This is a genomic window from Streptomonospora alba (genome assembly GCF_000826685.1).
GTDB classification, from domain to species: Bacteria; Actinomycetota; Actinomycetes; order Streptosporangiales; family Streptosporangiaceae; genus Streptomonospora; species Streptomonospora alba.
On record NZ_JROO01000048.1, the window covers coordinates 1 to 56438 of the forward strand.

50 protein-coding genes (1 of these 50 running past the window's edge) are annotated in these 56438 nt (G+C 71.6%); 24 read left to right on the top strand and 26 right to left on the bottom strand.

Going from position 1 to position 56438, the window contains the following annotated elements; genetic code table 11:
* Positions 1-23: 23 nt before the first annotated feature.
* The 7 genes from LP52_RS22770 to fbaA form a co-directional block, all read right to left on the bottom strand.
* The gene (locus LP52_RS22770) at positions 24-1274 is read right to left on the bottom strand and encodes a transcriptional regulator (protein ID WP_052810172.1); all 1251 of its coding nucleotides are present in this window, start codon (positions 1272-1274) and stop codon (positions 24-26) included.
* A gap of 265 nt (positions 1275-1539) precedes the next feature.
* Positions 1540-2841 (bottom strand): UDP-N-acetylglucosamine 1-carboxyvinyltransferase, encoded by a 1302-nt coding sequence (murA, locus tag LP52_RS22775; RefSeq protein WP_040276440.1) that lies wholly within the window; start codon positions 2839-2841, stop codon positions 1540-1542.
* Between the two features lie 671 nt (positions 2842-3512).
* Complete coding sequence (purB, locus tag LP52_RS22780; RefSeq protein WP_040276441.1) at positions 3513-4820, bottom strand: adenylosuccinate lyase; 1308 nt, start codon at positions 4818-4820, stop codon at positions 3513-3515.
* A 191-nt stretch (positions 4821-5011) separates the two neighbouring features.
* The gene (gene purD / locus LP52_RS22785) at positions 5012-6265 is read right to left on the bottom strand and encodes a phosphoribosylamine--glycine ligase (RefSeq protein ID WP_040276443.1); all 1254 of its coding nucleotides are present in this window, start codon (positions 6263-6265) and stop codon (positions 5012-5014) included.
* Positions 6266-6316: 51 nt separating this feature from the next.
* Entirely contained in the window at positions 6317-7600 is a 1284-nt protein-coding gene (locus LP52_RS22790) for an adenylosuccinate synthase (protein ID WP_040276444.1), read from the bottom strand.
* Between the two features lie 205 nt (positions 7601-7805).
* Complete coding sequence (locus LP52_RS22795; protein WP_040276445.1) at positions 7806-8222, bottom strand: DUF3151 domain-containing protein; 417 nt, start codon at positions 8220-8222, stop codon at positions 7806-7808.
* Between the two features lie 145 nt (positions 8223-8367).
* Entirely contained in the window at positions 8368-9390 is a 1023-nt protein-coding gene (gene fbaA / locus LP52_RS22800; protein ID WP_040276446.1) for a class II fructose-bisphosphate aldolase, read from the bottom strand.
* Between the two features lie 337 nt (positions 9391-9727).
* Between fbaA and LP52_RS22805 the strand changes: the two genes are divergently transcribed.
* Positions 9728-10156 (top strand): RodZ domain-containing protein, encoded by a 429-nt coding sequence (locus LP52_RS22805; protein WP_338011656.1) that lies wholly within the window; start codon positions 9728-9730, stop codon positions 10154-10156.
* Between the two features lie 77 nt (positions 10157-10233).
* On the opposite strand, the gene pyrE is transcribed toward LP52_RS22805, so the two are convergent.
* The gene (pyrE, locus tag LP52_RS22810) at positions 10234-10767 is read right to left on the bottom strand and encodes an orotate phosphoribosyltransferase (protein WP_040276483.1); all 534 of its coding nucleotides are present in this window, start codon (positions 10765-10767) and stop codon (positions 10234-10236) included.
* Between the two features lie 102 nt (positions 10768-10869).
* Between pyrE and cutA the strand changes: the two genes are divergently transcribed.
* On the top strand, positions 10870-11211 hold the full coding sequence (gene cutA, locus LP52_RS22815; RefSeq protein ID WP_040276448.1) for a divalent-cation tolerance protein CutA: 342 nt from the start codon (positions 10870-10872) through the stop codon (positions 11209-11211).
* Between the two features lie 20 nt (positions 11212-11231).
* The gene (locus tag LP52_RS22820; protein WP_238581058.1) at positions 11232-11843 is read left to right on the top strand and encodes a hypothetical protein; all 612 of its coding nucleotides are present in this window, start codon (positions 11232-11234) and stop codon (positions 11841-11843) included.
* Positions 11844-12213: 370 nt separating this feature from the next.
* Here LP52_RS22820 and LP52_RS22825 read toward each other — a convergent pair whose 3' ends face one another.
* On the bottom strand, positions 12214-12963 hold the full coding sequence (locus tag LP52_RS22825; protein WP_052810173.1) for a hypothetical protein: 750 nt from the start codon (positions 12961-12963) through the stop codon (positions 12214-12216).
* A 245-nt stretch (positions 12964-13208) separates the two neighbouring features.
* Here LP52_RS22825 and LP52_RS22830 point away from each other — a divergent pair, with 245 nt between their 5' ends.
* From LP52_RS22830 to LP52_RS22840, 3 genes are all read left to right on the top strand, one after another.
* Positions 13209-14831: a sigma-70 family RNA polymerase sigma factor gene (locus LP52_RS22830; protein WP_052810174.1), complete on the top strand. Its 1623-nt coding sequence runs from the start codon at positions 13209-13211 to the stop codon at positions 14829-14831.
* An 85-nt stretch (positions 14832-14916) separates the two neighbouring features.
* Positions 14917-16716: an NYN domain-containing protein gene (locus LP52_RS22835; RefSeq protein WP_040276449.1), complete on the top strand. Its 1800-nt coding sequence runs from the start codon at positions 14917-14919 to the stop codon at positions 16714-16716.
* A 55-nt stretch (positions 16717-16771) separates the two neighbouring features.
* Complete coding sequence (locus LP52_RS22840) at positions 16772-17356, top strand: hypothetical protein (protein ID WP_040276450.1); 585 nt, start codon at positions 16772-16774, stop codon at positions 17354-17356.
* 138 nt (positions 17357-17494) lie between these two features.
* On the opposite strand, the gene LP52_RS22845 is transcribed toward LP52_RS22840, so the two are convergent.
* A complete protein-coding gene (locus LP52_RS22845; RefSeq protein WP_040276451.1) occupies positions 17495-18154 on the bottom strand; it encodes an HAD family hydrolase in 660 nt (219 codons plus the stop codon).
* Positions 18155-18555: 401 nt separating this feature from the next.
* On the opposite strand from LP52_RS22845, the gene putP reads away from it, so the two are divergent.
* Positions 18556-20100, top strand: a complete 1545-nt coding sequence (gene putP / locus LP52_RS22850; protein ID WP_052810175.1) for a sodium/proline symporter PutP — start codon at positions 18556-18558, stop codon at positions 20098-20100.
* 335 nt (positions 20101-20435) lie between these two features.
* Positions 20436-21008: a putative glycolipid-binding domain-containing protein gene (locus tag LP52_RS22855; RefSeq protein WP_040276453.1), complete on the top strand. Its 573-nt coding sequence runs from the start codon at positions 20436-20438 to the stop codon at positions 21006-21008.
* A gap of 73 nt (positions 21009-21081) precedes the next feature.
* Here LP52_RS22855 and LP52_RS22860 read toward each other — a convergent pair whose 3' ends face one another.
* Positions 21082-22047: a nucleoside hydrolase gene (locus LP52_RS22860; protein WP_040276454.1), complete on the bottom strand. Its 966-nt coding sequence runs from the start codon at positions 22045-22047 to the stop codon at positions 21082-21084.
* 508 nt (positions 22048-22555) lie between these two features.
* Here LP52_RS22860 and LP52_RS22865 point away from each other — a divergent pair.
* On the top strand, positions 22556-23122 hold the full coding sequence (locus tag LP52_RS22865) for an ATP-binding protein (protein WP_052810177.1): 567 nt from the start codon (positions 22556-22558) through the stop codon (positions 23120-23122).
* Positions 23123-23247: 125 nt separating this feature from the next.
* Here the strand turns inward: LP52_RS22865 and LP52_RS22870 are convergent, their stop codons facing one another.
* Positions 23248-24801 carry a BCCT family transporter gene (locus tag LP52_RS22870; protein ID WP_052810178.1) on the bottom strand — a complete coding sequence of 518 codons (1554 nt, stop codon included), beginning with the start codon at positions 24799-24801 and terminating at the stop codon, positions 23248-23250.
* Between the two features lie 634 nt (positions 24802-25435).
* Between LP52_RS22870 and LP52_RS22875 the strand changes: the two genes are divergently transcribed.
* The 4 genes from LP52_RS22875 (at position 25436) to LP52_RS25925 (ending at position 29412) form a co-directional block, all read left to right on the top strand.
* On the top strand, positions 25436-26191 hold the full coding sequence (locus LP52_RS22875; RefSeq protein ID WP_040276455.1) for a DUF2625 family protein: 756 nt from the start codon (positions 25436-25438) through the stop codon (positions 26189-26191).
* Between the two features lie 603 nt (positions 26192-26794).
* Positions 26795-27193: a group I truncated hemoglobin gene (locus LP52_RS22880; RefSeq protein ID WP_238581059.1), complete on the top strand. Its 399-nt coding sequence runs from the start codon at positions 26795-26797 to the stop codon at positions 27191-27193.
* A 246-nt stretch (positions 27194-27439) separates the two neighbouring features.
* A complete protein-coding gene (locus tag LP52_RS22885) occupies positions 27440-28582 on the top strand; it encodes a globin domain-containing protein (protein ID WP_040276457.1) in 1143 nt (380 codons plus the stop codon).
* Entirely contained in the window at positions 28579-29412 is an 834-nt protein-coding gene (locus LP52_RS25925; RefSeq protein WP_169775398.1) for a DivIVA domain-containing protein, read from the top strand. The genes LP52_RS22885 and LP52_RS25925 overlap by 4 nt, the downstream gene beginning before the upstream one ends.
* A 204-nt stretch (positions 29413-29616) precedes the next feature.
* Here the strand turns inward: LP52_RS25925 and LP52_RS22895 are convergent, their stop codons facing one another.
* The 4 genes from LP52_RS22895 to LP52_RS22910 form a co-directional block, all read right to left on the bottom strand.
* On the bottom strand, positions 29617-31395 hold the full coding sequence (locus LP52_RS22895; protein ID WP_040276458.1) for a glycoside hydrolase family 6 protein: 1779 nt from the start codon (positions 31393-31395) through the stop codon (positions 29617-29619).
* A 363-nt stretch (positions 31396-31758) separates the two neighbouring features.
* Complete coding sequence (locus LP52_RS22900) at positions 31759-34689, bottom strand: glycoside hydrolase family 48 protein (protein ID WP_040276459.1); 2931 nt, start codon at positions 34687-34689, stop codon at positions 31759-31761.
* A gap of 620 nt (positions 34690-35309) precedes the next feature.
* Entirely contained in the window at positions 35310-35630 is a 321-nt protein-coding gene (locus tag LP52_RS22905) for a YrhK family protein (protein ID WP_040276460.1), read from the bottom strand.
* Between the two features lie 176 nt (positions 35631-35806).
* Positions 35807-36592 carry a maleylpyruvate isomerase family mycothiol-dependent enzyme gene (locus LP52_RS22910; protein ID WP_040276490.1) on the bottom strand — a complete coding sequence of 262 codons (786 nt, stop codon included), beginning with the start codon at positions 36590-36592 and terminating at the stop codon, positions 35807-35809.
* A gap of 224 nt (positions 36593-36816) precedes the next feature.
* On the opposite strand from LP52_RS22910, the gene LP52_RS27505 reads away from it, so the two are divergent.
* Complete coding sequence (locus tag LP52_RS27505) at positions 36817-37023, top strand: hypothetical protein (RefSeq protein ID WP_157036445.1); 207 nt, start codon at positions 36817-36819, stop codon at positions 37021-37023.
* A 29-nt stretch (positions 37024-37052) separates the two neighbouring features.
* Here the strand turns inward: LP52_RS27505 and LP52_RS22915 are convergent, their stop codons facing one another.
* From LP52_RS22915 to LP52_RS28800, 3 genes are all read right to left on the bottom strand, one after another.
* A complete protein-coding gene (locus LP52_RS22915) occupies positions 37053-38000 on the bottom strand; it encodes a sulfotransferase family protein (RefSeq protein WP_040276461.1) in 948 nt (315 codons plus the stop codon).
* Between the two features lie 476 nt (positions 38001-38476).
* Positions 38477-38815 carry a hypothetical protein gene (locus tag LP52_RS22920; RefSeq protein ID WP_040276462.1) on the bottom strand — a complete coding sequence of 113 codons (339 nt, stop codon included), beginning with the start codon at positions 38813-38815 and terminating at the stop codon, positions 38477-38479.
* Between the two features lie 344 nt (positions 38816-39159).
* On the bottom strand, positions 39160-40020 hold the full coding sequence (locus LP52_RS28800) for a DUF397 domain-containing protein (protein ID WP_338011657.1): 861 nt from the start codon (positions 40018-40020) through the stop codon (positions 39160-39162).
* Between the two features lie 283 nt (positions 40021-40303).
* Here LP52_RS28800 and LP52_RS22935 point away from each other — a divergent pair, with 283 nt between their 5' ends.
* On the top strand, positions 40304-40690 hold the full coding sequence (locus LP52_RS22935) for a DoxX family protein (protein ID WP_040276463.1): 387 nt from the start codon (positions 40304-40306) through the stop codon (positions 40688-40690).
* Between the two features lie 155 nt (positions 40691-40845).
* Here the strand turns inward: LP52_RS22935 and LP52_RS22940 are convergent, their stop codons facing one another.
* A complete protein-coding gene (locus tag LP52_RS22940) occupies positions 40846-41289 on the bottom strand; it encodes a MarR family winged helix-turn-helix transcriptional regulator (RefSeq protein ID WP_040276464.1) in 444 nt (147 codons plus the stop codon).
* A 97-nt stretch (positions 41290-41386) separates the two neighbouring features.
* Between LP52_RS22940 and LP52_RS22945 the strand changes: the two genes are divergently transcribed.
* A complete protein-coding gene (locus LP52_RS22945; RefSeq protein ID WP_052810181.1) occupies positions 41387-41836 on the top strand; it encodes a nuclear transport factor 2 family protein in 450 nt (149 codons plus the stop codon).
* 131 nt (positions 41837-41967) lie between these two features.
* Here LP52_RS22945 and LP52_RS22950 read toward each other — a convergent pair whose 3' ends face one another.
* Complete coding sequence (locus LP52_RS22950; protein ID WP_040276465.1) at positions 41968-42783, bottom strand: helix-turn-helix domain-containing protein; 816 nt, start codon at positions 42781-42783, stop codon at positions 41968-41970.
* Positions 42784-42923: 140 nt separating this feature from the next.
* Here LP52_RS22950 and LP52_RS22955 point away from each other — a divergent pair, with 140 nt between their 5' ends.
* From LP52_RS22955 to LP52_RS22965, 3 genes are all read left to right on the top strand, one after another.
* Positions 42924-43319 (top strand): nuclear transport factor 2 family protein, encoded by a 396-nt coding sequence (locus LP52_RS22955; protein ID WP_040276466.1) that lies wholly within the window; start codon positions 42924-42926, stop codon positions 43317-43319.
* Between the two features lie 13 nt (positions 43320-43332).
* A complete protein-coding gene (locus tag LP52_RS22960; RefSeq protein WP_040276467.1) occupies positions 43333-44193 on the top strand; it encodes a class I SAM-dependent methyltransferase in 861 nt (286 codons plus the stop codon).
* 255 nt (positions 44194-44448) lie between these two features.
* The gene (locus LP52_RS22965; protein WP_040276468.1) at positions 44449-44916 is read left to right on the top strand and encodes a hypothetical protein; all 468 of its coding nucleotides are present in this window, start codon (positions 44449-44451) and stop codon (positions 44914-44916) included.
* 22 nt (positions 44917-44938) lie between these two features.
* Here the strand turns inward: LP52_RS22965 and LP52_RS22970 are convergent, their stop codons facing one another.
* The 3 genes from LP52_RS22970 to LP52_RS22980 all read right to left on the bottom strand — a co-directional run bounded on the left by LP52_RS22970 (position 44939) and on the right by LP52_RS22980 (position 48230).
* A complete protein-coding gene (locus LP52_RS22970; RefSeq protein WP_040276469.1) occupies positions 44939-45367 on the bottom strand; it encodes a RidA family protein in 429 nt (142 codons plus the stop codon).
* A 75-nt stretch (positions 45368-45442) separates the two neighbouring features.
* On the bottom strand, positions 45443-46630 hold the full coding sequence (locus LP52_RS22975) for a macrolide family glycosyltransferase (RefSeq protein ID WP_040276470.1): 1188 nt from the start codon (positions 46628-46630) through the stop codon (positions 45443-45445).
* 337 nt (positions 46631-46967) lie between these two features.
* Positions 46968-48230, bottom strand: coding sequence for an FAD-dependent oxidoreductase (locus LP52_RS22980; RefSeq protein ID WP_040276471.1), 1263 nt, complete (start codon positions 48228-48230; stop codon positions 46968-46970).
* A 327-nt stretch (positions 48231-48557) separates the two neighbouring features.
* Between LP52_RS22980 and LP52_RS22985 the strand changes: the two genes are divergently transcribed.
* Positions 48558-49193: a TetR/AcrR family transcriptional regulator gene (locus LP52_RS22985; protein WP_040276472.1), complete on the top strand. Its 636-nt coding sequence runs from the start codon at positions 48558-48560 to the stop codon at positions 49191-49193.
* A gap of 80 nt (positions 49194-49273) precedes the next feature.
* Positions 49274-50128, top strand: a complete 855-nt coding sequence (locus LP52_RS22990; protein ID WP_040276473.1) for a CPBP family intramembrane glutamic endopeptidase — start codon at positions 49274-49276, stop codon at positions 50126-50128.
* A gap of 199 nt (positions 50129-50327) precedes the next feature.
* Here LP52_RS22990 and LP52_RS22995 read toward each other — a convergent pair whose 3' ends face one another.
* Together LP52_RS22995 and LP52_RS23000 are read right to left on the bottom strand one after the other, a co-directional pair.
* On the bottom strand, positions 50328-51845 hold the full coding sequence (locus LP52_RS22995) for a PepSY-associated TM helix domain-containing protein (RefSeq protein ID WP_040276474.1): 1518 nt from the start codon (positions 51843-51845) through the stop codon (positions 50328-50330).
* 304 nt (positions 51846-52149) lie between these two features.
* Entirely contained in the window at positions 52150-52617 is a 468-nt protein-coding gene (locus tag LP52_RS23000) for a hypothetical protein (RefSeq protein ID WP_040276475.1), read from the bottom strand.
* Between the two features lie 322 nt (positions 52618-52939).
* On the opposite strand from LP52_RS23000, the gene LP52_RS28560 reads away from it, so the two are divergent.
* The 3 genes from LP52_RS28560 to LP52_RS23015 all read left to right on the top strand — a co-directional run.
* Positions 52940-54031, top strand: coding sequence for a hypothetical protein (locus LP52_RS28560; protein WP_052810182.1), 1092 nt, complete (start codon positions 52940-52942; stop codon positions 54029-54031).
* A gap of 487 nt (positions 54032-54518) precedes the next feature.
* Positions 54519-55256 (top strand): ATP-binding cassette domain-containing protein, encoded by a 738-nt coding sequence (locus LP52_RS23010; protein WP_238581060.1) that lies wholly within the window; start codon positions 54519-54521, stop codon positions 55254-55256.
* Positions 55249-56438, top strand: the 5' portion of a protein-coding gene (locus LP52_RS23015) for a DUF6297 family protein (RefSeq protein WP_157036446.1). It continues 475 nt past the right edge of the window; only the first 1190 of its 1665 coding nucleotides appear in the window; the start codon lies at positions 55249-55251; its stop codon lies off the right edge, out of view. The genes LP52_RS23010 and LP52_RS23015 overlap by 8 nt, the downstream gene beginning before the upstream one ends.

Genomic DNA, 56438 nt, shown 5'->3' on the forward strand with positions numbered 1-56438 from the left:
CCGGCCCCTACGCGTACACGTCGCTACTTGCTCGCCTTGTCCTTGTCCAGCTTCTCCAGGATCAGCCGGTAGAGCTGGCGCGGCCGCCCCGGCTGCAGGGTGCGGTTGGGCGGCAGCGGCCAGGCCAGGCCTTCCTCGACCAGTGTGCGCAGCAGCCGCCGGGCCGTGCGCGGGGTGACACCCAGCATCCGCCCGGCGTTCTCCGCGTCGACCACCAGCGGGCCGTCCTCCTCGGCGATCTTCTCCGAGAGGCGCAGCAGGGTCTCGCGGCCCTTGGTGCGCAGAGGTTCGGCCGCCTGGCGCTGAGGTGCGCGCTGTGCGGGCACCAGCGACCGCCCTTCCCGGTCGACCGCGAAGCTCTGCCGGGTAGCCTGTGCGCGGCTCAGCGCCGCGCGCGCGTGGGCCTCGGCGTCCTGGGTCGTGCGGCCCATGCCGATGCCGACCTCGATCGCGATGCCCAGTTCGGCCTTGATCCGCTCGACGAACGGGGGCTGGCGGAACCCCTCGGTCGCGCTGACGAGCGACCCGCGGGTGGCGGTGACCATGAAGGTGTGGTCGTCGACCGGGTGCGCCGTGGCGTTGATCCGGTGCGCTTCCTGCAGCAGCAGGCGCTGGAGCGACAGCCGCAGCTCGTCGCGCCAGTAGCGGGGAGTCGAGCGTCGCGAGGAGTCGCGCAGAGTGGGGACGTCGACGATGACCACGCCCAGCTGCGCCTCTTCCAGCCGGTGGTGGGCGCCCAGGAGGCCGGCGGTCTGCAGCGCGCTGCGGACCCCGGCGTTGGTGGGGCGGAGCCGCATCGCGGGCACGCCCATCGACTCCAGCCGCTCGGCGACTCCGCGCACGCACGTGATCGCCATCCGGGTGGACTTGCGTCGCCACAGGCCCTCGTGGAACGAGGTCAGCTGGGCGATGCTGGTGAGTTCCTCGTGCACGTGGATGCCGTCGACGGGCAGGTCGACCTCGGAATAGGCTTCGACGACGTCGGTGCGGCTGAGGACGTCGAGGCTGGCCCGGGTGGGATCGAGCCGCTCGTCCAAGGTCGCCCGCAGCAGGGCCTCGTGAAGGCTGGCTCCGCCCAGAGGCACGTAGGTGGCGGGCATGGTCAGCACGCCGGCCTTCCGTGCGAACTCATAAGGGACGGGGCTGGCGAACAGATATGCGTCGATCGCCGAACCCAGGCGCAGCACCTTGTCGGTCGCCTCTTGCTCATCTCGATACGCGGCGGCGATCAGTCTGGCGTTGAGCGGTCCCGTAGACCCCGGTCCCATGAGCATGACGCGCTCGACGACTTCATGCGGACCGATGACACCAATCGTCAGATCGCCAGTTCGCTGCGCACTCACCTCGGGCTGCTCCCCGCTACCATTCCACGCTCTTCACTATGTGCGCCCACTGGTTTCCCGAACCTGTTCCCTGTCACGGCATGGTTGCCGAGATCGTACCCATTGTGCGGGGCGAATGAAGATCGTTTCACACAGAACGCCGAAAGCCCGGGTGGGAGGCACTCCTCCCACCCCGGCTGATCTGCGGTTTCAGTGTTTATTCGGCGCCTTCGCGCTGGACGTCGGCGCCCAGAGCGGCGAGGCGCTTGGCGAACTGAGCGTGGCCGCGATCGACCAGGTAGCCGGGTGCGATCACAGTCTCCCCCTCGGCGACCAGTCCGGCAAGCACCAGTGCGGCGCCGGTGCGCAGGTCGTGGGCGACGACGGGGGTGCCGCGCAGTGCCGTGTGGCCGTGGACGATGGCGCGGGTTCCGTCGACCTCGATCTTCGCCCCCATCTTGGTCAGCTCGTCGGCCAGCGCGAACCGGCCGTCGTAGATGGCCTCGTGCAGGTAGCTCTCGCCCTCGGCCATGGTGGCCAGCGCCATCAGCGGCGACTGCAGGTCGGTGGCGAAGCCGGGGTAGGGAGAGGTGACGGCGTTGATGGGACGCAGCGGGGAGCCGGCGTCGCGGCGTACGTGCAGTACCGCGCCCTGCTGGGAGAACTCCACACCCATCTGCTCCAGCTTCCAGCGGGCGACGCCCAGGTGCTCCAGGTGGGCGCCGACGAGGCTGACCTCGCCGCCGGTGGCTGCGGCCATCATCGCGAAGACGCCGGCGTCGATGCGGTCGGACATGATGGTGTGCTCGACCGCGGTGAGTTCGTCGACCCCCTCGACGGTGATGAAGCCGGTGCCGCCGCCGCTGATCTTGGCGCCCATGCGCGACAGGAACTCGATGACGTCGAGGACCTCGGGCTCCAGGGCCGCGTGCTCGATGACCGTGGTGCCCTTGGTCAGCACGGCGGCCATGATGAGGTTCTCGGTGCCGGTGTGGGAGGGGGTGTCCAGGTAGAGGTGGCCCCCGCGCAGGTTGCCTGCGTCGACGTTGATGTGATTGCGCTCGTTGTCCTCGGTGACCTCGGCGCCCAGGCGGGCGAAGCCCCGGTAGTGGAAGTCGAGTTTGCGGCTGCCGAGGTTGCAGCCGCCCACGCCCTCGATCCTGGCGCGGCCCATGCGGTGCATCAGCGCGGGGACGAACAGCACCGACCCCCGGAACCGGGAGGCGATGTCGGCAGGCAGGACGGCGCGCTCGGGGTCGTTGAGCTGGGAGGCGTCGATCACCACCGTGCGCTCGGCCTCGTGGAATTCCACCTTGGCCCCGATGTGCTCGGCGAGCTCCAGTGCGCGGTGGACGTCCTCGATCATCGGGACGTTGCGAAGTACCGTGCGTCCCTTGGCCGCGAGCAGGGCGGCGCCGATCATCGGCAGCACGGCGTTCTTCGCGCCCTGGATGAACGCCGTTCCGTTAAGGGGACGGCCGCCGCGGACGCGGTAACGAACCTCCTGGCCCATGCTCATGTGCTCCTTCGTGAGGCGATGTAGGTATAGGGGTCGTTCTCGTCGGATGGGTGCGCTCTCAGACGCGGATCGCAGGCGGAGCGTTCCGACGAGGCGGGCTCAACCTGGTAGCCATCGCAGGGTGTCCGGGCTCGGGGTCATGGCGCTGACTGGCACTACCGGTCGTGTGCCCGCAGAAGCGATCGTCATGCCGATTGCGGCCAGTCGGGCGGAGTCCCGGGATCGGTGCGCCGGTTCCGGAGATGGCGGGTTGTTGGGGCGCCCTTTGCGCTGTGCTGGGCTTCCCGGCGTCCGGGCAAAGGACGGATACCACTGTATGTCCTGCGTGTTGCGTTCGCTGACACCGTGGCCGGGATCACCGGCGCGCCGACGGTGCGAAAGCGCCCGGTGCGGCGCCCGCAATCCGGTGACCGGCGCTTTCGTGCAGCCGGAACGCCTGTAGGCGGGCAGATTCGTCGGCGACTGTGGGGCTTGCCGCACCGCTGCGGCGGGCGCCGGCGGCGCCGGGCCGGGTCGGGCGACGGTCAAGCGCCGTCCAAGGTTGCACACGGGGCCGCTGAGCCCCGGTCCGACCGGGCGCACGCGCAACGGCACGCGCAGGCGCACACACGCCTGCACGCACGCCTGCACGTGCGCACGCGCAGCCCGCCGCCAACGGGCTCACGCCGAGGTCAGCTCAGCTTGGCGAGGCGGTCGAAGAGCCCGTCCAGGTGCCGCACGAACCGCTCGGGCCGGCAGACCTCGTCCAGCCGCTCCTCGTCCAGGGCGACGCCGCGCTGGGCGGCCTCCTCGCGCAGCGTCTCGCGGAACGACGTGCCCGCCTCCCACGTGCGCATGGCGGCGGCTTGCACGAGCGCGTAGACGTCCTCACGCGAGGCGCCGGTATCGATCAGCTCCGAGACCACGGTGGAGGAGTAGATCAGCCCGTGAGTGGAGTCGAGATTGGCGCGCATCCGGTCGGTGTCCACGACCAGGCCGCTGACCAGACGTGTGGTCAGGTGCAGCAGGTAGTCGGTGGCGATCGCGGCGTCCGGCAGCGAGATCCGCTCGGTGGAGGAGTGGGAGATGTCCCGCTCGTGCCACAGCGGGATGCCCTCCATCACCGGCACGACCTGGGCGCGCACGTTGCGGGCCATGCCGCAGATCCGCTCGGAGAGGATCGGGTTCTTCTTGTGCGGCATGGCGCTGGAGCCCTTCTGGCCCTTGCCGAAGGGCTCCCACAGCTCGCGCACCTCCGTGCGCTGGCCGTGGCGCACCTCCAGCGCGATCGCCTCGCACACGGTGGCCGTGATGGCCAGGCACGAGACCCATTCGGAGATGCCGTCGCGCAGCACCACCTGCGTCGACACGTCGGCGGTGCGCAGTCCCATGCGCTCGGCGACGTAGGACTCCACGCTCGGGTCGATGTTGGAGTAGGTGCCCACAGGGCCGGAAACGGCCATCACGCCCACCGCTTCGCGGGCGCGGCGCAGCCGGTCGCGGGAGCGGGCCAGGCCGAAGGCGAAGTCGGCGACCCGGTGGCCCCACACGTCGGGCTCGCCGTGGATGCCGTGCGTACGGCCCACGCGCAGGGTGGCCCTGTGCTCCAGCGCGTGGTCGCGCAGCGCCGCCACCAGCGTGTCGGCTTTGTCCAGCAGGATGTCGGTGGCCTCGACCAGCTGTGCGGCAAGCGCGGTGTCCAGCAGGTCCGAGGAGGTCATCCCGAAGTGCACCCAGGCCGCGGCCTCGCGCGGCTCGGTGTTGTCGGCCCAGGCGGTCAGGAACGCGATGACGTCGTGCTGGGTCACCGCCTCGATCTCGGCGACCCGCTCCGCGGTGGGCGGCGGCGCGTCGCGTACCGGTTCCACCACCTCGGCGGGCACGGTCCCGTCGGCCGCGTGGGCCTCCAGCACCAGGGTCTCGACCTGGCACCAGAGTTCGTATTTGTGGGCGTCGGAGAAGACCCGCCCCATCTGCGGAAGGGTATAGCGCTCGATCACCCGCTCATTTTCGCAGGCGCTGCGGGCACACGTGCCATGGCACGGGCGTGCAGGGGGTGGGAGGGGATCCATCGCACGGGCGTGCAGGGGGGTGGGCTGCGCCCCCTTGCCGCAACCTCTGCGGTGGCCGGTTCCACGGGTTCCCGGGGGTCCACGCCCCCCGGGAACGCCCGAGATCTCCTGAACAGGACCTACCCGGCGTCGCCCGCCGCGCGCTCGGCGATGTCGGTGCGGTAGAACGAGCCGCGCAGCTCGATGCGCTCGGCCGCCTGGTAGGCGCGTTCGCGGGCCCGCGCGAGGGTGTCGCCGGTGCCCACCACGTTGAGCACGCGCCCGCCGGCGGAGGTGAGATCGCGCACTCCGCTCCAAGCGGTCCCCGCGTGCAGCACGTAGGCGCCGTCGAGGGCCGATGCCGCCTCGATGCCGGATATCGGGTCGCCCTTGGCGGGCTCGCCCGGGTAGTTCTCGGCGGCGAGCACGACGGTCACGGCCGCGCCGCCGCGCCACTCCAGCTTGGTGTTGGGGCTCAGCCCGCCGACGTCGGCGGCCTGCAGCATTCCGCCGATGGGGGTGGCCAGCCGGTCCAGCACCACCTGGCACTCCGGGTCGCCGAAGCGCGCGTTGAACTCCACCACGCGCGGGCCCTCGGATGTCAGGGCCAGGCCCACATACAGCAGGCCCTGGTAGCGCGTGCCGCGGCGCGCCATCTCGGTCAGTGTGGGGCCCACGGCGGTCTCCATGACCTCGTCGACCATGCCCTCGGGCGCCCAGGAGACCGGCGCGTAGGCGCCCATGCCGCCGGTGTTGGGTCCGAGATCGCCGTTGTAGGCGCGCTTGAAGTCCTGGGCGGGCAGCATCGGCAGCGCGTGGGCGCCGTCGCTGAGCACGAACAGCGAGACCTCGGGGCCGTCCAGGTACTCCTCGACCACGACGCGGCCGCATTCGCGCGCGTGGCGCTCGGCCTCGGCGCGGTCCTCGGTGACCACGACGCCCTTGCCCGCGGCCAGGCCGTCGTCCTTGACCACATAGGGCGGCCCGAACGCGTCGAGCGCCTCGGCGGCCTGACCGGGTGAGCGGCACAGCCGGGAGCGCGCGGTGGGCACCCCGGCGGCCTCCATGACCTCCTTGGCGAAGCCCTTGGAGCCCTCCAGCCGGGCGGCCTGCTGGTCGGGGCCGAAGACCGGGATGCCGCGATCGCGCAGGGCGTCGGCCACGCCGGCCACCAGCGGGGCCTCCGGGCCGATGACCACCAGCTCCGCACCGATCCTGGCGGCGAGTTCGGTCACCGCGAGGCCGTCGACGGGGTTGATCACGTGGTTGTCGGCGTGCTCGGAAGTGCCGGGATTTCCGGGGGCGCAGTGGAGATCGGTCACCCCGGGATCGAGTGACAGGGCGCGGACCAGGGCATGCTCGCGGCCACCGCCGCCGAGGACCAGGGCTTTCACTTCACGGACCCTTTGTTTGTCGTGGGGAGAGTAGGGGGCAGATCGCCAGGGTCAGACCAGGGAGCGCAGCTCAAGGGTCTGGTCGCGCCCCGGACCGACCCCGATCGCGGACATCGGGGCTCCGGCCATCTCCTCCAGAGTACGCACGTAGGCCTGCGCGGTCTTGGGAAGCTCCTCGAACGCCCGCGCGTGGGAGATGTCCTCGTTCCAGCCGTCAAGGTACTCGTAGACCGGGACCGCGTGGTGGAATTCCGTCTGGGTCATCGGGATCTCGTCGTAGCGGGTGCCGTTGGCCTGGTAGCCGACGCACACCGGGATGCGCTCCAAGCCCGAGAGGACGTCGAGCTTGGTCAAGAAGAAGTCGGTGATGCCGTTGATGCGCGTGGCGTAGCGGGCGATGGGCGCGTCGAACCATCCGCAGCGACGGTTGCGCCCGGTGGTCACGCCGTACTCGCCGCCCTTCTGGCGCAGCCAGTCGCCCCACTCGTCGTGCAGTTCGGTGGGGAAGGGGCCCGAGCCGACGCGGGTCGTGTAGGCCTTGATGATGCCAACGACCTTGTCGATGCGGGTGGGGCCGATGCCCGCGCCCGCGCACGCACCGCCGGAGGTCGGCGAGGAGGACGTCACGAACGGGTAGGTGCCGTGGTCGATGTCCAGCAGCGTGCCCTGGGATCCCTCGAGGTAGACGGTCTTGCCCGCATCCAGCGCCCGGTTGAGCTCCAGCGAGGTGTCGGCGACGAAGGGGCGCAGTTCCTCGGCGTACTCCATGTACTCGTCGAAGACCTGCTCCAGCTCCACGCCGCGGCGGTTGAAGACCTTGGTCAGCACCTGGTTCTTGTCGTGCAGCGCGAGTTCGAGCTTCTGGCGCAGGATCTTGGGGTCGAACATGTCCTGCACGCGGATGCCGGTGCGGGAGATCTTGTCGGCGTAGGTGGGGCCGATGCCGCGCCCGGTGGTGCCGATTCGGCCTTTGCCCAGGAAGCGCTCGGTCACCTTGTCCAGGGCCCGGTGGTAGGGCATGATCATGTGCGCGTTGGCCGAGATCAGCAGCCGCTCGGTGCTCACACCGCGCTCACGCAGGCCGCGCAGCTCCTCGAACAGCACCGCCGGATCGATCACCACGCCGTTGGCGATGACCGGCACGACGTCGGGGGAGAGGATGCCCGCCGGCAGCAGGTGCAGGGCGTACTTCTGGTCGCCGATGACCACGGTGTGCCCGGCGTTGTTGCCCCCCTGGTAGCGGACCACGTAGTCGACCCGATTCCCGACCAGGTCGGTGGCCTTCCCCTTGCCCTCGTCTCCCCACTGGGCTCCAACGAGTGTGATCGCCGGCATCCGGGTCTACCTCTTCATTCGTCCGACCGGGTGTAGATGATCGCGGTGCACCGCACATGAGCAAGCCCCTGGCGCAAGCAAGCGACAGGGGCCCTTGCGTATTGAGCGTACACGACCCGCACGGGACCGTTAAGGGAGCAGGGCCCGCGCAGGGCGGCTGAGCTGCGGTCCCGGTCTTTCCCGGGCCCGCCGCCCTTTCAGCGGCTCAGACCCCCAGCTCCTGGGCCGCAGTCGGGCTGCTGTCGCGCAGGAAGGTCGAGCAGCGCTCGGCCTCGTCGGACTCCCCGATCGCGTCGGCCGCGGCGGCAAGCATGGCAAGCGAGCGCAGGAAGCCGCGGTTGGGCTCGTGCTCCCACGGGACGGGGCCGTGGCCCTTCCAACCGGCGCGCCGGAGCTGGTCCAGGCTGCGGTGGTAGCCGGTGCGCGCGTAGGCGTAGGCGGCCACGTCCTCACCGGCCTCGAAGGCGCGCTCGGCCAGGGCGGCCCACGCAGCCGAGTAGGCCGGGAAGCGCGCGGCGACGTCGGTCGGGTCGGTGCCCTCGGCCAGCGCCTCGGCGGCCTCGGGCTCGTCGGGAAGGTGAGTGGCGGGCGGCTCGCCGAGCAGGTTCTGTTGCAGGTCCATGCCCCCCATCCTGCCAGCGCTCGAAAGCTGCGCCGGCGGATCAGGGGGCGTGCCCGGCCGCCCGCGTCCGCCCATGGATGTGTGGCGGCCGGGCACGCGTTGGCCCCTGATTCGTGGGGAACCAGGGACCGGTCTCTACGGGCTGCTACTTCATCTTCATACCCGCGGACTTCAGCTGCTGGCAGCCCTCGACCACGCGCGCGGCCATGCCGGCCTCGGCCGCCTTGCCGTAGGCGCGCGGGTCGTAGGCCTTCTTGTTGCCGACGTCGCCGTCGACCTTGAGGACACCGTCGTAGTTGGTGAACATGTGGTCGGCGATCGGCCGGGTGAAGGCGTACTGCGTGTCGGTGTCGATGTTCATCTTCACGACGCCGTAGTCGATGGCCGCGTGGATCTCCTCCAGTGTGGAGCCCGATCCGCCGTGGAAGACGAAGTCGAAGGGCTTCGCCTTGCCGTGCTTCTCGGCCACGGCCTCCTGGGCCTCCTTGAGGACCTCGGGGCGCAGCTTGACGTGCCCCGGCTTGTAGACGCCGTGCACGTTGCCGAAGGTCAGGGCGGTCATGTAGTAGCCCTTGTCGCCGGTGCCCAGCACCTCGGCGGTGCGCAGCGCATCGCCGGGCGTCGTGTAGAGCTTCTCGTTGATCTCGCCGACGACGCCGTCCTCTTCGCCGCCGACGACACCGACCTCGATCTCCAGAATGGTGCGCGCGGCGTTGGAGGCGGCCAGCAGCTCTTCGGCGATCTGCAGGTTCTCCTCGAGCTCCACGGCCGAGCCGTCCCACATGTGCGACTGGAACAGCGGCTGCTGCCCTCGGGCCACGCGCTCGGAGGACTCGCGCAGCAGGGGCCGGACGAAGCCGTCGAGCTTGTCCTTGGGGCAGTGGTCGGTGTGCAGCGCGATGTTGACCGAGTACTTCTCGGCGACGATGCGGGCGTACTCGGCGAGGGCGATCGAACCGGTGACCATGTCCTTGACCGTGGCACCGGCGAGGAACTCCGCGCCGCCGGTGGAGACCTGGATGATGCCGTCGCTCTCGGCCTCCGCGAAGCCGCGCAACGCGGCGTGGAGGGTCTGGCTGGAGGTCACGTTGATTGCCGGGTAGGCGAAGCCCTGCGTCTTCGCGCGGTCCAGCATCTCCGTGTAGACCTCGGGGGTAGCGATAGGCATGGTGTTGACTCCCTGGTTGGCCTGGAGTGTCGTACGAGCGGCCCCGGCGGTCTCCGCGGAACCGCGTCTCTTGCGGAAATACCCAGTGGGTTGCCGGGGCAAGTATCGCGAAGTCAGCGGCGGAACGAAAGGTCTAGACCAAACCGGGGGCTGTGCGGCGGGTCCCGGGCGTCCGGCGAACGGGGTCATAGGCCGACATGGCGCTTCAGGGCGTTGTGTTGCGAATAATTACTGTACGTGTTTTTACCAGACCGGATGCGGCCCCTGGCCCGGTTCGTGTATATAACTGCGTTCCCACCGTCGAAAGACGACGGTGGTACACGCTACATTCAGCAGCGTGGGACGACATCGCAATGATCCGCGCGGCATAGCCCAGATGGTGGCCATCGGTGGCGTTATCGTGCTCTTCGTCACCCTGGTGATCCTCGGCGGGTTCTTCCTCTACAAGTCGCTGCCTTCGGACAACGACTCCGCCGCAGTACCCGAGAACGCAGGTACCACCGCTGATCCCCAGGGCCAGGATGTGGAGACCGGTGTGCTCTACGTCAGGGTCGTCGGGGAGTCCAGCGACGTGGTCGTGCGGGTCCCCGGCGGCGACGTCCTCGCGGACACCACCCTGAAGACCGACGAACACCTCAGCTTCGACGAGGAGCAGCCTCTGAACGTGACCATCGGAAAGCCCGGCGAAGTCGAGGTCTACGTCCACGGAGAGCGCAGGGACATCGCCGACGAGGACCCGGGCTACAGCTTCTCCGTGGAGCCCTGAGCCGACCCCTCCAGGTCCCCTCGCCCCGACCTCTTCCCCGCGCCCGGCTCCGAGGCTCCCGCAGCACCCGCAAGCCGTCAGATACGCAGTTCCTCCGGCTGGAACGCCGCCCGGTAGTCGAACCCCTCCGCCGCCACGCGCTCCCCGGCGCCGCGGTCGACGATGACCGCGACTCCGGCCACCTGGGCCCCCGCTTCGCGCAGCGCCTCCACCGCCGTGAGCACCGAACCGCCCGTCGTCGACGTGTCCTCCACCGCCAGCACGCGGCGCCCGGCCACATCCGGTCCCTCGATCCGGCGCTGCAGTCCGTGCGCCTTGCCCTCCTTGCGCACCACGAACGCGTCGAGGCGGCGCCCCTGCGCGGCGGCGGCGTGCAGCATCGCCGTGGCGACCGGGTCGGCGCCCAGAGTCAGCCCGCCCACCGCGTCGTAGTCCAGATCGGCGGTGGCCGCCAGCATCGCCCGGCCCACCAGCGGTGCGCTCGCGCCGTCGAGGGTCACCTGTCGCAGGTCGACGTAGTAGTCGGCCTCCGCGCCCGAGGAGAGGGTGACCCGGCCGTGCACCACGGCCTTATCGTTGATGTGTCGAAGGAGTTCGTCGCGGTCGCTCATGATCACCGAGCCTAGAGTGCGCGGGCCACCGCTCGCAGCGCCAGGGCAGCGGGTCGGCGTCGGCGGCGGCGATGAGGCGAGCAGCGGATCGGAGTGCCCCTGATGGCCGAGGAACGCGGCGACGCGGGCGCGAGCGTGCGCGTCGAGACGACCAGCGACACCCGCGAATCGGCGGACGATCTCGCGCGCTCGGTGGTCGACCGGAACCTGGTGGCGTGCGCCCAGGTCGAGGCGGCCATCACCAGCTACTACCGCTGGGAGGGCGAGATCTGCGCCGACCAGGAATGGCGCGTGGTGATGAAGACCCCGCGCGACCGCCTGCCCGACCTGGTCGAGCACCTGCGGTCGGTGCACCGCTACGAGGTCCCCGAGATCATCGCCGTGCCCATCGAGGGCGGCAACCCCGCCTACCTCGACTGGCTCGTCGAAGAGACCCGGCCCTGACAGCCCCGCAGGCCGGCCTGGTGCTGCTGCACAGCCCGCTGGAGGAACCCGACGCACTGCGCGGCGTGCGCGACGCGCTGCGCGGCCTGGGCGCGCACGCGGACCTGGCCGAGATCACCGACGACGACGGACCGCCCTATGCGGCGCGCTACATCGCCCGCGCCGCGCTGGAGATCCGCCGGCACGCCCCGCCCGCCCCTGTGGTGCTGGCGGCGCATGGCGAGGCCGGGCCCCTGCTGCCGCAGATCGGCGCAGCCCAGCGCGCCGCCCACCGGCCGGTGGGCGGCTACCTGTTCGTCGACGCGCTGCTGCCCCAGCCGGGCTCGCGCACCCGCGCCGAGCTGCGTACGACCCAGCTCGGCACCGAAGCTCCGGTCCCGCAGGCGCCGGGCCCGGCGCGTGAGCGCCCCGCGGCGTTCGCCACCGAGCCGCTGCCGATGGTGGCCGACTGGCCCGACGCCCCCTGCGGCTACCTGCTCACCGCAGACGGCCCGGCCGCCGGCGCGCGCCTGGCCGAGCTGCGCGGCTGGCCGGTGCTGGACCGCTCGGGCGCCGAACCGCAGGGTGCTGCGGGAGGAGCCGAACCCGAGGCCGTGGCGGCCGATCTCCTGGAGCTGCTGCGCACGCTCTGATGCGCCCGGTCGCCGACGCTCAGGGAACGCTCGGAGCGGGCCCCGAGGGGCTGCGGCGACGGCACTGCCGGAGTTCCGGTCCGTGTACGTGGTTCTGCGAACGCGAAGAGTAGCGGAGGCGCGTCCGCCTCCCCATGCGGACGCGCCTCCCGGGGCGCTGCTGCGCCCCGGCCACCGGCCGGCGGGTGCGGCCGCCCTTCTCCTCGGGGCCAGAAGGCCGCCGCCTGGCCGGTGGCTGTGCCGGAGACCGTGCTCCGGCTTCCCGGCCTGTCCGCCCGCCCCTCAACGGGCGCGTCGGCCGGGGGCCGCCGATCGGGTCCCGCCCCCTCAAGCGGGACCGCGCTGGGACCGGCGGCGCTGGGAATGGTTCTCAGAGAGGCGGCGGTCTCCCCACGTCGTCGACCAGGGCCAGCGCCTCGCCGCAGCCCGGCGGCAGCGCGAGGCTCCACACTCGTGCGCCGTGCTCGGCGAACACCTCGGAGTGCAGCCGGTGCAGCCGCTCCTTCGAACCGGCGGCGGCCGGGGTCAGCACCGCCATCCGGCTGCCGCCCAGCAGGGCCAGCGACTCCCCTTCGGTGAAGGACCGGCTCAGCTCGTGACCGAGCACGATCAGCCGCGCGGTGCGCCGCCAGGGGTCCAGCCCTTCGGGCAGCGCCACGACCACCAGCCGGTGCTCCGCCGGCCCGGCGGGGCCGCCGGCGCCCCGGTACAACTCGCTGATGCGGGTGCGCAGGTAGGCGGCCGAGGCCAGCCCGGTGAGCGGGTCCCTGCAGTCGTCACCGGAGCGGCCGCCGTCGACCCACCCGGACGCCAGCGCGGTGATCAGGTCGAACGGGGGCTGGGCGCCGCCGAGGGCGTCGAACAGGGCGGCGAGGTCGGTAAGCGTGTCGCCGATGGACATGTCGGCGCGCGCCCGGGCCTGCCCGAGCCGCTCGCAGGCGTCGGGCAGGCCCTCGCCGCGCACGATCGCCGTGCATACCGCCTCGACAGCCGGTGTCCACCAGTCGCCATGCGGCTCGCCGCGCCTCTCGCGACTGCGCCGAGCCCACAGGTCCCGCAGTCGGCGGCCCGTCGCCAGGTCGCCGTCCACGTCGCAGCCGCCGGTGTCGCGTCCCCACATCTGTGCTCTGCTCCCTCGTCCAGGTGCGCGGCGCCGCGTGCGGCGCCTTCACCCTTATTCACGGAGTTCGGTGGCGGCTATGACGCGAGTGCGGGAACATTTTTTCTACGGCGTTCTCTGCGGCCGCACTCTCCCCTCGTAATCCGGCGGAGCAGAGACCCCCTCAGCACTCGACAGCCCCGCTGTGCACCTCGGCCCCCGAGGCATCGGCCGCATAGCGGACAGCGATCCGAAAAGGGCGGCGCATGACCGAACCCCAAAGCGAAAACGCAGAGCTGCTCATCGGAGACAGCGAGTTGCTCGCGCGGGTTCGCGACGGCGACACCGGCGCTTACGAGGAGCTCTACACGCGCCACACGGGCGCGGCCCGCGGACTGGCCCGCCAGCTCGTCCGCAGCGAGAGCGAGGTCGACGACGCCGTCGCCGAGACCTTCGCGCGCGTATTGGCCGTGCTGGGGCGCGGCGGCGGACCCACCGACGGGTTCCGGCCCTATCTGCTGACGGCGCTGCGCCATGTCGTCTACGACAGGTTCCGCGGGGAGAAGCGCCAGGTCGCCACCGACGACATGGAGGTCTTCGACTCCGGCGAACCCTTCGTCGACCCGGCCGTGGCCGGATTGGAGCGCTCGCTGATCGCCCGCGCCTACCTCTCCCTGCCCGAGCGCTGGCAGGCGGTGCTGTGGTACACGGAGATCGAGGGGTACAAGCCCGCCGACGCCGCCCCCAACCTGGGGATGAACCCCAACAGCGTCGCGGCGCTGGCTTACCGGGCGCGCGAAGGGCTGCGCCAGGCCTACCTGCAGATGCACCTGGCCGGCGGCGCCGCCGAGGCCTGCCGGCCGACCGTCGGCAAGCTCGGGTCCTACGTGCGCGGCGGGCTCGCCAAGCGCGAGACCTCCTCGGTGGACCGCCACCTCGACGATTGCGGCAACTGCCGCGAGGTCTGCGCCGAGCTGGCGGACGTCAACGCCGGACTGCGCGGGATCGTGCTGCCGCTGGTGGCCGGTCCGGCCGCGGCAGGCTACCTGGCCGCGGGGGGCGGGGTCCCCGCCGGCGTCTTCGGCTGGTGGCAGCAGATGCCCGAGAACGTCCAGCAGGCGGCGGGCGGCACGGCCGTGGCGGCGACGGTCGCGGCGGTGGCGTTCGCACTGGTCAGCAACGAGGAGCCGGTGGAGAGCACCCCGTCGACCGACCCTCCGGCCGCCGCGGAGGCGCCCGCGCAGCCGGAGCCGCCCGCCCCCGAACCGCCCGCCCCCGAGCCGCCGCAGCCCGACGCCCCGCCCGCCGACGACCCGCCGTCGGCGTCGGACGACAAGGAGCCGCCTGCGCGCGAGGCGGCGAGCAGCGCGCCTCCGCCCGAGGAGGAGCCCGCCCCCGAACCGCCGCCGCAGCCCGACGCCCCGCCGGAGGCCCCGGCTCCGCAGCCCGAGGAGCCGCCGGACGCACCGGCGTCCCCCGCCCCACCGGAGCCGCCGGCCTTCAATCCGCCCGGCGCCGCTCAGCCGCCCGCCGACCCGCCGCCCTTCCAGCAGGACGGATTCGATCCGCCCGGGGTCGCCGACCCCCCTGCGAACCCGCCGCCCGCTCGACCGGGCAACGGAGGGGGCAGCGGGCCGGGGGCCCAGCCGCCGGGCCTCGCCGAGCAGGGCGCCCCCGCTCCGCCGGGTCAGGCGGACCGGGGGGCCTTCGCCCCGCCCCGCGCGCGGAGCCCTCAGGCCTTCGCGCCGGTTTCGGCCGCCGGGCCGGCCCGCATGCAGTCGGCTCGCAGTGTGCCGCTGGCCTGGACCGACGCGTGCCCGCGGGGCGACGGTGAGTGGCGGGCGGCATACAAAGCCGCGCAGACTTGGTTAGGCTGTGGCGCGGCCTAGGTATAGGCCCGGTGCCGAACGCCGGCAGGACCGGGAGCGTGGATATCGCTCCGGCAGACGAAGCAACGGGAAGGGGCGGTGTCGCGTGGATCGCTGCGCGCTATTCGTAGACGCCGGCTACCTCCTCGCCGACGGTGCGATGGCAGTGCACGGAACCCGCAACCGCGATTCCGTGTCATGGGACTACGCCGGTCTGGCTCAACTCCTCAACGAAGTTGCGCGCGACCGCACGCAGCTCCCGCTGTTGCGCTGCTACTGGTACGAGGCGACCACCGACGGCCGCCGCAGCCAGGAGCAGGACGGAATCGCGGACATTCCCGGTATCAAATTCAGGGCTGCGCGAATCCGTCCGGGCAGACGGGAGGGCGTCGAAAGCTACGTCCAGCGGGACCTGACCACCCTCGCGCGCACAGGAGTGCTGTGCGAGGCGGTCCTCGTCAGCGCCGACGAGGACATGGCACAGGTCGTGTCGGACGTGCAGGACCTGGGCGTCCGCGTCACCGCCGTGCACATCTCGGTCGAGGGGAACTGGACGATCTCGCGGGCGCTGCGCCGCGAGTGCGACGACCTGATCGAGATCGGCGCCGGCCACCTGCGCCCGCACGTCACACCGCTGACGGGCGTGGGTGAGGAGGACCCGGCCGAGACGACCGCGCCGCTGAGCAACGGGCGTTCGCAGAGCCCGCCGGAGATGCCGCGCCGGCCCGTGGCCTCCAACCCGCAGCCGGGCCGCGTCGAGCCGGCGGCGGCCAACTCGGGCGGCTACGAGCCCGCCTTCGCCGGAACCGGCGGGCAGCCGGCGATGTCGGGCAGTGCGATGGACCAGCTGCGCGCGATGCAGCAGACCCTCGCCGAGCAGCGCGGCGGCGACCACCTCGCCCCGCAGGGCGGCGCCGAGCCGCAGCGCAGCTCGCACTCGGGCCCCATCGACGCCAACGGCTTCCCCTCGGGCGGCCAGACGCCGCCGCACGTCGGCGGTACCGGTGCGCACGCCGGGATGTCCGGTGCCCAGCCGCCGGGCGCCGAGTCCGGCTACCAGATGCCGCCCAGCACCGGCGGCCACCCGGGCATGCGGGGCGTGCAGGACCCCTACGGCGTGCAGGACCCCTACGGGCAGCCGCCGCAGGCCCGCCAGGCGCCGCCGCAGCACCAGCCGGGACCGCCGACCGGCGGCCATCCCGCCCCGGGCCACCCCGCTCAGAACAACCCGAACGGCGGGTATCCCCACCAGGGCCCACCTGCGCCGGGCCACCCCAGCGGGGGCTACCCCGCGCAGGGGTACCCGACCGGCGGCCATCCGGCCCACGGGCATCCCACCGGGGCGCACACCTCGATGGCCGGTCATCAGTACGAGCGCGAGAACCCGCCGCCAGCCCGGAACACGCCACCTCCCGGACCGGACCCCCGATACGGGCACACCGGCGAAAACCCGGGGTACGGAGGTAACAGCGGCCCAAACCCTACGGTTGGGGCCAGTACGGAGACTGACTCCCGTTTCGGGAGTCCCGGCGGAACCCGGTCCGGTTCCGCCGGGGGTACTGGCCCCCAGCCCGACCACCGCATCCAGCACGGCCCCTCAACCGACCCCACCCCCAGCCTGGGGCCGCCCCCCGCCTCCGGCGGGAGGGCGCCCGCGAACACGATCGAGGACGCGGTGAATGTCGCGCACCGTGAGGGGAACGACTTCGCCGAGTCGATCGCCCGCGATGCCCCCGCGCTGTGGATGGAGGCGGTTCTGGTGCGCCGCCCGCGTATGCCTTCCGACCTGGAGGCGCGCCTGCTGCAGGGATCCGCGCTACCGATCGACTTCCTGCTCCGCGACGAGGTCCGCGACGCTTTGCGGCAGGGGTTCTGGGGCGCGCTGGAGCGCGCGGCCAGAGGATGAGCGCCGAGGGCGCGCACCGCGGATCGACGATGTTGGGGAGCGAGGGAGGGTGGCAGTGACCCGCGTGACGACGGCCGATCTCGACAGGCTCGAATTCCGTGCCGTCCAGTCCGGCGACCATGTCGACGTCGCCCTGGAGCTTCTCGGCCTGGCCAACAGCGTCGACGCCGACAGCGAGATCTCGCGTGCGGAGATCTTCGTGCGTGCCGGCGAGCAGTGGGAGATGGCCCAGGAGTTCGAGCGCGCCTCGGCCGCCTACCAGCGCGCCATCGACGACGGCGGCACCACCATCATCGACGCCCGCGCCCTGCAGGCCGGCGCACTTCTGGAGCTCGACATGGTCGACTCCGCCTACGCCCAACTGGAGCGGTTGCACGCCGAGGGGCCGCGCAACCTGCCGACGTTCATCCACATCGCCGAGACCCTCCAGGCCCACGGCGACCTCACCGGTGCCCACACCTGGGCCACCCAGGGAATCGAGCGCTTCCGCCACCAGGGTGTCACGGCCTACGTCCACGACCTCCTGCTGGAGCTGCTGCGTGCCAGGTTCCGCATCCGTGTGGACCTGGGGCTGGACGAGGACGCATTCGACCGCCTGCTCGACGAGTGGAAACCCTCCAGCCACCCCGACAGCCCCTGACGCCGCCCACCCGCCGCCGCGGGCCCCGCGCCCTCCGGCCGGCGGCGGTGCGTGCGCCCAGGGCGGCAGGCAAGCCGGGGTGAACGGCGCGTCGGCCTTCCGACGACTGTTGGGGGCGGACGTCGCGCGCCCACCCGATCAGGCCGCCGCTACCGACTCCCGGGCGCGGGCGTAGGCCTCCAGCAGGCTGGTGCCGCTGTATTCGGCACGGGCGATCCCGGCGAGGTGCCGGTCGGCGTTGACGGCGACACTGTGGGCGACGTGGCCGAAGAGCGGGGCGTCGGACCGGGAGTCGCCGTAGGCCACACACCGCTGCAGCGGGATGCCGGCCGCCTCCCGGCTCTCCTCGACGATGCGCACCTTGTCCTGGGGCACGAGAATCGCTTCGGGGTCCAGCGGGCGGGCGAAGGGCAGGGGCGGGAACCGGGAGGCCGCGACGTCGTCGAAGCCGAAGTCGAGCAGCCTGCGGGCGAAGAAGTCCGGGGACATCGTGACGACGATCGAGCGCTCGCCGCGCTCCCGGATGTCGGCGCACACCTCGGCGATGCCGTCGAGGAAGGGGGCGCCCGAGAACGCCAGGTCGACGTGCTCCTCGGTGAGGACGTGCTCCTCGGTGAGGTCGGACCACATGGCGTGCAGGGTCGCCGCGAACGCCTTGGTGTCGATCTCCCCGGCGCTGAACGCGCGCTCCAGGTCCAGCAGTTCGGTCTCGGTCCCGCAGGCGCGCGCGACCTCTACGGCTGCGCTGGTGCCGTGGATGAGGGTGCCGTCCATGTCGAAGACGTGCAGGAGAGTCATGGCGCCCGTCCTACCATCCGGTCGTGGACGGTGTCGCACGGTTTTCGCGCCCCGGAGCCGGGGCGGATCACCGGCGTCGACTCCGGGGCGTGCCGCCGCACCGCCCGGTCCCGCCGATGGCGGTTCCGGTCGGTCGAAAGCCTGGTCACGGGGGTCGCTGCGCTCGTCACCGCACGCCATGTCCGCTTTGTTCTGGTCTGGGATGATGTCTGTGCGATCCGACAATCGCGGTGGTCTCCCGTGCGGCGATCGGACAAGTGTGCCCGGCGAACAACTCGACGAGGTATCGAAGGCGGCTCTAGTTCACTGCGGACATTGCCCCGGGGCTGGACCGGCCGCGAGTATCCATTCATCGCCCGTAGACCGGCCAGCGCAGAAAGGGGAGCCGATTGGATACGTCGATGCTGGCGTCGATCGCCACATTCGCCGCGTACTTCGTCGTCATGATCGCCATCGGTATCGGGGTGTACAACCGGACGAGGTCGCAGGCCGACTTCGTGCTCGGCGGCCGGAGGCTCAACAGCTGGGTCGCCGGGCTGAGCGCCAACGCGAGCGACTTCAGCGCGTGGCTCCTGCTGGGTCTTCCCGGCGCCATCTACCTCTCCGGGCTGGGTGAGGCCTGGATCGCCGTGGGGCTGGGTATCGGCTTCGCCGCGAGCTGGTGGCTGATCGCCGGCCGGCTGCGCGTCTACACCGAGCGCGTCACCGACGCCCGCGGCGGCGGCGACTCCGACTCGCTGACGCTGTCGTCCTACCTGGAGAACCGCTTCGCCGACCGCAGCGGCGCGCTGCGCCTGGTGTCGGCGGTGCTGATCCTGGTGTTCTACCTCTTCTACGTGGCCTCCGGGCTCGTGGCCATGGGCGGCCTGTTCAACCAGGTCTTCGGCATGCCCAGCAGCGCCGCGATCATCGTCGGCGTCTCGATCGTCGTGCTCTACACCTTCCTCGGCGGATTCCTCGCGGTGAGCCTCACCGACGTGCTCCAGGCCGTGATGATGTGGATCGCGCTGCTCATCGTCCCCATCGTGGGCATCATCGCGGTCACCGCCGACGCCGACCGCGAGGTCGGCGACTTCGCCGACGTGCTCGGCGGCGTCGAGGGCAGCCTGGGCGACGCGCTGGCGCCCATGGTGATCATCTCCGGTCTGGCGTGGGGCGTGGGCTACCTCGGCCAGCCGCACATCCTCGCCCGGTTCATGGGCATCCGCTCGGCCACCGACGTCCGCAAGGCCGGCGCCATCAGCGTCACCTGGGCGATCACCGCGATGGTCATGGCGGTGATCCTCGGCTTCACCGGCGCCGTGTACTTCCAGGACCCCCTGGGCGACCCCGAGCAGGTCTTCGCCCAGCTGATCCAGGCACTGCTCAGCCCGTGGGTCGCCGGTCTGCTGCTCGCGGCGATCCTCGCCGCGGTCATGAGCACCGCCGACTCCCAGCTGCTGGTGGGCGCCTCGGCCGTCACCGAGGACGGGTTCCGCCTGTTCCTGCGCGGCCGGATGTCGGCCATGGCGCTGGTCTGGACCAGCCGCGCCGCGGTCATCGTGATCGCGATCCTGGCCGCCACCATCGCGCTGTCGGGCAACAACACGATCATGGGTCTGGTCAGCTACGCCTGGGCCGGGTTCGGAGCCGGGTTCGGCCCCGTAATCCTGCTCTCGCTCTACTGGCGCAACATGAACCGCGCCGCGGCGCTGGCGGGCATGATCGGCGGCGGCGCGACCGCCATCCTGTGGGACGTGCTCGACAACGACGGCATCCGCCTCGGCCCGATCGCGGTCGACGCCCTGGAGACGGGCCTGTACGCGATGGTCCCCGCGGTGATCGTCAGCCTGATCGGCATCTTCGTCTTCCAGTACGCCGGGCGTACGACGACCGAGATGGAGGAGGACTTCGACCGCGTGGAGCGCGAGTTCCGCTCCCCGGGCGCCACCCCCGCGGGGCGCTGAGGCGCCTCACGGCGGCAGCGAACGGCGGCCGCATACGCCCGAGGGGCGTGTGCGGCCGCCGTCGTCTCGTCGGTGCGGCGCGATCGGCGGGGCGCGGCCGTACTGTTTCGGGCCGGATCTCGGGCTCTACCGATCGTCGGCGCCGCCGTCGTTTCCGCGTCCGCGTCCGGTCACCGGAAACCGCGGATTCGGCCCGGTCGTAGTGCGCGTGTCGGCATAGTCCCCGCTTGAGCGACGCGCATCCCGTGGCCGGGCGGCGGTGACCGTGCTCACCCTCGGGCCCCGACGACAGCGGGCCTCTGGCGCGTAACCGGGCGTACCGGTAGAACGGGTGCATGTCCTCCACATCCGCGGATCCGGTCGCCTGGTCGCGGGTCGACGTCTCGGCCGGGCTCGGGGTCGGCGCCGTGTTCGCCGAGCCCGGAGGGTTCCGTTTGGAGGCAGGCGAGACCGTCGCCGGAGACCAGGGCCGCTTCTCCACCCGGGTCACCGTGCACGCGGACCTGGCCTGGGTGAGCCGGACCGCGCGGGTGGAGGTGCTCTCCGCCGGAGGCGCGAGCGCCGTCGAGCTGGCACGCCTGGCCGGCGGCTGGTCGGTCGACGGGCAGCGGGTCCCCGAACTCGACGGCTGCGTGGACGTGGACGTCGCCGCCACCCCGCTGACCAACACGCTGCCGATCCGCCGGCTGGGGCTCGGCCCGGGCGAGTACCGCGACGTCTCCGCCGTGTGGATCGACGTGCCGAGTCTGCGCGTGCGGCGCTTGGGGCAGCGCTACACCCGCCTGTACCCGGCCGAGGGCCGTGAGCGCTACGAGTACCGCGACAGCGCCGACGGCGCGTTCGTGTTCTCGGTGGACCGCGACGGCCTCGTGGTGGACTACGAGGGCTTGGCCGTGCGAATGGCCTGAAGCCGCTCGAAGGTGCGGCACCCCCTGGGAGGATGTCGCCGAGCGGACCCGCACCCGTGCCGTGGAAGGGCGGCTACAGCCCCGCGATGGGCCGCTGAGGCTCCACAGGGCGGGCGAGGAGGTTCGTGAGGTAGTCCAGGAATCCGCCGGCGTCGACGTCCTCCACGACCGTGGCGTTGGGCTCCAGGCCGTGTACGCCCCACGACATCGCCGCGTACCCGCGGGTGATCTCCCCGCTGGTCTCCACGTCGACGTTGTAGCGCCCGCTGGCGCGCACGAGCTCGGGGTGCAGCAGCAGCGCCGCGGTCAGCGAGTCGGGATGGGTGGTGCCGTCGATGCCGACGCTGCGGTCGAACTCCAGGGTGGGCCCGCAGATGCGGGTGAAGAACCGCGCCAGCGGCGTGCCCAGCTCCGCGATTCCGGCGAGCGCGGCGGGGCCGAAGACCGCCCGCTCCAGAGTGAGCGGGTGCCAGGGCACCACGACGATCTCGAAGCCCGCCGCGAAGACCGCTTTGGCGGCTTCGGGGTCCACGTAGAAGTTGAACTCGGCGGCGGGGGTGATGTTGCCGCGGCCGTTGTTGGAGCCGCCCATGATGTAGAGGGTCTTGACGTTCGCGGCGAACGCGGGGTCCTTGAGGGCGGCGGAGGCGATGTTGGTCAGCGGGCCGATCGCCACGACCGAGAGTTCGCCTGCGTGCTCGGCGGCCAGGCGGACGAGCGCGTCCACGCCGTGCTCGTCCTCGGCGGCCCGGTCGGCGTCGTCCATCGACAATCCCCCGACGCCGTCGCCGTGCACGTTCTCGGCGCCGACCCGGGGCCGCATCAGTGGGCGCCGGCAGCCGGCGTGCACCGGCACCCCGCCCAGCCGCCCGGCGGCGTTGAGGGTGAGGAGGGCGTTGCGGAGTTGGCGCTCGAAGCCGACGTTGCCCGCCACCATGGTGACGGCCCGCAGGTCCGCCTCCGGGTCGAGCAGTCCTACCAGCAGGGCGACGCAGTCGTCTTGGGCGGTGTCGGTGTCGATGACGAGCGGGACGGGCACGGCGTCTCCCGGAGGTACGGAGTCTGGCGGTTCAGCGGCGACTTCCATTCTCGGGGATGGCCTCTCCGTCGCCGGATCCACTGCGCGGTACGGAAGCTGACACAAAAGGCGGCGCACTTGTCTGGAGAAGCGAAACCAGGCAAATGACGGATAGCGGATCGAGTCCGACTTCGGTAAATCTTGAGCTGTCGGACTGCCTCTTGGGAGCGCTCCCGCGTAGACTCGCGGCAGGCCGGGAGGTCGAGTGGTGGCAATGGCGCTCACGATCGTCGACCGGCAAAATCTGTATACAATCTGCGGACGAGGTTGTCGGAGGGCCGCTAGTGCGGCAGAATTCGACGATGGATGGTGGTTCCTCTGGGGCCGGTGAGACTACGTCGCCGCCCGAGGCCGGAGTAAGCGCGGATCCGTTCCCGGCTTATCGGGTGCGACGGTTCCGGTGGCCCGAACGGGCAGTCGGCGCCTCCCTGCCCGGGGATCGACAAGCACCCTAAGGCGGTGGCCCGATATGGCCCAGTGCGACGGAGTGGACGACGACGTCGGAATCTATACGCTGCAGGCGTTCCGCACTTTCCTCGGTGCGCCTGGCGAGTGCCGCGAGGCCCGGCTCTGGGCCCGCACGCGCATGCGCCCGTTTCCCGACGTCGCCGACGCGGTCGAACTCGTGGTCAGCGAGTTCTTCGGCAACGCCCTCCGGCACAGCGCCTCCGGCGAGCCCGGCGGCACCGTGTTCATCAGTCTCGTCGGCCTGGTCTCGGGCGCACTGCACCTGGAGGTGCACGACGAGGGCCCCCGCAGCGACGCCCCGCGCACCGCGGCCCGCGTGGTTTCGCCCGACTTCGACCGCCCCGACGGTCGAGGGCTCTTCATCGCCGCCGCTCTGACCAAGGAGTGGGGCCGGCTGCCGGCCACCGGCGGGCCCGGCTACGCCGAGCGCGGCTACACCAGCATCTTCGACACCGGCTGCGAGCCGGACGGCGCCGAGTACTCCGGCCCCATGATCACCTGGGCCGACTTCACCACCGCGGTACGCGCCCCCGCCGGCGTGGGCGCGCCGCAGCACTCGATGTCCTGACGACCGTCCCGGGCGGCCGCCCCCGCACGCACCCGCGCCCCCGTACGCCGCCCGCATGCGCGCTCCCGCGGTGTCCTCGCGACCTTCCACCGGTCGAGGGCCGGAGTCGCCGCGCCGGCCGAGCGTCAGGCCGTGATCTCCGGACTGCGGGGCTGTCGGCAGTCCTTGGCCAGCGCCTGCATCAGCGCGATCATCATCAGAAAGCCCATCACGAAGAACGGCAGGCCGACCACGATGATGACCGTGGTGAGTGCGTCCAGCCCGCCCTGGCCGGTGGCCGCGAGCAGGGTGGCCGCCACGACGCCCTCGGTCACGGCCCAGAACACCCGCTGGCGGACGGGACCGGCCTTCTCGGTTCCCGAGCAGAGCATGTCGATCACCAGCGAAGCGGAGTCCGAGGACGTCGTGAAGAAGATCGCCACGATCACCACGGCCAGGCCGGAGATCAGCGTGGTCAGCGGGTAGTTCTCCAGGAACGCGAAGAGCGCGCCGGGGATGTCCCCCTGATCGACCACCTCGCGCACCAGCCCGCCGGGGCCGTTCATCTGGATGTCGAAGGCCGAGAGTCCGAAGACGCTGAACCAGATGATGGTGAAGGCCGTGGGCAGACCGAGCACGCCGAAGACGAACTGGCGCAGTGTGCGTCCTTTGGAGATGCGCGCGATGAAGATGCCCACGAACGGCGACCAGGTGATCGTCCACGCCCAGTAGAAGACGGTCCAGTCGCCCTGCCAGCCGCTGTGGCCGAAGGTGTCGTTCCAGAACGACAGCGGGACCAGCCAGCTGGCGTAGATGCCGACGCTCTCGATGACGCCCCGGATCAGGAACAGCGGCGCCCCGGTGGCGATGATGAACAGCAGCAGTCCGACCGCCAGCAGGATGTTGACGTTGGACAGCCGCCGCACGCCCCGGTCGAGGCCGAGGGACACCGACGTGACGGCGACGGCGGTGATCACCCCGATGATGATCACCTGCATGGTCTTGGACTCCGCCGTGCCGAAGAGGGCGGACAGTCCGCTGTTGATCTGCAGGGTGCCCAGGCCCAGCGATACCGCGACGCCGAACAGGGTGCCCATGACCGCCGTGATGTCGATGATCCGCCCGATCGGGCCGTTGATCTGGTCGCCGAGGAAGGGGTGGAAGATGGAACTCACCCGCACCGGCAGCCCGCGCTTGTAGATGAAGTAGGCGAACGCCAGCGCGGGCAGGCAGAAGATCGTCCAGGTGTGCAGACCGAAGTGGTACAGCGTGTAGCCCATGGCCTGCTCGGCGGCCGCGACCGACTGCGGATCGGCGTTGCCCTGCGGCGGGTTGGCGAAGTGGCTGATGGGCTCGGCGACGCCCCAGAACATCAGGATGGTGCCGATGCCCGCCGCGAACAGCATGGCGAACCACGACAGGGTGCTGTATTCGGGCTGTTCGTCGCTGGCGCCCAGCCGCACGCGGCCGTACCGGGTAAGGCCCAGCGCGACGAGGAAGATGAGAAACGTCGTGACGCCCAGGATGTAGAACCAGCCGAGATTGGTGAGGATCCACGCCGACGCGCCGCCGAACAGGGCGTCGATGGTGTCGGTGAACACGATCGACGCGACGACGAACACCACCGTCAAACCCGCGGAAATCGAAAAGATGAACGGGTTCGTATCGAGCCCGAGCCTGCGGCTGAGATTCTGGAGCATCGGATTTTCCTTTCACCTGGCCGCCGGTGGGCGCCGTCGTTCCCGCGCCGTGTGACCAGTGCGGACGGGGGGCCGGCACGCATCGCACCGGCCTGTCGGCGCCGGTCCTCGCGTGCGTCCGACTGAGATCATGGCATATCAGCGGCGGGCGGGCGGGGCGTGTCCACAGCCCGCGCGTCGATTCGGACGCACCGTTCGGGGTGGAATCCGATGAACGGCGGTAAACGGTGGTCTTCAGGCTCGCCGTACGTACCGCGATCCGCCTTCCGAACACCCTGTCGACGAAGGTTGCGTCCGTCCGTCCGCCCTAGGCCACGGGCCTCAATTCGGACACTTCACTACGAAGTATGCTCTTTTTGGGTTTTTGTTAGTGGAAACACGTGCCCGTGTAGGGCCGTTGATAACTCCGCGAACCTCCCGAATCTCGCGGCGGTCGGCCTCCGCGGCGCCCGGCGCCCGGCGTATCGGGGCCCCACGGCACCGCCCGCGCCGATCCGGCCGCCGTCCCCCTGCGCCCGCGCGTCCCCCAGAGCGCACGACCGGGGAGCGCTCTCGCGCGTCTGTGCAGGCCACCCCCTGAATTCACCGTGTTCACCCCCTGCCGCGGCGGGCGTCGCGATGGGATCATGGGGGCATGCGAGCCCTCAGTGAGCTCGTCGACGTCGACGAGTCCGCCTGGCCCGCGCTGCAGGAGGAGTTCGCGCGCAGCGGCGTGCCCGTTCGCGTGCTGCCCGCCGAACGGCCCCGCCGCGGGCGCTCGTGCCTGCTGCAGCTGCAGCTCACCGTCCGCTCCGCCCTTGGAGCCGTCGCGCTGCACTCCGGCGGGCTGCTGGTGGACTCCGGATGGGTGCGGATCTTCGGCGGAGCGGGTCCCGACGCCCACGACGCCCTGCCCAGCCTGGCGCGTGTCAACGGCTTCCCCGCCGATCCCGAACCCGGCTGGCGGCCCGAGGGCGGCCTCGTCGTGGCGCACGACGTGCTCGGCGGCGTGTTCGCGATCAACGGCCCCGAGGCCGAGGGCCTGGGCCGTCCCGGCGACCCCGGTGAGATCGCCTATTTCGGCCCCGACACGCTGGAGTGGGAGCCGCTGGAGGTCGGCCACGGCGCGTGGCTGTCGTGGGTGCTGGGGGGCGGGCTGGAGCACTTCTACCGCGGCCTGCGCTGGCCCGGCTGGCGCGAGGAGGTCGTCGGTGTGGCGCCGTCCCACGGAATCGTGGTGGAGCCGTGCCTGTGGTCGGCCCACGCGCAGGGCGGCATCGCCGACGCCTGCCGCCGGCCCGTCCCGACCGCCGAGCTGGTCGGTCTGTATCGCAGCGAGACCGCCCGCCTCGGCCTGGCCGGTCCCGGTTTCCTCGGCCATCACGCCGACGGGCGTCCCCCGCCGGATTGAGGTGGGGGCGGCAGTCACCGTGTGTGGCGGTCGCTGATCAGTGGAGGCACTTGCGGTGTCGCCGCTGCATCACGGAGGGCGACCGCGTGTCCTGCGTGTGGACCGCCGGGACGCGTCCGGCGGGCAGGCGGATCCGTCGAGGCCGGGGCTCCGCAGCGCTTATCCCCGCGGTTCTCCGGACCACGGAAATCGGATGTTCGCGGCAAACCGGCTGAAAGCGCGTGGCGCTGAGGGTGAATACCCGATACTTTCGGTAAAAATACGAACGGTGATCAAGGTATGGTATGCGTTGAATGCATTCCGTGACCGTATTCTCCTGCGAAGAACCGCGTGAGCGCTCTTGCAGGTGGCAGCGCGGATGTCCAGCGGCCGACGGCATCGGCCAATCGGTCCGAGGTCCCGAATCGGGACGAAGCACCGGAAGTCAATGCCGATTATCCTGCGCGCGTGCACCCGCGCGAGGGTGCGGAAGTCCGCTATGAGCACGGAAAACACCCACAATCGGGACATGCTTTGACGATTCGGTAACGGCCTCTGTAGTCTTCCTCACCGAGTTCTCTCGCGCATCTCCTTCCCTCCCCTTACTCCTTTGAGGTGCCCATCGTGACGAACGATTCCGTCAGCATCTACGAGCGCATCGGCGGCCACGAGGCGATTGCCGCCGTGGTCGACGACCTGTACGTGCGCATTATGGACGACCCGCAGTTGGAAGGTTTCTTCACCGGATCCAACCTGGCCAAGCTCAAGGGCCGCCAGGTCGAGTTCTTCAGCGCCGCACTCGGGGGCCCGAACGTCTACGACGGCGGCGCCATGGACGAGGTCCACCGCGGTCGCGGTATCGAGCAGCACCACTTCGACCTGGTCGCCGATCACCTCGTCGCGTCGCTGAAGGGTGCCGGTGTGCCCGCCGACACCGTCGACGAGATCATCGGGGTCGTCGCGCCCCTGTCCCACGACATCGTCGGAGGATCGAGCAAGACGCCCTCTGCCGCGGCCGACTGAGCCGCGCCCAGTATGGACACTCCCAGCGGCGGCCCTCCACCACTGCGGTGCCGCCCTGCGGAGGCCCGAGCGCACCACGGCCGGGCACCGCGCCGTTCCGCGCCCGCGGACCCGCGCGCCGCCACGGCATGCGGTGCCGGTCGGCGCAGGTGCGCTGACCACTTCTGCAACATGCCCCGAGTCCCGCCGGCGCGTGCCCGAACCGGACACGCCGGTCGCCGGGTGCACTCCGTAAGGATCTGATACGTGGATGTCACGCGGCTGAAGGACAGCTGGAAGAAGGTCGCGGCCTACGGCGACGAAGTGCCGCTGTTCTTCTACTCCACACTGTTCCTGACCCATCCCGAGACCCGCCGGCTGTTCCCCGTGAGCATGTCGGGCCAGCGCGACCGCCTGGTGGGAGCGCTGGGGAGGATCGTCTCCGACGTCGACCGGGTCGACGAGCTGGTGCCGTTCCTGCAGCAGCTCGGACGCGACCACCGCAAGTTCGCCGTGGTGGCCGAGCACTACCCGGCCGTCGGCCAGGCGTTGCTGCACACGCTGTCGCACTTCCTGGGCCCGGAATGGACGCCCGAGCTGGCGGAGGACTGGGAAGAGGCTTACGGCCTGGTGGCCAAGGTGATGACCGAGGCCGCCGACGAGGCCGCCACCACGACCCCACCGTGGTGGGACGCGCGTGTCGTCTGGCACGAGCGCCGCACCGCCGACATCGCGGCCCTGTGCGTGCAGCCGGAGTACCAGCTGGACTACACGCCCGGCCAGAGCCTGGCGGTGGAGTCGCGCCTGCGGCCCAACGTGTGGCGGTACTTCACCCCCGCCAACGCGCCGCGCCGCAACGGCACCATCGACTTCCACGTCCGCCTCGTGGGCGGCGGCCCGCTGAGCACCGCCCTGGTCCAGGGCGTGGCGGCGGGCGACACGCTGCGATTGGGCGCACCGGTGGGCGATCGTCTCACCCTCACCGGCGGCCGCGACGTGCTCATGGTGGCCGGCGGCACCGGCCTGGCCCCGTTCAAGGCCATGCTGGAGTCCATGCGCGCCCAGGTGGCCCAAGGCGGCCCCCAGCGCCGGGCGCACCTGTTCGTCGGCGCCCCCTACGCTCGGGATCACTACGACTACCCGGCGCTGCACGAGATGGCCGGCGAGTGCCCGTGGTTGCGCGTGGTGCCGTGCGTCTCGCGCGAACCGGCACGACCGGGGGCCGAGGCGGGTGACGCCGTGGACGTCGCGCTGCGCTACGGGCCCTGGTCGCAGGAGGACGTCTATGTGTGCGGCTCGCCCGAGATGGTCAACGGCTCCCTGCAGCGCCTCGCTGCGGCGGGCATCCCAGCGGAGCGCATCCGTTACGAGGACTTCGACACCACCAGCACGAGCGGAGGAAATCCGTGACCGCACGCGAGGACACGGGATCGACCAACGGGTCCCATCGACGGCTGAGTCCAGAGCGCGTCCGTGCACAGGAGTTCTCGCGGACCCCGATCGGGCGGCGTGGATTCAGTGAGGAAGAGGTGCGGCGGTTCATGGGTCGCGTCGCCGAGGACATCGCCGCCAGCGACGCCGAGAAGGCCAGCCTGCGCGCCGAGATCGACCGCCTGCGCAGGCGCTACCGCGAGCAGAACGCCTCACCCGCCGACGCCGAGGGGCCGCCGGCCGACGCCGTCAACCTGCTGTCGGCTGCTCAGCAGCAGGCCGACGCCTACGTCGCCCAGGCTCAGGACTACTGCCGCCAACTCACCGAGCAGGCCCGCCAGCAGGCCGAGGACATCCTGGTCGAGGCCCGCGACCAGGCGGGCGCGGCCGCCGAGGAGGCCGCGCGCGGCTACCGCAAGAGCGCGGGGCCTTCCTACGACGCCGATCTGGAGGAGATGGAGCGCCGCGTCGCCTGGATCCAGACGTTCTGCCGGGCGGTGCAGGTGCAGATGCAGGCGGCCAGCGACGCCTTCTCCCAGGAGATCGCGCGGCTCAGCGAGTACACCGCCGACGCCGCGGCCCGCAACGGCCTCTCCACCGAAGGTACGCAGGGTACGCAGGGCACCCAGGGTGCGCGGCACGCCCAGCAGCCGCAGCAGCCGCCGCCGCAGCAGCGGGGGGCTCCCGGCGGTATCGGTCCCGACGCCGACGACTTCTACCAGCACCAGCAGCGCCACGCCGCCCCCGAGGCGGACCGCCGCGCGGCCTACGCCGAGGGGGCGCCCACCGCCTGGCCCCAACGGGGCTGAGCGCCATCCGGTCGGTGCGGGGCGGTCCGCCTTCCCTCTAGCCGCCGAGCGCACGCCGCGCTTCTCCTGCGGGGCCGTCACCACCCGCTAGCGCGGCGCAGCGCAGCAGCCGGACAGCACTGTGCCCCCGGGCTGGCACCGACCCGGGGGCACAGACTGCTGTGCGAGCAGTGAGCGGTCTAGCTGTTGTGCATCATCCTCTCGTTACACCGACGGGTGGGCGTTGGCCAGCAGCTCCTGGAACTGCGCGGAGAACCAGTGGCCGGCGATCGGCGCGTTCGGCAGCGCCCCCGAGGGGCTGTTGCCGTTGCGCACGTTGCCCTCGTAGTCGGGGTCGCACATCTCGTCGAAGCCCTTGCCTTCGTCGTTGTCGATCAGCTCGCTGGAGCCGTCGGACTCGCCGGGCGGCTTGATCCAGGAGTAGGCGTCGATACCGGAGGCGGGAGCGACCGTCGGACGCTCGCCCAGTCCGGCGCCGGCCTGGTTGCACCAGTTGCCGGGGTTGAAGCGCCGGTCGACGCGGCTGTCCTCGATGAAGGTGTTCAGGTCGTTCGACGAGCTCGGCTCGGTGGGCCGCTCGGGGCCGCCCCAGCCGTTGCGCGAGGTGTCGATCAGCATGCCGATGTCGGAGTTGAAGCCCTGAGACACGGCCTCCTGGCGCAGCGCCTGGGCGAACGTCTGCTCGTCCACGTACTGGTTCCAGTCGACCCAGTCGGACTGGCGCACCTGCTGGCCGTTGACCGTGTCGTCCACGTCGAAGTGCGGCTCCGTCAGCGCCGAGTAGTTGGCGGTGTTGACGGCGAAGCCGTGGACGTCGTCGACGGTGGCGCCGCCGGTGGTGGCGGCCTCCATGAACACCTCGACGGACGGGCCGAGGTTGGTGTCCCAGCCGATCCAGCCGTGGTGACCGGCGTCGACGTAGTTGTACACGTTGGGGATGTCGCCCAGCTCGCTCAGCGCGTAGGCGACGCCCTCGACGTAGTTGCCGTTCTCCAGCATCGTGTCGCAGTTCTCGGTGGCCGTGTCGCGGCTGCCCACGTTGGTGACGAGGTTCGGCAGCGAGTCCGGCTCGATGATGGTGGAGATCCTCAGGTCGGAGTACTCCTCATCGTCCATGATGTCGGCGATGACGTCGATGTACTCCGTCTTGTAGCGGCCGATCTCCTCCTGGCCGAGCTCGCCGTTGGAGGCCAGTGCGGCGCAGTCGCGGCCCGGGAGGTTGTAGACGACGACCTGGATGTTCACCGGCCGGTCGCCGGCCTGGGCGACGGCCTCGTCGAGGTGGTCCCGCAGGCCCATGTCGCCGGTGGTCGGGCTGTCGTTGCCCTCGATCGCGCCGATCCGGTCCAGCCACAGGGCCGTGGGCTCGTCGGCGATCGCGTCGCCGCCGGGCTCGTCGGCCGCCTTCTCGGACCACACCGGGTTCACGTACAGGTCGGCACCCTCGTATGGGTTGTCGACGCGCTCACCCGGTTCCGGATCGGGATCCGGGTCCGGGTCCGGGTCCTCCGTGGGATCCGGGGTGGGCTCCGGGTCGGGGTCCGGGTCGCCGGTGCCGCCGTCACAGGTGACCCCGTTGAGGCTGAACTCCCCGGGTGCATCGCCGCCACCGCTGCCGTTGAACCCGAACTCAGCGGTGCCGTCGGTGCCGATGGAACCGTTCCACCCCGAGCCCGATGCCGTGACGTGCTGGCCCGACTGGCTGAGATCGGCGTTCCAGCCGTTGGTGACCTGCTGGTCGCCGGGGAAGTCCCACTCCAGCTCCCAGCCGTCGACGGGGTCGCCGAGGTTGGTAACGGATACGTTGGCCGTGAAACCCGAGTTCCACTCGTTGACCACCGTGTACTCCACCTCGCAGCCCTCGGCCGCGTAGGCGGGGACTGCCACACCGAGCGCTGCCGCACCCAAGGCGAGTGCGGACATGCCCGCTACGGCTTTGCCCGACCTCCATCGGGCGCGCCCGCTCTGGGGCTCTGCTCTCATTGGTCCTCCTTGTTTTCGACCCGCCGACCGGAGGATTCCGGCGCTGCGGGCCCCATGGGGATGGGGAGGGCGGTGCACCGGGACCCGCGTGCGGGTCCCGGCACGGAGGCCGTCGGAAGCTCGGCTTCCGGCGGCCGATCCGGACCGGCCTTCAATGCTCCGCCGCCGTAGCGACGCCGAACACGAGGCCCGGCCGATCCGGATGTCTGGGAGTGCGGCGCCGCGGGGGCGCCCGAGGCGGCTCGCGCGGCCGCCGTCGAGTGTGTCGGCATCGCTCGCCTCCTCGTCCTCGTTCGATCGCTTCGCCCTGGGGAGGGGCGGGTGCCGCCGCGGCCGGACCGGTGCGGCACCCGCCCGCCCGGCTCAGCCGAACAGGTTGTCGTGGGCGGCGAAGGCCGTCGCGATCTCCGCCTGCGCCCAGAACCGGTGATAGGTGAACGTGGGAGCCTCGCCGTCGGGGTCGTCCAGGTAGTTCTGGACCTTGTCCCACTGCGGGTCGTCCCGGTAGAAGGAGCGGATGGAGGTGAAGGTCGAGCCCGGCTCGACCGGGTCGCCGTTGGGCATGGTCCCGGAGAAGCCCTCGGGGACGTAGACCTCGTCGCCGAACCGGTCGTAGTCGCCGCGGCTCTCCTCGACGGCGATGCCGAGGTCGTCCTCGTTGGCGATCAGGTGGTCCAGCAGGTCCTCGCCCGTGGTGCGGGCGTCGGTGTCGCCCGAGCCCGCCGCGTAGTACAGCAGCGTCTTGGCCAGAGCGGCCGCCACACCCACGTCCTGGCCGTGCGAGTCGACCTCGACGTGCAGGTCCGGGTTGCCCGTGGAGGACCCGTCCCAGGTGTCGGGCTGGCCGGACCAGCTCATGTCGGCCGGGACCGCGAAGTCGCCGTCGCCGTTCAGCCGGGTGTTCTCGATGGCCCAGGGCACCCAGTCCGCCAGGATCTCCTCGGCGCGCTCGTTGCCGGTCTCGTGGTAGAGCTGGGCGACGCGCTCCATGCCCCACACCTGGAAGCCGAACCAGTTGTTGGACGGCGGGTCGTGCCAGACCGGCTGCCAGTCGTAGTACATGCCGTAGAACTGCGACTGCTGCACGTCGGACGGGGGCTGGTCGTAGCTGCCCGCCCAGCTGTTGGTCGCGCCGCCGGCGATGCCGCCCTCGGAGGACTGGAGCCACTCCATGAACTCCAGCTGGCGCTCCATGCTGGTGCCCCAGTCGTCGGCGCCCGTGGGCGACTCCGGCTGCATCTCCGAGGTCTGCGACAGCGCGTAGGCCGCCATCGGGTTCTGGTAGCCCTGGTGGGCCGAGCTGCCGCCGATGCGCCAGGCCCACGGGTACTCCGCGGACTCCATCGCGCCGCCCCAGGCGTAGTACCAGGACATCAGGTAGTGGGCGCTGTTCTTGCCCTGCCCGGCCGCGCACTCCTGGGCGCCGACGCAGTCGCCGACCTCCTTGAAGTACTTGTCGAACATGGCGTAGCGCAGGTAGTCGCCCATCTTGGTGGCGTCGGCGACGACGTCGTCGACGGCGCCGCCGTTGCCCTGGTCCTCGGCCCACTTGTCGGCGAAGTAGGCCACCTGCACCGCGCGGGCGTCGGCGTCGGGCGCGTTGGTGTAGCGCCACTGCTCGGCGTAGGAGTCGTCGTCGGTGTACAGGTCGAGGAACCCGTTCTCACCGCCGTGGTCCATGGTTTCGCAGGACGGGTGGGGCACCGTCTCCCACACCGACTCCTGCGACCCGCGCTGGAAGGTGTTGATGTAGGCGGGCGCGTCGTCGGTGCCGTCGCCGCAGAAGCCGTAGCCGTAGGTGTTGTCGACGTCGAGCAGCCAGTGCATGCCGTAGACCTCGTCGGTCCCGTAGGTGCTGCTCAGCTCCTCGGCCAGCGGGTCCTCTCCGACCTCGACGCTGTCGTCCACCGGCGAGGGGTAGCCCTGCGGGGTGTCCTGCTCGGGGATGTAGGTCGCCGGCGACGACGGGTCGTAGGAGCCGTTGGTGGGTTGGTCGGCGGCGCCGGGGATGATGTACTCCTCCAGCGACGTCCATGCCTCGTTGAAGGGCTCCCATTCACCGGTGACGCGCCCGTACTCGGCTTCCAGCCACAGGAAGTAGCTGAACGCCTCGGAGGTGGTGTTGTGCCCGTGGTCGGGCGCCTCGACGATCAGCGTCTCGACCGAGTGGTAGGGCACCAGGCCGCCGTCGAACTCGCGGAAGTAGCCGCTGGCGGGGTCCTTGATCTTCTCGTACTGCTCCAGGAACGCCGCCTCGTAATCGGAGGTGGCGGCGTCGATCTCGGTGACCTCGACGGTCGCCGATCCGTAGCCCTGGCCCGAGGCGGTGAAAACCGCCGAGGCCAGCGAGCCGCCGTTGTCGGCGGAGGAGACGGTGACCTCCTGATCGGTGTCCCAGTCGTCGGCGGTGAACGTCAGTTCTCCGCCGGAGGAGACGCTGAGGTCCTCGCTGCCCTCGCTGCGCGCGACGTTCACGTCCACCGCGGAGTCGGGCGCGTTCGACAGGGAGACGTCGAAGGTCGCCTCGCCGCCTTGGCGCACGCTGACGCCGGAGGGTGCGGCCACGATCTCCGGTTCGTCGATCACCTCGACGGCGACCGGGCTGGAGGAGGTCTCCGCGCCGGCGTCGTCGACGGCTGTGGCCGTCACCGAATAGGGACCGGTCTCGGCGCCCGACCAGGTGGCGGTGTAGGGCGCCGATCCGTCGGTGCCGATCTCGGCTCCGTCGGCCTCGAAGACGACCTGCTCGACGGAGCCGTCGGTGTCGGAGGCTTCGGCGGCGAGTTCGATGTCCTCGCCGGCCAGGAAGGTCGCGCCGTCCTCAGGGGAGGTCAGGCTGACATCGGGCGGGGTGTTCTCGGGGTCGCCGCCACCGCCCCCGCAGACGGTGCCGTTGAGGGTGAACTCCTGCGGCTCGCCGTTGGCGCCGTCGGCGGTGGCCTGGAATCCGACCGTGACGGACTCGCCGCTGCCGAGGTCGGGCTGCCATCCGGGGTGGGTGACGGTGACCTGGTCGCCGTCCTGGCTGAAGTCCCCGCTCCAGCCGTTGCTCACCTGCTGACCGTCCGGGAACGTCCAGCCGAGGACCCAGTCGCTGACCGGGTCGCCCTCGTTGTTCACCGTGACTTCGGCGGTGAAGCCGCTGCCCCACTCGTTGGTGATCTCGTAGTCGACGGAGCACTCCGTCGCCGCCGCGGCGGGTGCGGCCGGCGCGAGGGCTGCGACGAGCCCCGCCGCCGCTCCGCCCGCTAGCAGCCGCGCGAGCGGCCATCGGGTCAATAGCCCAGAACCCATGGTGATGAAGTACCTCCAGTTCCTTGCAAGACCCCGCCGGAGCGGCGGGGACGTGGGGGATGCGCCCGCGGACGGGCGTGCGAACAGGCGGTGGGTACGGTGCTTAGGCGGCTACGTTGCGTAGCCGCATGGGCCGGCGGTAGGCCCGGCCGGATTCGGTGCGCGGTGGGACGGTGCGGGGTCTCGGAGCGGAGGCCGCGCCGGGAGGCGGGGACGGCGGATCGAGTGGGGGCTCGGATCGGGGGCGGGTCCGTGTCGCGGGTGGGGGATGCGATTCGGTGATCGGTTGGGAGCGCTCCCAGTGGTCCTGGTCACGGTGGTGCTTCGGCCGCTGGGGCGGGGGTCTCGGGTTGTCATGATCTGAGTCACTCTTGGGAGCGCTCCCAATACGGTAACCAGATCACACCCGCGTGTAAACCACCGGTGCCGGATTCGCCGAGGGGCGATGCATCGCCGTCTCCGCCCCGGTTTCGCGACCAGGCGTTTCCCGGGAGCGCCGTCGGCGGATGGGTTCTCCGCCGCGGAGAGGCGCCCCCGCGCGACGGCCCGTATCAGGATCGAGGGCCTCATCAGGTCCGCTCCCGGCGCGGGAAACGGCGGGCGACTCGCCGGACCGGCTTCTAGAAGTCCTGTGAGGACTCGTGCGGGGCCGCGGAAGCGGACCGGGCGTCGGTCCGCGACCGCACGCCCCGCACGTGCATCAGGCGCGCGAGGCGGATCAGCGGGCGCACCAGCAGCTCGGCGCTGCCCGCGAGGAAGCACCAGGTGCCCGCCTCCTGCCACGCCGAGGAGAAGAACATGACGCTGCCGACGATGAACCACAGCGCGATCAGGATGTCGTTGGCGATGCTCGCCGCCTCATAGCGGCGGCGGACGACCAGCTCGTCGCTGCCCATCCGCACCACCAGATCGGATCCGCCCTTGCCCCCGGACTCGGCCATGGTCCCGTCCTCCCACCGTGCTGTCCCCGTTGGGCGGAGTCCTGCCCGGCAGAGGGCGCCGCGATACTCGCGAACCCGGTGATCGGGGTGCCGGTCGGGGTGCCGGGGCGGGCCGCCGCGTCCCTTCAGACGCAGGATCGTCGCGACGCGAGGCTTCCTCCGACGGCGACGGATCGTCAGAACGCGACGTGACGCTGCCAGTGCGCGAACAGGTCGGCGTCGCCGAGGACCTCGATCCGGTCGTCGGGCGGCGTGATCCGGCCGAGGATCGCGAGCAGCAGGTCGCCCGCCGCACCGCGTACGGCCACGTCCGCCTTCCGGTGGTCGTGGCTGTAGGCGACCGCGTCCGGCCCGCGCCGGATGAGCCATTCCCCTGCCGCGCCCAGGCCCGGTGAGTCGGTGGCGTGCAGGTGCAGCGTCTGCCCCTGGCCGTGCAGCTGCCGGAGCATCTCCGGGCGCCCCGCAGCCGCACCCGGGCTCGTCAGCAGCGCCAGCCATTCCGAGATTCCGTCGGCGGCCAGCTCGGCGTCGGCCTCGTAGGGCGCGTCGAGCGTCAGAGCGACGTCGGCGCGGTGCACAGCGGTCTCGTGCGCCATCCGGCGGAGCCAGAACCACGCCTGCTGGTTCTGTCCGCTGAAGTTCCACACGGGCCGATCCGCCCCGGCGGCGTCCACCGTGTCCAGCAACTCCCGGGAACCGGCGGCGAGCCACTCCTCCAGCGCCGCCGCCTCGTCCGGCGCCGGAATGCCGGTGGGGGCGATCGACTCGCCGGGCCCGGCCACCCGCCGCCGCACCGTGTCCGCAGCGAACCGGTGGCTGCGGCCGATGTGGCGCAGCAGCTCACGCAGGTCCCAGTCCGGGCAGGTGGGCACCCGCCGGTCGAGATCGGCTCCGTGAGCGAGAGCGAGGACTCCGTCGGTCTGATGGGTCAGAGCGTCCGCGAGGCGGTTCACAGTCAGCACGGCCTGAACGTACCGGGTGCCGGTGACACGCACCCGCGTGGGCGGGCGCCGGCTTGACCGCAGCCGGCCGACCGGGACGCGTTCCCGGATCGGCGATCGGCCGCCACTGGCTGCGGGCATCGCGAGGTGGGGCACCGACCCGGCGATTCGGGCGGACGGGGTCTTCGGTGCACATCGGGTACAACTTGGACCACAGTCGTGACGAACCTGGAGGTCCCCCACCCGTGTCAGAGAAGTCAGCGCCCCGCCGCATCAGTGATCAGGCCGCTGTGGTCGGCCTCGCCGCCGTCGTCTGCCTGCTCTTCGTCAACGGCTACTTCCTCGACGGCGCGGCCCAGGCCCCCGGCGTCGTCCTCGCCGTCCTGGCCATCACAGCCGCCTGCGCCGTCTTGGGCGCCAACGCCCGCCGCCGCAAGGGCGGCGAGGCGTAGGCGAGCGCCTCGCGCCGCGTTCCGCTCGGTCAGTCGTAACCCCACGTCGCCGCGTACTTCGCCAGTTCGGGCGACAGCGCTTCGGACGTGTGGGTTTCGGCGGGGGTCTGGATCTTGCCGGAGCGGATGTTGGCGCTGCGGTCGCCCAGGTTGGGAGCGAGCTTGCCGTGGTCGAACTCGCCGTAGTCGAGCATGCCCGGCTCCCAATCCACGTCCAGGTAGACGCAGAGCTTGCGCAGCGTCTCCTCGGGGGCGGCGGTGAGGTCCTCGTAGCGGACCGTGTGGCCCTCCACGGTTTCGCGGGCGCGCTCCAGCGGCTCGACGTACTTCAGCACGTTGGCGGCGAGCTGCTCGCGGGTGGCGGTGTTGCCCTTCCGGTTGGCCAGCGAGGTCACGACGCCCTGGGGGTGGCGGAGCAGGAAGATGAACTTGGCGTGCGGCCAGGCGTAGCTCAGCCGCTCCCACGCCCACACGTTGCCCGGCGTCTTGTCGACGATGACGTCCTTGCCGCTGCGCTCCAGCTCCAGGTGCAGGATCCGGTCCCACAGCATGTGTTCGAGTTCGAGCCGGTCCAGGTCGAGTTCCTTCATCGACTTGGCGGAGAAGTCCTCGGCCAGCTGCACCTCGACGGTGCGCAGGTGCAGCTCGTGGGGAGCGCGCACGCGGGAGTGGCTGTTGAGCAGCATCCGCAGCAGCGTGGATCCCGAGCGCACCGGGCTGATCACGAAGACCGGCGAGTCGACCTGGCGCGAGACGACCGGCACCCCGTACTCGTAGTTCACGGTGCGCTTGGGCGGCCGCGTGGATTTGACGCCCGAGTCCGCGGCGCCGGACGACTTCTTCGCGGGCTTGGAGCCTGCCGACGTGTTCGCGGGGGCCGAAGCGGCACCGCCGCCGTCCGCGCGCGACTTCGGCGGGCCCAGCGCCTCGCCCAGCAGCCGCGCTCTGCGCTTGATGCCGGACCGCACGTCGCCCATCAGCCCTCACCTTCTTTCCCTTGGCAGGTCACTGGCCATCCAGCCCGGCCTGACGCGGCAAGGTGACGCTGAGGGCGCGGGCGGCTCAATGGCGCATGAACATATGCGCCACAGGCGAGTAAAGCATAAATTTCACATAAAGCACCGGTAACGGATGTAACCCACGCAGGGACGGCAGACGTCACGAAATCGGCACATGCCCGCTTCTGGGTGCTCAGAGAATCAGCGCCGAGACCGTGTGGGCTACGTCACCCGACCGGGCGAAGTGCGAGCTCGGATACACGGGTCCGCTGACGGCCGACCGGGAGGGGATCCGCTGACAGTGCGGAACTTTACCGCCCTCGCGGGGGCGGAACGGCCGCCGGGGAGCATTTCGCCGTATAGCGCACGGCCGCCGTCCCCGGTGTCGGCCCGGTATAGGCCACCGAGCGGACCCGCACCATGCAGCGAACGGGGTCGAGCGCCTCCGTCGGGCCTCAGGATTCCGTGCCGGTGTCGCCGGTTGCGCCGTCGCGGGCGGACGCGCCGGCGTCCTCCGCCGGCCGGGTGCCGCCGTCGTCCCCGCCCTCGGCGTCCTCGTCAGCGTCCCCGGCCCCCTCCGCCTTCCGATGCAGGCGGCGCAGCCGCACCGCGGCGGTCACCACGAATCCCACCGCAAGCACTCCGGCCGCCGCCCCGGTGACCGCCAGTACCGTCTCGGCGCGCGCAAGGGCCGTGTACAGCGAAACGGCACCGAAGGCCCCCAGCGCCAGTCCGGCCACGGCCTGGATCCGCGCCTCCGCGTCGGTGTCGGCGTCCCCGCCTGGTGCCCCCATGGCCCTCTCCCTTCACCGTCACCGCCGGCCCCCCGCCGACGGTCCGGACGGCCGCCGCCCCGCCGCCGACCGCTTCCGGCGGCCGACGCACGCGGGTGTCCGCCCGGTCGCCAATGGCCGTACCGGTGTCGTACCCACCTCAAACACCCTGGTGCGGCATCCCCGACGACGATAGCCCCGCACTTCGGGTCATCCCGGGCGACATCCGCCGCGCCCGGCCGGCGTGCGGACCACGCCGCAGGCCGGCGGCGCTCCGCGGCGCCGTGGTGACCGCCCACAACCCGGAGCTCTTCGAGCGGTTCCCAACAGCGGAGTCCGACCGGCTCGGCATCCGGGTCGAGGGGTTACCGGGTGGCGCGGGCGGGGCTGAGGAAGGCTTCCCACTCGGCGCCCGGGAAGGAGAGGAGGTGCCCGGCCGCGGGGCGCTTCGAGTCGCGCAGGGCCGCACCGGCGGGGAGGTCGGCTACGTCGACGCGGTCCGCACGGTCACTGCTGCGACTGGACGTGGAGAAGGCCAACGGCTCAGTCGTCATGCCGATTCTCCGGCCCATGATCCGGCGGATGAAATCCAGGTTATGCGGTGTCCGAATCGAGGCTGAGTTCATGGTGGCGAGAAGCGTCCAGAACCGCTGTACAGACGCCGCGTCTTGCGCAAAGAGGCAATCGGTGGTGGTTTCGGTGTACACGGTGCCGGGGTCAGACTGAGCCGGAAAGGTCACGACCACGGACGATTCCGCGAGATCGGCGTGCATCCCGGAAGTGAACGCCGCGACGTGGACGTCCACGTCGCGGCGAGTCGCGATATCGAGCAAGACCGCCGCGAACGGGCGTCCCTGTCGCCCGATGTCCGCGGCCTGGAGGCCGACGCCGAGGGAGGGCGGGACGGCTCTGGTCGAGTCCCTGCTCACCAGGTGGGGCGACACGGCTGCCCACCCGCCGCCACGGGTGGTTCCGCCTGGTCTGCGACATGACCGGAAGCCGGTGGTTCGGCGCCTGAGCCCCCCGGTCCCAAGCGCCGAACCCGGCCCCCGAAATGCGGCCCGGGGCGGTATCCCCACACCAGCCGTCCGAGCCGCGGCTCCCCCCTTGAAAGCCCCTACAGGAAGGGAACCGATGTCCAAGATTAGCGCCACATCCGTGCCCGCCGCGGCCGTTTCGGCAACATAGGCCAGGAACAATTCCGCCGAATCCGCGGGCGTCCGCATTCTCGTGTCCGTGCCCGTTCAGGCCCGCCTGCCTGGTCCCGATTACATCCGTTATGCGTCCGGTCCGGCCGCGAGCGGGTCGGCGGACGGCGATGCGTTCTGCCCCTCCTGCACCCATCCCCCCGGTCCGACCCGCCGACCCGCCGCCTCCACGGCAGCTCAGCCGGCCCCTCCGCCGCCCAAGGCGTCCCCGGCCTCCCGCATGAACCGCTGCGGCCGTGTCACAGATCGCCGCTGCAACTCGTCTCCTTTTCCGACCCGACGCCGCATAAGGAGGAACCGCATGAACGTCGCACTGTGGATCGCCGCCGGACTGCTTGCAGCCGCCTTGCTGGGCGGCAGCGCCAAGACGGTCGTGCCCAAGGAGAGGATGGCCGGCCTGGCGGGGGACTGGTCGGAGTGGGTCGAAGACTTCAGCCCCGGCGCCCTCAGGGCCATCGGAGTCGTTGAACTCCTGGGAGCGGTGGGGCTGATCCTTCCCGCGGTGGTCGGTATCGCGCCGGTACTGGTGCCGCTGGCCGCTTCGGGGGCGGCGCTCCTGTTCGTCGGCGCGGTGGTCATGCGCCTGCGCCGCGGTGAAAGGAAGACGATCGTGGGCGACCTGGCCTATCTCGCCTTGGCCGTCTTCGTGGCCTGGGGCCGCTTCGGCCCCGAGGCCTTCACCGGCTGACCGTGGAACCGGCGCCTGGAACGGAAGCGGGCGCCACCGCCGCCCTTCGTGCCGGCGCAGCCGGGCCGGCCGCTCGGCGGCATCCGCCCCGTGGCCGACCAGCGCGACCCTCGGTGCCAACGGCACACCCGACACCGCCTTTCGGGGGCGCAGCGCTAGCTTTCGGCGCGGTGCCGGAGTACCCGGGTCAGGAGTCGGGTCAACTGGTCGCGCTCGTCCTCGGAGAGCGGGGCGAACACCGAGTCCTGGAGTCGGCGCACCCGTTCGTCCAGGTCCCGCAGTGCGTTCTCGCCGTCGGCGGTGAGCGTGATGACGTTGCTGCGGCGATCGCCGGGCGCGGGATCGCGGCGCAGGAGCCCGCGGGCCGCGAGATCGTTCGTCGCGGCCACCACGTCGCTGCGGTCCATGCCGCAGGCACGGCCCAACGCGGCCTGGCTCGACGGCCCGCGCTCCTCCGCGGCGGCCAGAAGCGCGTAGTGGTGGGTGCGGAAGTCCCCCAGGCCCTGCGCCACGAGCCGCTGCACGTGTGCGGCCGTCTGAGTGAGCAGGCGGGTGGGCAAGCGCCGCAACCGTAGGGGAGGCGCCTCGTCCATGGGCATGCTTCGACCCTACCTCTTGTTGGTGCCACCAACGATGGTCTACGCTCCAGAATACGTCGTTGGTCCCACCAACATTCACTTCCTCCGAGGAGCGTCCATGGCCACCGAGACACCCGCCACCGACGACCACGAGCTTCAGCGGCGCATGAGCGTCTTGGCCGACCGCGCCGAGCTCACCGACCTGCTCTCCCGGCACGGCCGCTGGCTGGACGAGAAGCGCTTCCACGAGACGCGCGCGGTCTTCACCGAGGACGCCGCTGTGGTCGTCGGATCCGGTGCTGTAACCGGCGCCGAGTCGGTGGCGGCCCTGGCGCAGAGCAGCCACGGCAGCTATGCCCTTACCCACCACCTCACCACCAACCCCCAGATCGAGGTCGACGGAGACCGCGCCGTGCTCAGCGCCCAGCAGATAGCCGTCTTCTGCCGCGAGGGCGACGCCCCGGAGTTCGTCGTCGGCGAGCGCTATCGCATGGAGGCGGTGCGCACCCGGGACGGGTGGCGCCTCAGCCACGTCGAAGGCGAGCCCCTGTGGCGGGTCGGCGCCTGAGCAGGCGGGGCGCCGGGCGGCGGATAGGCCCGCGCGTGCGGTCCGGCGCCCGGTACCCGCGCCCGGCACCCGGCGGCCGAGTGCGCGCAGCGCCGGCGGCGAAGCAATAGGAGAACCCCCGCCGTCCCGGGTCACCGGCCGGGGGAGAGGGCTCGCAGCAGCTCGGCTGTCCGGTCGTCGGCCGGGTAGAAGGTCTCGACCGCGATCTCGTCGAGCGTGACATCGCGCGGGGAGCCGAAAACCGTGGTGGTGTAGATCAGGGCGAGGTCGCCGTACTCCGTCGCCATACGCATGGGGACGGCGATGTCGTCGACGGAGCTCTTGCCGGAGCCGGACCCGGCTCCGTCCTCCGCCGGGTCCGGCCCGGGATCGGGGTAGCTCTCCAGGTCGGCGAGGAGCTCGGCCAGCCCGGGCGCGGCGGTGCGGTCGAGCTGCCTGCGCACCCGCCGCAGCACGGTTCGGCGCCACTGGCCGAGGTTGCGGATGCGCGGAGCCAGGCCGTCGGGGTGCAGGGTCACCCGCAGCACGTTGATCGTCGGCCGGGTCAGCTCCGCCGGCACGTCCTGCAGGAACGCCGACATGGCCCGGTTCGCCGCGAGTAGCTCCCAGCACACGTTCACCGCCAGCGCCGGGTTGGGCTCCTGGCCGCTGAGCACCGAGCGCACCGCGTCGCCGGCGGCCCCCAAGTCGGTGAAAGCGCGCTCGGCGTGCGCGGGGGCGAAGCCCGCCGCCAGGTAGAGAGTGTTGCGCTCGCGCAAGGGGACGTTCAGCTCCTCGCACAGCCGCTCGATCATCTCCCGGCTGGGCTTGGCCCTGCCGGTCTCCAGGTAGCTCAGGTGGCGGGTGGAGACGTCCGCGGCGAGCGACACGTCCAGCTGGGAGCGCCTCCGGCGCTCGCGCCATCCGCGCAGGAGCGTTCCCACCGGCGGCTCAGTGGTGACCGTCATGCGGCCACATTGGCGCACCCGCGAAGGCGCGGCAATGACCTCCGGGGTTATCGACGGGCCGTACCCGCGGCACGCACTCTCGGTCCATACGGCCGGAGCCGCCCGGGCTCCGGCCGCCGCACCGCAGGGAGGCACCAGCCATGACGACAGACACCGACAACGCCTCGGCCACCGACCGCTACATGGAGTTCTGGAACTCCGCCCCGCCCGAGGCGCGCAAACTCGCGCCGGAGGTCTTCACCGACGACGTGGACTACCGCTCGCCCGCCGCGCTGATGCAGGGGGCCGAGGCGCTCATCGACTTCCGCGCGCAGTTCATCGCCCACGTGGGCCCGGCCTCGTTCGCCGCCCGGCGCGAGCCGGAGGAGCACAACGACCGGATCCGGCTGCTGTGGGAGATCCGGCTGGGCGACGGCACGTCCTTCGCGACAGGAACCGACGTCCTGGCGATCACCGAGGACGGGCGGATCGGCTCCGTCAGCGCGTTCCTGGACCGCGCGCCCGAGGGCCTCCTCGACCACCACGACCACGGCTGAGCGGGAGGCCCTGATGGAGACGATCGCCAACGTCCACCAGTACGAGGCGTGGAACGGCTACGAGGGACTGCACTGGGCCCGGAACCCCGACCGCTACGAGGCCATGGTCGGCGGGAGCAATCGCCCGCTGTTCGAGGCGGCCCGGATCGAACCTGCCGACAGGGTGCTCGACATCGGGTGCGGCACGGGGCCGACGACCCGCCGCGCGGCGCTCAAGGCCCCGCACGGCCGCGCTCTGGGCGTGGACCTGTCGGCGCCCATGCTGGAGCGCGCCCGCGCGGTCGCCGAGGAGAAGGGGATCGCCAACGTCGCCTTCGAACAGGGCGACGCGCAGGTGCACCCGTTTCCGGCGGGGGAGTTCGACGTCGCGATCAGCCGGGGCGGCACCTGGTACTTCGCCGACCCGATCGCCGCCTTCGCCAACATCGGCTCGGCGCTGCGTGCCGGCGGCCGTCTCGCGATGGGCGCCCCTGACAACACCGACGACGCCGCCGACTCCGCGGACTTCCCGGACCTCTTCCGGATCATGGGCGAGTACCTGCCCGAACCGCCGGCTCTGGCCACCGGGGACGAGAGCCGGAACCTGACCACGATGGCGACGCCCGCGGACATCACGACGGTGCTGGGCGGAGCGGGCTTCACGTCGGTGGCCGTCGAGCGCCGCCGCACCGAGGCGATGCTCGGCAGGACCGCGGAGGACGCCGCCGACTTCGTCTTCGGCTGGGGGCCGGTGCGCCACTGGTTCCGCGACGCCGACACGGCCACCGAGCGCCGGGCGCGCGAGGCGGTCCGGGCGGCGCTCGTGCCCTACGAGACGGCGGGCGGTGTGCGGCAGACCGGTAGCGGGCTCCTCGTGACCGCGGTCTGGGGCTGAGGCGGCGGGGTCCGCGCCGACGCGGAGTCGGGCCGGCGCGAGACGCGACGACACATCCGAGGAGAGACGGAGCAGAGGCATGCTGTTCATCGAGGTATTCGCGCCGCAGGGCGCCCTGAGTGCCGAGGGGCGGCACCTGCTGGCCACGAGGCTGGTGGAGCTGGACGACGGAGTGGACCGGGGAGAGGCGCACCCCGAGTCCGTCGAGGAGAACTCGCGCGCCTACACCCGGGTGGTGGTGCACGAGCCGCCGACGTGGGTCGCCGGGGCCGCACCGTCGGCGCCGACGGGCCGCAGCGCTACGTGGTACGGGTGCGGATCCCGTCGCCGTGGGTCAAGGAGGTCGCCGCCGAGTTCGTCGAGCGCTACACCCGCATCGTCGCCGACACCGTGCGAGAGCTGCTGGGCGCCGAGGCCGCGCCGCAGGTGTGGGTGGAGGTGCACGGGGTGCGCGAAGGGACCCTCGGCCTGGACGGGCAGGTGATGGGCGCGGAGGCGATCGCGCAGCTGTTCACGGGCTCCTGGCGCGAGTCCGTGCGGGGGCGGGGACCCGTCCCCGGCCCGGAGCCGGGAACCGTGCACTGCCCGGTGTGCAGCATGGTCGTGCGGCTCCACGACTCCGCGATCATCCTGGAGCACGAGGGAAACCTCTACGGCTACTGCAGCAAGCACTGCCGCAGGGCCCACGCGGAGGAACTGGGCGTGCCGGTCCCGGCGGCATGAGGAGCCGGGACGAGACGACGGGCTACTCCTCCGCGGCCACCGCCACCGCCTCGACCTCCACGAGCTGGTCCGGGTAGCCGAGCACGGCGACTCCCAGCAGGGTGCCGGGAGCGTCGTGCCGGCCCATGTGCTCCCTGACGACCTCCCACGCCCGGACGAGGTCGGCCCGCTCCGCGGAAGCCACGTACACGGTCGTCTTGACGACGTCGTCCAGCGAGGCTCCGGCGCTGTCGAGGGCTTTGCGCAGGTTGTGCATAACCTGGTGGGCCTGGGCGGAGTAGTCGCCCGGCGCCACCGTGGCGCCCGCGGCGTCCAACGGACAGGCGCCCGCGGTCCACACGCCGCGCACCGGGCGCCCGGCCGTGTCGGCGAGATCGGCCACAGCGGCGTAGGCGTAGTCCACCACGGCGGTCAACTCGGCATCGCGGACCAGCCGCACAGCCCCGCTCATCGGAATCGGGTCCTCCTTCGTCTCGGGTGACGGATCTGTATGCGGGCGCGGCGCGTGGGAAACCGGCCTCCGCGGTCAGGTGGGCCGCCGAACCCGGTCCGGCAGTTCGGCCTCGATGAGGTCGGCGGCGTAGGTGGCGCCGCCGGCCTGGAGTCGGGCGCTGATGTCGGTCAGGCGCCGGGCTACCCCGGTGTCGGCGGCCAACTCCAGCAGAGCGGAGCGAAGTGCCTCGGGGGTGGCGTCGTCGGTGTCGACGCGGCGCGCCACGCCGAGTTCCTGCAGCCGGTCGGCGTTGTCGAACTGGTCCACGGCCTGGGGCACCGCGATCATCGGCGTCCCTGTGTAGAGGCCCTCGCTGGAGCCGCCCATCCCGGCGTGAGTGAGGAACGCGTCGGCCTCGCGCAGGACGCTCAGCTGCGGCACCCAGGAGTGGACCTCGACGTTGTCGGGGATTTCGCCCAGATCCGCGGGGTCGACGTACTTCCCGATCTGGAGCACCACGTGCCAGCCCGGAAGGTTTCCGAAAGCCTGCAGGCACCGGCGGTAGAACCCGGGCTGGTTGGTGTAGGCCGACCCAAGCGACACCAGCAGCACCTTCTCCGCGCCTTCCGGGCGGCTCCAGGCGCCCTGATCGGCGCGGTCGCCGAAGCAGGGGCCGACGAACGCCACGCTGTCGGCGACGCGGTCGGCGTAGGGCTGCATCTCGCGCGGGATCATCGCCAGAGCCCGGTCCGGCTTGCCGGCGAACGAGGTGTGGTCCAGCCCGCGCACTCCGTTCTCCGCCAGCCAGGCGTCGAACTTCACGAAGTGCGCTTCAGCGCCGGGCTGGGCACGCAGCCACGGCATGACGGTGTCCTCGTAGCCGGCCCACGCGACGTAGGAGGGCGAGAGCTGCACCGCGGGGAGGCCCCATTCGATCGCGAGCACGCGGGCGGAGTAGCCGCCGATGTCGTAGAGGAACACGTCCGGGCGGTCGTCCTCGTAGGCGGCGCGGATGACGGGCAGGCTGCTGATGGCGTCGTCCAGGAAGATGTCCATCCCTTTGACGGGGTCGTCCGTCCACTCCTCGTCGTCGAGGGGCAGGGTGGTGGCGAACGGGACCGGTTCGGCGCCGGTGCCGGTGATCAGGTCCGACATCACCGGATCGTTGGCGTAGGTGACGCGGTGGCCGCGCCGCACCAGCTCACGGATGATGTCCAGGCCGGGCAGGACGTGGCTGACGGCGGGCACGCCGACCATGGCGATATGGGAACGCGGTGTCATGGGTACTTCTCCAGGATCGAGGGGGACTGCGGGGCTGGGGTAGGGCGGTTCGGACGCACCGGAACCGCGCCGCCTGCGGGCGCACGCACGGGGCGTGCTCGCCCGCGGGGCGCGCCGCGCCTCTACTCGTAGATCTGGTGGAAGTACATGCCGCGATGCTATCGGCGGCCATGAGCGGCGCGCAGCCGGGTTTTCCGCGGCTGCGGCGACTGATGCGCACATCATGCGGCGTGCGCACCGGGGCGCTGACGCGGCCGCCGAAGCCGCGTGTGCGGCGCTCCCGCCGCATCGCCGCATCGCCGCGTCCCCGCGAGTCGGCTGAGTCTCCGGCGCCGGCCTACCTCTGCTCCCGGGCTCCTTCCCGTGCGTCCGCCGGCCGTGCTCCGCGCCGGGCGAAACCGGGGGCACGTTCGGGGCGTACGCCCACTCCGATCAGGTACGCCGGTACAGACGCCAACCGCGGCACCGCCGTGACCGCGGCCAGTACCGGCTTGGGCGGCGCAGGGCGCCGGCCCTCCAGGATCGGCCCCACCATCCGCTTGTGCAGAATCCGCTGCAGTCCCTGGATCGCCACAGTGGGCAGAAGGCGCCGGCGGCGGACGGCGCCGAGCCTGCGGCCGGTGGCCCGGCCGCGCTTGAGCGGTTCGGCGAGCAGGGCGGCGGCGGCAACGGCGTCTTGGACGGCGAGGTTGATCCCCACCCCGCCGATGGGCGACATGGCGTGCGCGGCGTCGCCGATGCACAGCAGGCCCTCGGTGTGCCAGCGGCGCAGCCGGTCCAGCCGTACGTCCAGGTGCTTGACCTCGTCCATGGACGCCAGTTCGCCGACGGTATCGGCCAGTTCGGGGATCAACTCGGCGATGTCGCGGCGCAGTTCCCCGACCCCGCGGGAGCGCAGTTCGGCGTCGGTGCCTTTGCGGGCCAGGTAGGCCAGTTGCATATAGCCGGTTCGGGGGATGCCGACGACGAGCTTGCCGCGGCCGGTGCCCGGGGTCAGGGACCGGGTGACGGTGCCGCGCACGGGCACGCGCAGCCACCAGGCGTCGAAGGCCACCGGGAACTCGCGCAGCGGCAGGCCGGACTCGGCGCGGGCCGTCGAGCCGCGCCCGTCGCAGGCCACGGTCAGGTCGGCGCGCAGTTCGCCGGGTCCCTCCGGGCCGTCGTAGCGCACACCCGCGACGCGGCCGTTCTCCCGGATCAGGCCGGTGGCTTCGGTGCTCATGCGCAGAGTGAAGGCGGGCTCCTCCCGGCCGGCCTCGGCGAGCAGGTTGAGCAGGTCCCACTGCGGGACCATGGCGATGTAGGGGTGGTTCACCCTCAGGCGGCCGAAGTCGACCATCGTCAGCTGCCGACCCTCCCCGACGTCGAAAGCCGCTCGGTCGAGCCTGTTCTGGGGGAGAGCGGCGAAGCGCTCGCCCAGGCCCAGGTCGTCCAGCAGGTCGAGGGTGCTGGGATGGACGGTGTCGCCGCGGAAGTCGCGCAGGAAGTCGGCGTGCTTCTCCAGCACTGTGACCTGCACTCCGGCGCGGGCCAGCAGCAGGCCGAGCATCATTCCGGCCGGTCCGCCGCCGACGATCGCGCAGGTGGTCTTCTCGCTCATCGCTGAACTCCCTTGTTCTCGATGCGGGGGCATGCGCGTCCCCGCTCTGCTGTCGGCCGCCGCCTCGGTCCGAGCCGCCCGCCGGCGGGCCGGTGGGACCGGAGCCGCCGGGCCGGCCGGACGGCGCTCGCGGCGGCGCGTGGCGGTGCCGTGCGGGGCGCCCTGGATCGACGTCGACCGATCTCTACAAACGTAGAATTCCACGCGTGTAGATGTCAACAGGTGTGGAGTTCTTTGCTCAGGGGTGGTGCGGGGGTCGCGACGGGCCGGTGCGCCTTCGGTCGAGGGGTAGAATTCCCCACGTATAGAATTCGGTGGAGGGGTGCCATGACCACGGGGAACGCTGACGAGGACGACCGGCGGCCCGGCGGGCGCAGGCCCGGGCAGAGCGGCACCAAGGACGCGATCCTCGCCGCGGCGCGCGAGCAGTTCGCCGCCAAGGGCTACGCGGGCGCCACCTTCCGCGGCATCGCCGCCCAGGCCGGCGTCGACCCTGCTCTGGTGCGGCACTTCTTCGGAACCAAGGACCAGCTCTTCGCCGCCACGCTGCACCTGCCTCCCGAGGTGCTGCACCGCCTTCAGCAGGCGTTCGAATGCGCCCCCGAAGACATGGGCGAACGCTTCGCCCGCACATACCTGGGGCTCTGGGAGGATCCGGCGACCGGAGCCGCGCTGATGGCGATCATGCGCACCGCCCTGACCAACGACCAGGGCGCCGACCTGCTGCGGGATTTCCTGCAGGGCCGCCTCGTCGAGCAGGTGGCGTCGAGCCTGGGAGCCGACAGGCCCCGCCTGAGGGCCCTACTGGCGGCCACCCAGCTGGTCGGGGCGGTTATGGCCCGCTACGTGGTACGCATCGAGCCGATGGCCTCACTGGCCATCGACGACGTGGTGGCCCTGCTGGCGCCGAACCTCCAGCACTACCTCACCGGCGACCTCCCGGACCACGCGCACCGGCCCTGACCGGCAGGCTCGGGGGATCCGGAGCACGGTCAGGGGTATACCCGATGGCGGCGCGGAGGCGGCCCAGGCAGGCTGGCCGCATGGACTCCCCGAGCGAAACGGCCGCTGCCGGCGAGCGCAGGCCCCATCTCCTCCTGCGCGTCGCCCTCGTCATGGCGGCGACCCTGCTGGTCTGGCAGGTGATGGACCGGATCGGTGCCCTCTTCCCCGAGAGCCCGCAAGCCGGCCCGCAGCACTGGGCCAACGCCCTCACCGTTTTCGTGCTGGCCGTGCCCATGGTGTGGCTGGCCCGCCGCTACCTGGACCGGCGCCCGTGGAGCGGGCTGGGCCTGACCGGGCCCGGCCCGGGATGGCGGCCGTTCCTCGCGGGTGCGGCCTCCTGGCTGATCCCGGGCCTGCTGGGGCTCACCCTGGCCGTGGCGATGGGGTGGGTGGAACTCGTGGCGAACCGGCCCCCGGCCGTGATCGCAGGGACCATGGCCGCGCTGGTGATCCTGGTGCTGCTGTTCGAAGCCCTCCCGGAAGAGCTGATCTTCCGCGGCTACCTGCAGCGCAACCTGAACACCGCCATGCCGGGCGGACTCGCCGTGCTCGCCCAGGCCGCGCTTTTCACCGCGTTCGGACTGGCGCTGTGGATCCCCGAGGCCGGGTGGGCCGTAATCCCCGAGCGGCTCCCGATGTTCCTGGGCATGGGCGTGGTCCTGGGCTGCATCCGGCTGATGACGCAGAACGTGTGGGCCTGCGTGGGATTCCACCTGGCCTTCCAGGTCGTGGCGCAGGCCCTGCTGAACGGGAACCTGTTCACCATCCAAGGCGACCGGGAACTCCTGATGCTGACGGCCTTCCTCAGCCCCTTCGTCTTCGGTGTCCCGGTGACGGCGGTGCTCACCCGCGGCGAAGGAAGCTGGAGCGGGCGCGTACCCGATCCCGCGTGACGGCATCGCGCCGCCCGACGCCGCCCCCGGAAGAGCGACCGGCCCTTCGACGGCCGGGGGCGGCGGGCGGCCGGTGCTCCCGGCCGGCACCGCGCCGACCGGGAGCACCTGTCGCTCCGTGCCGCCGGAGCCTGCTGACGAGGCGTGGGGCGGTGATCTCCGCGCCTCAGGGCTCTCGCGCTCCGCGTCCGATCACGGGCTACCGGGGTGCGGACCCCGGTCGGGGCGCGGGCGCAGCTCCGGCTTCCCGCTGCTCCGCCGATGCCGCGCGCGGTGAGCCCGGGCCCGCTGTGCGCCGTCCCTTGGAACGGGCCCGCCACCCCAGAAGGGCGTCGACGACGAGGAACAGCAGCAGCGACGCGCCCAGGAGGGGCACGGCCACGCCGAACAGCGCCAACAGGGCCACCACCGCGGCCTTGTAGTGCAGGGGCAGGGCGCGGAAGGAGCCGCGCGGGTAGGGCCGCCCCATGCCCAATGCGCGCGCGTGGGTGGGTCGGCGCTGCCACCACATGCGGTAGCCCATGACGATCACGGTGATGAGGCCGCCGGCCAGGGCGGTCAGCGCCAGCTGGTTGGCCACGCCGAAGAGCACGCCCATGTGAGCGTCGATCCCCCACCGGCTGAGCTTGGCCATCAGCGGATAGTTCTCGAAGCGGACGATGTCGGTGACCTCCGCGGTCTCCGCGGAGACCGCCGCGGAGTCCACCCGCGTCGGCCAGCTGCGGTCGACCTGGTCGACCACGTAGACGGAGGCGTTCTCGTCGGGCAGGACCACCTCGACGGGCCCGTCCAGCCCGGCCTCGCGCGCGCTGGTCAGGACCTCGTCGACTCCGACGTCCGCGCCCGCACCGGCGTCGGCGTCGGCGCCGGACGAGGACGCCGGCGCCTCGGTGGAGACGGCGGGGGTGCTCCAGGCCAGCTGCTCCCGCAGGTCGCTGATGTTGGCGCCGGCGTACTGCGACCAGGTCATGCCTGTCGCGGAGAGGAACAGCAGGCCGACCGCGAGCCACAGGCCGGTGGCGCCGTGGATCGACATCGACCGCATGCGCCCTCGCGAGGTGCCCGCGCCGGGCAGCAGCAACCTGCGCGCACGGCCGCCCGAGCCTCCGGCCCCGCCGGAGCCGCCCGAGTTGCGTTTGCGCGACACCCACAGCCCGACGCCGCCCAGCGCGACCAGCCACATCCAGCTCGCCGCGAGTTCGCTGTACAGCCGTCCGGTATCGCCCAGGTGCAGGCTGCGGTGCAGCATGTCGGTCCAGGTGCGCACGGGCAGGGCGCCGCTGGTGCCGTAGGTCTCCATCACGCCGAGCACCTCACCGCCGTGGGGGTCGACGAACACGGTCATGCGGTGGCTGCCCTCCAGCTCGGGCACGTTGAACAGCACCCGGGTGGAGTCCTCCGCCGTGGTGGCCGGGCGCACGGCGTCGAGCTCCGCCTCCGGCAGTTCCTGCTGGGCTATGCGCACCTGCTCGCTCAGCTGGAGGCTGGTGCCGGAGGGCTCCACATGCAGCTGATCGGCGAAGACCGCCTGCTCGACCTGGGGCGTCCACACGTACAGCAGCCCGGAGACCGCGGCGACCAGGATGAAGGGGGCGACGAACACCCCGGCGTAGAAGTGCAGGCGCAGCACCAGTGGGCGCAGTGCCGCCCAGGCCCGGCGACGGCCGGGTTCCGGTGAGGGCGGATCCTGCGCGGGGGTGTCGGTGTCCTGAGCCATGGGGGATGGTCTCCTCTCATCGCCGACGCGGCCGCTTCGGCGGCGCTCGGCGGTCCGGGCGCGGAGGCGCGCCGCCGGGTGGGGATCGCTCCTCGACCGCGGCCCCCTCTGCCCGGAATCGGCTGTCCGGGGACGGCCCCCGAGGGGCGGCGGCCGGGCCGGTCACACCAGCGCGACGAACGGCTGAAGCGCTCCCGCGGACGGGCCGCGAGGGGGCGGAACCGCGCCAGAGGGGATGGCGGGGCATGCGGGGTCCCTGTCATGTCGATGGGGGACCATAAAACCACTTATGGTGATAAACCGGCTACCCCAAGGAGGCGGCCTCCGTGCGCCCGCCTCGCGAGGCGAGTTCGGAAGAGGACCGCGAGACCGCTTCGATCAGCGGCGGGAAGCCGATGCCACCGGGGCCGGTGGCGATCCGCCCCCGGCCTTCACCCGGGATGTGTAGGCGCCGCAACCCGAGCGACGGTGAGACCGAAAATCGCGGAGACGTCCCGGCGCCGCTTAAAGGGGCCGGAGGCGATTCTGACCCGTCGGTCCGGCCCGAATCGGAGGGACCGGCAGCGCGGCCCTGCTTGATCGACTTGACCACCTCTCCCCCTCCTGCGATCAGGGCGAAGGCGGCCGTGACGAACGCCAGCGAGACGTCCCAGGTATCCCACCCGGGCTCGGCCAATCGCCGGAGGCCGAGGATCAGGAAGACCGCCCCCACCAGCAACCAGAAGAAGGGCTGATGCCGCCTGCTGTGCGCGGTGCCGCGTGATTCCCTCATTGGGATCTCCTTGCTGAAGCCGAGCTGCGGTGGCGACCCCTGCGCGAGGCACCACATTCCCCGAGCGCACAGCGCGGCCCTGCGCTGAAGCGACAGCCGAGCGGACCGCCGTCGCCAAGGGGGATGCAGTCGGGCCACCCCTCGGCGTACCAACCTCTCATCGAACACAAACCGGGAACCGGACCGGCCCCCGCGGTGCGGGGCGTGCGGCCGCGTTGAACGCAGCCTGCTTGTCGGACCGGCTCGGTACGTTCTGCGTGCCCTCATCCCTGAGTCGCCGGCTCCACGCCGGAACGGCGGCCGCCACCCCCCAGGAGCACTGTTGGAACCCACGTTCGCCGATTTCTCCGTCGATGAACCGCGCCTCGGCAATGCCGATGTGCGGTACCGCCGCTGTAGGTTCGAGCACAACCACCTCGCGCTCGATGCCGGAGGGAGCGTCGAACTCTCCTTCAGGGCGGACGCGCGGGCGGATGCAGACGAAGACGCCGACGGCGAGGACGTGGACGAGGACGAAGGCACACGCGGCGGGGACGCATACGAGGACGGCGGCGACGCGGACATCGGGGAGGTGACTCTCAAGGTGACCGCGCTGGTGTCCAAGGCCGGCCGGTCGCCGGGGCACGCGCCGATGACCGTCCTGGTCAACGGCGAACCCGTCGCGTCGCACCTCACCGTCCCCGGCGGCGGGGACCTGCCGCAGACCTGCGTGTTCGCCGTCCCCGGCCGATGGCTGCGGCGGCGCGCCAACCGGTTGGACGTGCGTAGCAGCATCGAGTCCCGCACGAAGCTGTGGCTGTACCGGATCACCCTCGACCCGGTTTATCAGCGGGACCGGTCGGAGCGGGCGATGGCCGCGGCGTCCGCTGAGCAGTCCGTGTTCCGCTACACGACCCGGAGAACGGGCGGCGAGGCGGAGGAGGGGCTCGCGCCGACCGGGTCGCTGGTCGTCCACGTCGATCGCGGGGAGCAGTCACTGCCCGCGCAGATCTCCTGGCGCAGCGAGGACGGATCGGAGTCGGCGGTGAGCTTCCAGTCGGCTATGGAGAGTTTCCACGGCTACCACCGCGATTCCCTCGGCGGCCTGACCGAATACCGCGGCCGGCTGTCGGAGAGGTGGGCGTTCGCGGAGGGTGCCGGGAGCGCTGGGCTCCACCGCTTCCGCACAGAGGAAGGCTGGGGCGGCGGCTGGCACCGCTCCGGCGACCTGCGGCTGCTCGTCGACGACTCGGGAACGCCGGTGGAGCGGATTACCTGGCGCGACCAGCGGGGGAATTCGGGCTCCGTTGCGTTCCAGCCGGGCGCCGAAGGCTTCCTCGGCTATTACCAGCGGCACAACGAAGGGCCCATCGGGTACCGGGGCACGGCCGTCTCGGATCCTCGACGCGCTGATCAGCGATGCGGTGGACGGTGAACCGCAGACGCCGGGCGGCGCTGCGTCGGCCTGCAGTACCGATCGAGCAGGTCCCGCACACGCTGCCGGCGGTGCGCGAGCGCGTAAGGCCTCCATGGCCAGGGGCGCGAAGTGGCGGTACTGCTCGACCTGATAACCGCAGGAGCGCGGGTAGCGGCTCAACCGGTCGGCCACCGCCCCCGGGGCGTCCAGCAGATCCATCAGCCCGGCGTGGGTCTCGTCGTAGAAGACGTCGACGAGCGCGATGACGATCTCGTCCTTGCTTGGGAAGGACCGGTAGTCCGTGCCCGTGCCGACTCCGGCGGCGACGGCGATGTCGTCGGGGCTTCCCCCAGGGCGGATGACGGAGGCCGGGCGGGTCCGGGATAATCCCCTGGCGCCTGCCTCACCGTCCCCGGCGTGGAGGCCGCAATGCGGGGTCGGAAGAGCGACGCGGGCGACCCCTCCGGCCCCTGCGCGCTCCTCCGTTCCAGTAAGGACACGTCTCTTGCCGTCCCACGACCGCCCGGCGGTGCTCTACGAAAGCGTCGTGCGCGAGTACAGCCCGGCCTATGCCGTAGGTCCGGTGAGCCTGCACGCTGACCCCGGGGAATGCGTCGCTCTGGTGGGTCCCAACGGGTCGGGGAAGTCGACGGTGCTGCGCGTCGCCGCCGGTGCGGACCAACCGACCCAGGGCAGGGTCTCCGTGCTCGGGGCGGAGCCCCGAGCGGCCGACCCCGAGTTCCGGCGGACCGTCTTCGTCCTTGAGGAGCTCACCTACTTTCCCGACCTCAGCGTGCGTGAGCACCTGGAGTTGGTGGCTGCGGGGCACGGTTTAGGGCGGGCCGGCGACGCCCGGATCACGGAGACGCTCGCTCGGTGCCGACTCGACGCCCATGCCGGAGCGAATCCCCGGACACTGAGCAGGGGCCAGCAGCAGCTGCTGGCGCTCGCGGCCATGCTGCTGCCTCCGTTTCCGCGCGTGTTCGTCCTCGATGAGCCGGAGAGCCACCTCGACGGCCCGGCCCGGAGGTGGTTGGGCGAGACCCTGCAGCGCATCAAGGAGGAAGGCGGAGTCCTGCTCTTGGCGACTCACCAGAGCTCCCTGGTGGATCGGCTGGCGGACTGGACCGTCCACATGGACGGCGGCAAGCCGCGCAACGATGACAGGGCCGGAGGCGATGACGCCGGGGGAGTCGGGATCGGCGGCGATGAGGTCGGTCGTGACGGGACCGGCGGTGAGTAGACCGACGCCGGCGGCCGCCACCGAGGAGCAGGCGCCGGCACGGAGCCGACGGACGAGGGCGGTCCTCGCCCAGCTTCGGCGCCACCGCAACGCCCGGCTCAGAGAGCGCAGCGGCGGTATCGCCTACGGGGTCTACCTGGCGGGCTTCGGCGGCTCCCTGATCGCGGTCCCCCTGGTCACGGCCGTTCAAGAGACGCTGAACTCCGACGTCGTCCTGCCGGAGCGGGCACCGGATCCGGCGGCCTCCCTCCCGTTCTTCCTCACCGCCGCGCTCCTCCTCGCGCTATGGAGCACGGTCTACGACGCCACGGTCCGGGGCGCTGTGCGTATCGAACCCGCCGTCATCGACTGGGTCCTGACCCAACCCGTCGACCAGTCGGCGGTGCTGCGGCCCGCACTATGGCGCATGGTCGCCGCGCGGGCCGCCGTCGGCGCGGCATTCGGGCTTGCAGCGCTCATCGGGCTGTGGCAGTTCGCGATCCCCGCTCCTGTGGACGGCGCGGTCATGCCCCTGGCTCGGGCAGCGCTGGGCGGAGCACTCACCGGGGCGCTTAGCGCGACCTTGGGCGCGGTGGCCACCGTGCGCGGGCAGCGTCCCCTGGCGGTGCTGCGGCCGGTCTGCTACCTGGCGCTGCTGTCGCTCTGCGGCGCCGGCGCGCATGGGTGGGCGAGCCCGGGAGCAGTGTTCGCACCAGGCCTCGCCCTGTGGTCCGGACCCTGGGGATGGGCGTCCCAGGCGTTCCTGCCCCCGACCGCGGGGACCGCCGCGCCATGGCCGGCGCTGCTGCTCCTGGCGGCGCTCGTCGCAGGCACGCTCGCCTGGTCGATGCGCATCCTGCCGTACGTCCCCCGCTGGCAGCTCAAGGCGCACGCCGCCGCGGCGATGGGCGTGCGCAGCGGATTCTGGCTCGTCGATCCGAACCTGCTGCATACGACGTTCGCGGTGTCGCACGTCAGCAGCCGCTACCGGATCCGCCTGCCCCCACCGCGGCATCCATGGTTGACCGTGCCCTGGCGCGACGCGCTCAACGCCCTCCGGTCGCCGATCCCCCTGCTCCGCGCCTGCCTGCTCTCCACGGCAGCCGTCCTGGTGGTGCACGCACCGATCGAACCGGTGTCGACGGTCGGCCTCGTGCTGACCGCTGCAGTTCCGGCACTGCACTACCTCGCGGCGTCCCAGCT

What these genes read in the sequence shown, in the direction of transcription:
- LP52_RS22770 (WP_052810172.1), bottom strand. Translation starts at nt 1,274, where the DNA reads ATGCTCATGGGACCGGGGTCTACGGGACCGCTCAACGCCAGACTGATC.
- murA (WP_040276440.1), bottom strand. Translation starts at nt 2,841, where the DNA reads ATGAGCATGGGCCAGGAGGTTCGTTACCGCGTCCGCGGCGGCCGTCCC.
- LP52_RS22790 (WP_040276444.1), bottom strand. Translation starts at nt 7,600, where the DNA reads ATGCCGGCGATCACACTCGTTGGAGCCCAGTGGGGAGACGAGGGCAAG.
- LP52_RS22795 (WP_040276445.1), bottom strand. Translation starts at nt 8,222, where the DNA reads ATGGACCTGCAACAGAACCTGCTCGGCGAGCCGCCCGCCACTCACCTT.
- fbaA (WP_040276446.1), bottom strand. Translation starts at nt 9,390, where the DNA reads ATGCCTATCGCTACCCCCGAGGTCTACACGGAGATGCTGGACCGCGCG.
- pyrE (WP_040276483.1), bottom strand. Translation starts at nt 10,767, where the DNA reads ATGAGCGACCGCGACGAACTCCTTCGACACATCAACGATAAGGCCGTG.
- cutA (WP_040276448.1), top strand. Translation starts at nt 10,870, where the DNA reads ATGGCCGAGGAACGCGGCGACGCGGGCGCGAGCGTGCGCGTCGAGACG.
- LP52_RS22825 (WP_052810173.1), bottom strand. Translation starts at nt 12,963, where the DNA reads ATGTGGGGACGCGACACCGGCGGCTGCGACGTGGACGGCGACCTGGCG.
- LP52_RS22830 (WP_052810174.1), top strand. Translation starts at nt 13,209, where the DNA reads ATGACCGAACCCCAAAGCGAAAACGCAGAGCTGCTCATCGGAGACAGC.
- LP52_RS22845 (WP_040276451.1), bottom strand. Translation starts at nt 18,154, where the DNA reads ATGACTCTCCTGCACGTCTTCGACATGGACGGCACCCTCATCCACGGC.
- putP (WP_052810175.1), top strand. Translation starts at nt 18,556, where the DNA reads ATGCTGGCGTCGATCGCCACATTCGCCGCGTACTTCGTCGTCATGATC.
- LP52_RS22855 (WP_040276453.1), top strand. Translation starts at nt 20,436, where the DNA reads ATGTCCTCCACATCCGCGGATCCGGTCGCCTGGTCGCGGGTCGACGTC.
- LP52_RS22865 (WP_052810177.1), top strand. Translation starts at nt 22,556, where the DNA reads ATGGCCCAGTGCGACGGAGTGGACGACGACGTCGGAATCTATACGCTG.
- LP52_RS22870 (WP_052810178.1), bottom strand. Translation starts at nt 24,801, where the DNA reads ATGCTCCAGAATCTCAGCCGCAGGCTCGGGCTCGATACGAACCCGTTC.
- LP52_RS22875 (WP_040276455.1), top strand. Translation starts at nt 25,436, where the DNA reads ATGCGAGCCCTCAGTGAGCTCGTCGACGTCGACGAGTCCGCCTGGCCC.
- LP52_RS22895 (WP_040276458.1), bottom strand. Translation starts at nt 31,395, where the DNA reads ATGAGAGCAGAGCCCCAGAGCGGGCGCGCCCGATGGAGGTCGGGCAAA.
- LP52_RS22900 (WP_040276459.1), bottom strand. Translation starts at nt 34,689, where the DNA reads ATGGGTTCTGGGCTATTGACCCGATGGCCGCTCGCGCGGCTGCTAGCG.
- LP52_RS22905 (WP_040276460.1), bottom strand. Translation starts at nt 35,630, where the DNA reads ATGGCCGAGTCCGGGGGCAAGGGCGGATCCGATCTGGTGGTGCGGATG.
- LP52_RS22915 (WP_040276461.1), bottom strand. Translation starts at nt 38,000, where the DNA reads ATGGGCGACGTGCGGTCCGGCATCAAGCGCAGAGCGCGGCTGCTGGGC.
- LP52_RS22920 (WP_040276462.1), bottom strand. Translation starts at nt 38,815, where the DNA reads ATGGGGGCACCAGGCGGGGACGCCGACACCGACGCGGAGGCGCGGATC.
- LP52_RS28800 (WP_338011657.1), bottom strand. Translation starts at nt 40,020, where the DNA reads ATGCGGACGCCCGCGGATTCGGCGGAATTGTTCCTGGCCTATGTTGCC.
- LP52_RS22935 (WP_040276463.1), top strand. Translation starts at nt 40,304, where the DNA reads ATGAACGTCGCACTGTGGATCGCCGCCGGACTGCTTGCAGCCGCCTTG.
- LP52_RS22940 (WP_040276464.1), bottom strand. Translation starts at nt 41,289, where the DNA reads ATGCCCATGGACGAGGCGCCTCCCCTACGGTTGCGGCGCTTGCCCACC.
- LP52_RS22945 (WP_052810181.1), top strand. Translation starts at nt 41,387, where the DNA reads ATGGCCACCGAGACACCCGCCACCGACGACCACGAGCTTCAGCGGCGC.
- LP52_RS22950 (WP_040276465.1), bottom strand. Translation starts at nt 42,783, where the DNA reads ATGACGGTCACCACTGAGCCGCCGGTGGGAACGCTCCTGCGCGGATGG.
- LP52_RS22955 (WP_040276466.1), top strand. Translation starts at nt 42,924, where the DNA reads ATGACGACAGACACCGACAACGCCTCGGCCACCGACCGCTACATGGAG.
- LP52_RS22960 (WP_040276467.1), top strand. Translation starts at nt 43,333, where the DNA reads ATGGAGACGATCGCCAACGTCCACCAGTACGAGGCGTGGAACGGCTAC.
- LP52_RS22970 (WP_040276469.1), bottom strand. Translation starts at nt 45,367, where the DNA reads ATGAGCGGGGCTGTGCGGCTGGTCCGCGATGCCGAGTTGACCGCCGTG.
- LP52_RS22975 (WP_040276470.1), bottom strand. Translation starts at nt 46,630, where the DNA reads ATGACACCGCGTTCCCATATCGCCATGGTCGGCGTGCCCGCCGTCAGC.
- LP52_RS22980 (WP_040276471.1), bottom strand. Translation starts at nt 48,230, where the DNA reads ATGAGCGAGAAGACCACCTGCGCGATCGTCGGCGGCGGACCGGCCGGA.
- LP52_RS22985 (WP_040276472.1), top strand. Translation starts at nt 48,558, where the DNA reads ATGACCACGGGGAACGCTGACGAGGACGACCGGCGGCCCGGCGGGCGC.
- LP52_RS22990 (WP_040276473.1), top strand. Translation starts at nt 49,274, where the DNA reads ATGGACTCCCCGAGCGAAACGGCCGCTGCCGGCGAGCGCAGGCCCCAT.
- LP52_RS22995 (WP_040276474.1), bottom strand. Translation starts at nt 51,845, where the DNA reads ATGGCTCAGGACACCGACACCCCCGCGCAGGATCCGCCCTCACCGGAA.
- LP52_RS23000 (WP_040276475.1), bottom strand. Translation starts at nt 52,617, where the DNA reads ATGAGGGAATCACGCGGCACCGCGCACAGCAGGCGGCATCAGCCCTTC.